The following is a 55,856-nucleotide window of genomic DNA, read 5'->3' as shown; positions in this document are numbered from 1 at the left end:
CGCCCCGAGGGCACCCCGCGGGCGGTCCTCGTGTACTTCCACGGCGGCGGCTGGGTCATCGGCGACATCGACCTGCAGTACGACCACGTGGGCCGCCGGCTCGCGAATGCCACGCAGTCGACCGTGGTGATGGTCAACTACCGCAAGGCGCCCGAGCATCCTTTCCCGACCGCGATCGAGGACAGCTGGGCGGGGCTGACCTGGGCCGCGGACCACGCGGCCGAACTCGCCCCGGACGACGCCCCCTTGATCGTCGCGGGCGACAGCGCGGGCGGCAACATCGCCGCCGTGATGACCCAGTGGGCGCGGGACCGCGGCGGCCCCACCATCGACTACCAGGCCCTCGTCTATCCCGTCACCGACTGCGACCTGGACCGGCCCTCGTACATCGCACCGCAGAACCAACTCCTGCTCGCCCGCGACACCATGGTCTGGTTCTGGCGCCACTACCTCCCCGACGAGCAGGCCCGCGCGCACCCGGACGCCTCCCCGCTGCGCGCCGACAGCCTCGCGGGTCTGCCCCCGGCGCTCGTGTACGTCGCCGAGTACGACCCGCTGCACGACGAAGGCGTCGCCTACGCGACCGCGCTGCGCGAGGCGGGCGTCCCGGTGGCGCTGAAGGAGGCCGCGGGCCAGATGCACGCCTTCTTCCAGATGGTGGGCATCCTGCCCGGCTTCGAGGACGGGCTGCGCCTGGTCGCGGAACACATCAACGCGTACGTCGCCGAAAGGACGGTGTGAGCCATGGCCGACCACGACGTGATCGTCATCGGCGCCGGTTTCGCCGGCCTGTACCAACTGCACCGGCTGCGCGCGCTCGGCTTCGACACCCTCGTCGTCGAGGCCGGCGCGGACGTCGGCGGCACCTGGTACTGGAACCGGTACCCCGGCGCCCGCTGCGACATCGAGTCCGTCGAGTACTCCTACTCCTTCGACGCCGACCTGGAACAGGAGTGGGACTGGAGCGAGCGCTACGCCGCCCAGCCGGAGATCCTCTCCTACGTCCGCCATGTGGCCGACCGCTTCGACCTGCGCAAGGACGTCGTCTTCAACACCCGTGTGGAGTCGCTTGGTTGGGACGACGCGACAGGCCGCTGGACGGTCATGGCGTCCGACGGCACGCCCCGCACCGCCCGTCACGTCATCGCGGCCACCGGGTGCCTGTCCGTGCCCTCCCGGCCCGACTTCGAGGGCCTCGGGGACTTCGCGGGCGAGGTGCTGTGGACGTCGAGCTGGCCGCACGAGGGCGCCGACCTGACCGGCAAGCGGGTGGCCGTGATCGGCACCGGTTCCTCCGGGCTGCAGACCATCACGGCTATCGCACCGGTGGTGGGCTCGCTCGCCGTCTTCCAGCGCACCCCGTCGTACGCGGTGCCCGCCCACAACGGCCCCAACGCCGCCCGCCTCGCCGAGGCGCGGGCGCGCTACCCGGAGCGCCGTGAGGTGTCCCGCGCCTCCTCGAAGGGCTTCGACTGCGACGAGGACGGGCAGGTGCTGCTGGCCGAGACCGAAGAGGCGGCAATCCGCGCGGAATTGGACCACCGCTGGGACGACGGCGGTCTCTGCTTCGGCAGCGGCTTCAGCGACCTGCTCAAGGACGCGGACGCCAACGAGGCCGTCGCCGAGTACGTCCGCGCCCGGATCCGCGAGAAGGTGAAGAGCCCCGAACTCGCCGAGCGGCTCACCCCGCGCACGTACCCGATCGCCAGCAAGCGCATGTGCGTCGACACCGGCTACTTCGAGGTGTTCAACCAGGACAACGTCACCCTGGTCGACCTCACGGAACGTCCCATCGAGCGCATCACGGAGCACGGAATCCGCACCGCGGACGGGGTGGAACACGACGTCGACGTCATCGTCATGGCGACCGGCTTCGACGCCATGACCGGCGCCCTGAACGCCATCGACATCCGGGGCGCCGACGGCCGCTCACTGCGGGAGAAGTGGGAGCACGGGCCGCGCACGTACCTCGGCCTGATGTCGGCCGGCTTCCCCAACCTCTTCACGGTCACCGGCCCCCAGAGCCCGTCCGTGCTCTCCAACATGATGACCTCGATCGAGCACCACGTGGACTGGATCACCCGCGCCCTCACGCACCTGCGTGAGCGCGGACTGCGCCGCATGGAGGCCGACCCCGACGCCGAGGACAACTGGGTCAACACCACCAACGACCTCGCCGACCTCACGCTCATGCCGCAGGCCGCGTCCTGGTACATGGGAGCCAACATCCCCGGCAAGCAACGGGTGTTCATGCCCTTCATCGGCGGCGTCGGCCTCTACCGCGACCTCACGAACGGCATCGCGGTGAGCCATTACCACGGGTTCGAGCTGAGCTGACCGGCAGCGTGACGACAGGCCCTACTTCTCGACGCGCATTTCGCTGCGGATGTGTCCCGTGAGTTCCGCCGCGTCTTCCTTGGACATCCCGAGGGTCCCGTCGTGCGTAGTGACGATCCCGACCGTCGAGTAGTCGGCCCAACCGCACCACGTCGTCTCGGTGGCCGGCTCGTCGTCGGCCCGGTTGTCCACCTCGAAGTCCACGCAGTCCATCACCGCGCCGCTGAGCGAGTCCGCCTCCGCCTCCTCTTGCGTACTGAAGAACGTGACGATGTTGCCGGGAGCCTTGTCCGTAGCCGCTCTGACCTTCTTCTCCACGAGTTCGAAGTAGTAGGTCAAGGCCAGTTGGGGGTTCTCGAACCTGCCGTAGGCGGCCGTGACCGAGAAGCTCTTGCCGTCCTGCGCACGCTGCAGCGAGTCCGCGGCCGCGCCCGGATCGGAGGTGTCGACGTTGCCGAGCATCTGGTCGGAGTAGCTGGCGGCGAGCTCCGTGGGCTTGTCCATCTCGTGCCACGCCAACACCTTGGGGTCGCCCGAGGCGAGGTCCGGGTCTGCCTCGTCGCCGTTGCGGTAGTAGTTGGAGAACGACATCGTCGACGGCGCGGTCAGCGTGTGCGGGCCGTCGTCCTTGAGGCCCTTGTAGCCGAAGAACCAGAACAGCGCGCCGCCGATCGCCACCAGAGCCACCGCCACACCGCCGGTGATCAACAGCGCCTTGCCGCCTCCGCCACGGCGCGGAGGATATCCACCCGGCTGCTGCGGGAACCCGTAACCACCTTGCTGCGGCTGCCCGTAGGGAGCGGGCGGGCCCGGCTGGGCGTACGGACCGGGCTGACCCTGCTGGGGGAACGGTCCGGGTTGACCCTGCTGCGGGAACGGACCCGGCTGTCCAGGCTGCGCACCGTACGGGCCCGGCTGACCGCCGTACGGCCCGGGTTGCCCGCCGTACGGTCCCGGCTGCTGGGGGCCGCCGGCGTACGGACCTGGATGGTTGCTGCTCACTGGTGAATTCCTCCCCCGTGCGATTGCGTCCGCACATCCTGCCCGAAGCACCGGGCCCATGCGTAACTCGGTCACCGGGGGTCACGGGGTGCGTTGGCGCGACGGCCGACGGGGTTCCTCAGGCATCTCACGCCGCCCGCAGGGGCGTTGTCAGTGGGGCCTGGCACTGTGTGCGTATGAGTCGGATCATCTCGTTCAGCACGGCGGACAAGGCGCAGGTCATCGGGTTTCTCGGCGCCGCCGCGAAGTTCACCGCGGAGCAGCGGCGCATCGCGGCGTTCATGCACGAGCGGGCGCAGGCCCGGCAGGTGGATGTGGAGCGGCAGGACCTGGGCTGGGAGTTGACGGTGCCCGAGGCGCTCGACCATCTGCTCGCCGGGCACGCCACATGCACTGCGGACGCGGCGGGCAACGCTTACGCGGCGGCGATGCAGATAGTCATCGACTGCAACGCCTCGGACCCGGTGGACCTCGCCGTCTACTCGAAGCCGGCGACGTTCTTCGACGCGCTCGACACTGAGTTGCGGCGCGTGGGAGTCCCCGCCGCCCTGCTTCCTGGCGACCACGTCATTGGCGGCCTTCCGGCCGAGTTCCCCTTTCCGCTGCCGCTGCCCGAGCACGCCATGGAGAACTTCGGCCACTGGCCGCTGGAGAGAGTCAAGCCGGCGGTCGACGCCTACCGCGCGGTCCTGGACCGGATCGATGACAGTTTCGTGTTTGATCTGCAACTGCTCATCGAGCGGCTCGAGTTCGAGCACGAGGAGTGGGAAGAGCACCACGAGCGCGACTGGTTCACTCAGGACACGATCTTCTTTTCGATCACCGGGTGACGGGCATGCCTGATCCCCCTCGGCAGCCAAGGAGCCCTTCATGAAAGCCAACGCCGCGCGCACCGTGGTCGCCCTGCCCGGGACGTTCTGCTCGCCCGTCATCTACGAGCGGATGCGGGGGCTGCTCGACGAGCGGTTCGACGTGTGCGCGCCCTCCTGGATGACGGACGCGCCGAGCTGCACCCTCGACGGCGTGGCCGCCTGGGTCGCCGAGCGGCTCGGCGCCGACGGGAGCGCGCCCGTGCTGCTGATCGGGCACTCCACCGGCGGCGCCATCGCCCTGCGCCTGGCACTGTCCCGCCCCGACCTCGTCGGCGGGCTCATGCTGATCAACACCGGGCCCCACATGCGCGGGCACGGCGACGTCACGGCCCTGATCGCCGGCATGGAGCGCGACGGCGCCTCCGGCGTGGTCGGCCCGGTGCTCGACCGTTCCTTCCACCACGCCCCGACACCGGAGGACCGGCAACGCCTGCTGGACTACGCGATCGAGGCGCCCCTCGGCTCGGCGCTGGAGGTGCTGCGCAGCCAGCACGCCGCCGACCTCACCCCGGACCTGCCCTCGCTGCGGATGCCGGTCTCCGTCGTGCACGGCCGCCTCGACCCCGTCCGGACCGTCGAGGCCGCCCAGGACATGGCCGCCGCGATACCCGGCGCCCGACTGCATCTCGTCGACTCGGGCCACAGCCCCATGTACGAGACACCCACCGCGGTCGTCGCGGCCATCGAGGAACTGGACGGGCGCATCGGCGCCTGACCGCCCGCCCGCCGGGAGTGAACCGGACCGCTGGTAACCCCCCTTGGGGATGGCGTGCCGTCAAATGGCCCGCGCAGCGAAGCGATTCAAGATCCCGAGACGGCTTCACTCGAACGTGTGGCGGAGGGTAGGGTCGAAAACGGCAGGCGGGCTTCCGCGCCCTGCCTCCTTCCCCCACCCACCCCTCCTCGCAGCCGGCCCCCACGCCCTGTTCCCCTCGAGGTCCGCATCCATGATTGAGATACCCGAGCTGGCCGCGGGCGCGCTGGCCGCCGGGACCGTTTCGGCGTTCGCGCTCGGCGGCGGCCTCGTCAAGGCCCGTCAACGCGGCGGCAGGCAGCGCGTCGAAGCCGCGTCGCTCCGCTCCCGCCTGGAAGTGTCCCGCCTGGAGCTGGAGGCGTCCCGTGAGGAGGCCGAGGCCGCCCGCGAGGAACTCGACGAGCTGACCGCGGCGTTCGCCTCCGAGATCGCCCACCTGTCCGGCACCCGCATGCCGGCCACGGCCACCCACGCCGCCCACCCGCACTACCAGGTGCCCGGCCCCCTGCAGCCCGACCTCGGCGGCAAGGAACTCACCGAGGGCCTCGACGCCGTGCTCGACGGGCTGCGCACCGCCATCGCCCAGGAGCGCAAGCGCGTCGACGCCGCCGCCCGCGCCGGAATGCGCGGCGCCACCCGCGAGATCCAGGCGGGCCTGTACCGGCTGCAGGACGTCCTGCGCGGCCTCCAGGAGCGCTACGACGACCCGGAGTTGGCGCAGACCTTGTTCGCGCTCGACCACGAGAACGAGCAGTCGCTGCGCCGCGCGCAGGTCGCCGCCGTGGTCTGCGGCGCCTGGGTCGGCCTCGCCCGCGGCGAGTCGCACCTGGTGGAGGCCGTCACCGGCGGCCAGTCCCGGCTCGCCGGATACGAGCGGGTGGAGATCCACAACCACCTCGAGAACGGCACAGGGCTGATCTCGCACGCCGTCGAGCCGGTCGCCATCATCGTCGCCGAACTCCTCGACAACGCGCTGCGGCACTCCTCGCCCGACACCTCCGTGGGCGTGCACCTCGAACGCGTCCACCACGGTGTCAGCGTGACCGTCGACGACGCCGGTGTCGGCATGAGCTCCGACGAACGGGCCCACGCCCAGCGGATGGTGGCGGGGGAGGAGCCCATCCTCCTGTCGGAGCTCGGCGACCCGCCGCGCATGGGCCTCGCCGCGATCGGCCAGCTCACCCGCCAGTTCGACCTGTCCGTCGACCTGTCGTCGCCCTCCCCGTACGGCGGCGTCCGTGCCGTCCTGCTCGTACGGGACCACCTCCTGTGCACGATCGCCCCCGAGGAGCGCAGGCCCGCCGCCGCGGCGCCCCGGTCGACGCGCGAGGCCGCCGACGACACCGGCACCACCCACGCCCTCGCGGCGGACGAGACCCCGGCGGCCCCGGCCCCTGCGGTGCAGCCCGCCCGCCCCGACACCCCGCCCACCGACGGCGACGAGCTGCCCCGGCGCCGCCGCCGGGTCCGCACCGACGCGCAGCCCGCCCCGGGCGCCGCGCAGGCGAAGCCACGCCCCGCCGCGCACCGCAGCCCCGAGGAGCAGGCCGCCGCGCTCGGCGCCCTGCAGGCGGCCACCGCCGCGGCGCGGGAGGAGCGGCCCGCACAGCAACCGCACGACACCGCCGGCGACCGCCCCGGCACCGGCGAGCACAGTGAAGGGAACACCCCCGATGAGTAGCCGCGACCTCGGCGACAGCGCTTGGGTCCTCGATCCGATCCTGGAGATCCCGCACGTCCAGGCCGCCGTCCTGCTCACCAGGGACGGACTGGTCTCCGGATACACCGAGGCGCTGACGCAGGCGTCCGCGGAGCGTGTCGCCGCCATCACCAGCACCGTGCAGGGCGCCTGTCGCACCGCGGCGGCCGCCTTCGCCGACCAGGAGTCCGCGGACGTACGCCAGGTGGTCATCGAGTCCGACCACGGCTACATCCTCGTCGCGCCCACCGCGCACGGCACGTGTGTGGCCGCCTTCGGTGACCCCGAGGTCCGGCTCGACCTGCTCGGACACCGGGTGCACTCGCAGGTCGCCAGGCTCGGCGAGAAGGCCATGGCGGCCGCGCCCCGTGCTGCCGACGGCGGCACCGGGGAATGACGGGCCGCCGGAGCGGCAGGCCGCTGGTCCCCGCCTACCTCGCCACCGGCGGGGTCGCGCGGCCGAGCCGCAACAGCCTGGAGCGGCTCTCCGTCCTGACGGGCGTCGGCGCGCCCTGGCCCGCCGCTCTGCCCGCCGCACAGCACGCCCTGCTGCGCACCCTGGACGGCGGCTCGCTCACGGTGGTCGAGTCCGCCGCCCTGCTCGAACTGCCGGTCTCCGCCGTACGGGTGCTCGCCGCCGCACTGATCGACCAGGGGCTCGTGGGCGCCCGCCCGCCGGTCCCGCCCGCCGCGCAGCCCGATCCCGACCTGCTGAAGAGAGTCGCCGATGGCCTCCGCGCCCTCAAGCGCTGAGCCCGCGTCCGCGGGCGCCCACAGCTCCGTACATCTCCCGGACACCGCGCGGGAGTTGGTGAAGATCCTGGTCACCGGTCCGTTCGGGGTGGGCAAGACCACCCTGATCGACTCCGTCTCCGAGATCCGCCCGCTGCACACCGAGGAGCAGCTCACCGAGGCCTCGGTGGCCGTCGACGACCTCGCGGGCGTGCGGGAGAAGAAGACCACGACCGTCGCCATCGACTTCGGGCGGATCAGCCTCAAGGGCGGGGCCGTGCTCTACCTGTTCGGCACCCCCGGGCAGGAGCGCTTCCGCGCGCTGTGGGACGACATCGCGTACGGCGCGCTCGGCGCCCTCGTGCTGGTCGACACCCGCAGGATCGACGAGTCCTTCGACGCCCTCGGCCTCGTCGAGGAGTCCGGGCTGCCCTACGCCGTCGCCCTCAACACCTTCCCGGACAGCCGCAGTTACACCGAGGAGCAGATCCGGGTCTCCCTCGACCTGGACCCGGACACCCCGATGGTGGTCTGCGACGCCCGTGACACGCACTCCTCCGTCGACGCGCTGCTCGCCCTCGTGCAGCACCTGATCGACCGCAGCATCCCGGAGCCCCGATGACGTATCCCGCGCAGGCCGAGGCCTTCCACCTGTCGGCGCCGGTCCGCCTGTGGGAGGACGGTTTCGCCGCCGACCCGCACAGCTACTACGCGGCCCTGCGCGCCCAGGGCCCGGTCGGCCACGCCGAACTCGCCCCCGGCGTCCCCGCGTACGTCGTCACCGACCGGCGGGCCGCTCTCGACCTGCTGCACGACACCGAGGCCTGGTCGCACGACCCGAGGGCGTGGGAGGAGAGCGTCGACGGTGACGCCCCGATCCTCGGCATGATGCGCTGGCGGCCCAACGCCCTGTTCAACGACGGCGACCTGCACGTGCGCTACCGGCGCTCCCTGTCCGACGCCTTCGACCTGGTGGAGCCGCACGACCTGCGCGAGCGGGTGCACCACGCCGTGGACGTGCTGGCCGCCCGGATGGCGCCGCGGGGCCGTGCCGACCTGGTGAGCGAGTTCGCCCGCCCGCTGATGTCGCTGGTCTTCAACAACCTCTTCGGGCTGCCGGACCACGAGAGCGACCGGCTCCAGGACGCGATCGCCCGCGTGATGGACGGCGGCGAGGACGCCGCGCGCGGCGAGGAGGAGTTCGGCCGCTACATCCTGGACCTCGTCGCCGCCAAGAGCGCCGAGCGCGGCCAGGACCTCACCAGCTGGCTGCTCGACCACCCCCTCGGCCTCACCCCCGAGGAGGTCACCTGGCAGGTCTTCCTCATGCTCGGCGCGGGCCACGAGCCCACCGCCAACCTCGTCTCCAACTCCCTGTCGCGGATCCTCGGCAACCCGGCGTACTACTCGACGCTGACCAGCGGATCCCGGCCGGTCATGGACGCGGTCGTCGAGGTCCTGCGCCACGAGACGCCGCTCGCCAACTACGGCATCCACTTCGCCCGCAAGCCGCTCACCTTCCACGGTGTGTGGGTGCGCGCCGCCGTCCCCGTCGTCATCTCCTACGGGGCCCTCGGGCACACCGCGGAGGAGGCGGCCGCACAGTCCTCGGCCCCGCGCCACCCGCAGGACGCCTCGCACCTGTCCTGGTCGGCGGGGGAGCACTCCTGCCCGGTCAAGCAGCACACCCTGCTCATCGCCACCGAGGCCATCGAGCGCCTCACCCAGTGGCTGCCCGACCTCGAGCCGGTCACCCCGCGCGATCAACTGACGTGGCGCACAGGCCCGTTCCACCGCTCCCTGACGGAACTGCCCGTCCGCTTCGTCCCCCGTACCGCATCCCAGTCAGGAGCAGCCGAGTGACCGAGACCGCGTCTTCGCCCCGTATCGCCATCGACCCGTTCGGCGCCGACCTGCCGGCCGAGGCCGCCAGACTGCGCGAGGCGGGATCCGTGGTCCCCGTCGACCTGCCCGGCGGCATCCCGGCCTGGGCGCCCACCCGCTACGACACGCTGCGCTCGCTGATCCTGAACCCGCAGGTGAGCAAGGACCCGCGCAAGCACTGGTCGCTGTGGCCCGAGGTCGGCGAACACCCCGAGTGGGGCTGGGTGCTCGGCTGGGTCGGCGTGGTCAACATGCTCTCCACCTACGGATCCGACCACACGCGGCTTCGCAAGCTCGTCGCCCCCAGCTTCACCGCCCGCCGCACCGAGGCGATGCGCCCCCGCGTCGAGGACATCACCGAGACACTCCTCAAGGCCCTCGACACGGCGGCGCCCGGCGAGGTCGTGGACCTGCGCCCCACCTACGCCAACCCGCTGCCGATGCAGCTGATCTGCGAACTCTTCGGCGTCCCTGACGAGTTGCTCGGGCCGGTGGAGCGGCTCGTCGACGCCATCATGGACACCTCCGACCCGAGCCCCGAGCACGGCGCGTTCGTGCAGGAGCAGATCGGCACCGTGCTCCCGGCGATCATCGCCCACCGCGTCGAGCACCCCGGCGACGACATGACCACCGAGCTGCTGCGGGTGCGCGCGGAGGACGGCGACCGGCTCAGCGAGGAGGAGCTGCTCTACACGCTCCTCCTGGTCATCGGCGCGGGCTTCGAGACGACCGTCAACCTGATCGGCAACGCGGTCGTCGCCCTGCTCACCCACCCCGAGCAGCTCGCCGCCGTCCGCGCGGGCGAGATCTCCTGGGACGCCGTCATCGACGAGACGCTGCGCGTGCACCCCTCCATCGCCAGCCTGCCCCTGCGCTTCGCGGTCACCGACGTGACGGTCGACGGTGTCACCATCCCGGCGGGCGACGCCATCCTCACCACGTACGCCGCCTCGGGCTACGACCCCGAGCACTACGGCCCCACGGCCGACGAGTTCGACGCGACGCACGCCGCCGACGACCACATGTCCTTCGGCATCGGCGTCCACCGCTGCATCGGCGCCCCGCTGGCCCGCCTGGAGGCCCGCACCGCGCTGCCCGCCCTCTTCGACCGCTACCCGGACCTGCGGCTCGCGGTGGCTCCCGAAGAGCTGCGCCAGGTCCCGTCGTTCATCGCCTACGGCTGGCAGGAGATCCCGGTCCACCTGCGCGGCTGACTCAGGTGTGCAGCTGGGCGCGGAAGTCCTGGGGGTCGACGGCGGGGCCGTCGACTTTCACGACGGGCACGACCTCGTCGTCGTACCAGCACACGGGCGTACCCACGACACCGTAGGACCCGAAGTCCCCCACGGCCCGGCCCGCCCAGTCGCCGTAGGTGTCGTCGATGACCTTCTGGTCGAAGCCGGGGGAGCGCAGCCCGTTGACCTTGCTCGCCAGGGACAGCAGCACCTGCGGCTGGGCGAAGTCGTCGTTGCCCGGCGGGAACGGCTGCGCGTCGAACAGCACGGCCAGGTAGTCCAGGAACTGCCGCCGCCCCACGTCGCTCGCCGCGGCGAGGGCACTCAGGCCGCGCACCGATCCGCTGCCGCCGACCGTGTCGTCGAGCGTGGCCGAGAAGTGGAACATGACCACGTACGAGCCCTCGTCGGCGCCCTGCCGCATGGTGTCGAGCAGGCTGTCCGCCATGCGGTGGCTCGCACGGTCCCGCAGCTCGAGGAACACCTGGAGCTTGTGGGGACTGCCCAGGCTTCCGTAGTACAGAACGGTGTCGTCCGAGCCTGTGGTGTTCGCCGGATTCATGTACAAAAGGGTCCCATAACGCCATGAAACGCGCCGGTGTGCCGACCCGCCCCAGGGCCGTGCACGACCACGACGGCCGGGAGAGGACGAAGCGATGGGGAGCACCGACCAGCCCCGGGCACACACCGGACACAGCCACCTGTTCCCCGGAGCACGGATCCGGGTGGAGGGTCTCGACGCCCCGGCGGCACACCTCGACACCCCGCAACCGCTGAGCTTCGTCGTGCGCTTCGCGGACGACGAGGAGGCCGCCGCCGAGGTCCTCGTGCCCGGGGACGGCCGACCGGAGTCGACCGTGCTCGCCGTCGAGGCCCACACCAGCCGCGCGGGGACGGCACTGCCCGCCCAGTCCTGGATGATCAAGGAATACCTGCTCGACGGCGGCGCGCTCGTACTGCGCCTGGGCGTGCGGCTCACGTGACGCCACCGGATGCAGACGGTCGAAACCTGGGTGAGCATGGTCGAACTGCCCTCGATCCGCTGGGGAGCCATGACCGGCCTCATCGACGGGACGACGGGCACATGACGTCGACCCAGAGGAGAAACCATGGTTTCCGACCAGGACGCGAACGAGCACGAGGGCCCCGCCGACGGCGGAGCGGCCGGAGTGCCGGGCGTGCACGACGGTGGCGCGGACGGCGGTGCCGAGGGGCCCGCTGACGGCGGTGCGGCCGGGCAGCCCGGTGTGCACGACGGCGGTGCGGACGGCGGTGCCGAAGGGCCTGCTGACGGTGGTGCGGCCGGGCAGCCGGGTGTGCACGACGGTGGTGCGGACGGCGGCGGTAACGCCTCTTGACCGCTCCTCGGACCGGGCTCCGGAATCCGGGTGGCTCAGTGGGCGCCGGGATTCTGGAGAGCCGTCTGACCGGCCTCGCCTTCGAGGAGTTCGCCCACAAGGTGTGGTCCCGCACTGCCCTGCTCACGCACGCCGCGAGCGACTTCTCCGATGTGTTCGGTGCCGACGCCGTGGACGAACTCGTCTCCAGCCGCGGACTGCGCACGCCGTTCCTCCGCGTGGCCAAGGACGGCGCCGTGCTCCCCGAGTCGTCGTACACCTCGTCCGGCGGCGTCGGCGCGACCATCGCGGACCAGTTGGACGACACCGCGCTGTGGCGGCTGTTCGCGGACGGCGCCACGCTCGTCCTCCAGGCGCTGCAGCGCACCTGGGCCCCGGTCGGTGACCTGTGCGCGGAGCTGAGCGCCGAGCTGGGGCACCCCGTGCAGGCCAACGCGTACATCACCCCACCGCTGAACCGGGGCTTCGACGACCACTACGACGTCCACGACGTGTTCGTCGTCCAGATCCAGGGCCGCAAACGCTGGATCGTCCACGAGCCCGTGCACCCCGACCCGCTGCGCGACCAGCCCTGGACCGACCGCCGCGACGCCGTCGCCGAGGCCGCGCGCGCACCCGCGTACATCGACACCGTCCTTGAACCCGGCGATGTGCTGTACCTCCCGCGCGGCTGGCTGCACGCCGCCGAGGCGCAGGGCGAGGTCTCGGTCCATCTGACCCTGGGCGTGCACGTCTGGACCCGGTACACGCTGGCCGAACGGCTCGCCGAGGCGGCTCTCGCCGCGATGCGCGACGACCCCGACACGCGCGCCTCGCTGCCGCTGGGCGCCGCGGCGGGGGCCGGCGCGATCGACGACATCAGGGAACGCCTCACCGCCGCCGTCGCCGAGGCCGACCCCACCCCGCTGTTCCACCGCGCCCGCCGGGGCGGGGCACGCCCCGCCCCGCTCGGCCCGCTGGCCCAGCTCGCCGCCGTCGACACCCTCGACGCCCGGTCGCCGGTGCGCCTGAGGGCGGCACTCGAAGCCAGATGGGAGGGCACACGCCTGACGACCCGGGTGGGCTGGCTCGACTTCCCGCAGAGCGACAGGGCCGCCGTGAACGGCCTGCTCGACGGCGAGGTCCGGGCGGCGGGCGACATCGGCCTGGCCCTCGCCGAACGACTGCTGCGCGCGGGCGTCCTGGTACCCGCCGGACGGTAGCCGCCCCGTGCCTCCCGCCGACCGCTTCTTCTGCGCCGAGGCCGCCCGCATCCGCGGCGACTCCCTCGCGGGCACGGCGCCGCGCGGCGCCGTCTGGGTGCTCGTCGAGTACCGGGGCGCCTGGCCCACCAACGGCTTCGACGGCATCGGCCTCGACCCGGAGGTCAAGGCACATGTCTGGAACGCCGCCCACGCGGTCAGGGCCCGCATCCTCCTGGTGCGACGGACCGCCCGCCCCCGCCCCGAAGGACCCGGCCGCTGGGCCGTGTTGCACCACGAACCGTCCGGCGCGTACCGGCAGCGCTGGGGGACCTGGACCCGCGACGCCGATCTGCTGGAGATCGCCGAGGCCCTGCGGACACCGGGCGGGCTCGACCACCCGCCGGTCGTCCTGGTCTGCGTCCACGGCCAGCACGACATCTGTTGCGCGGTGCGCGGACGCCCCGTCGCGAAGGCGCTGAGCGCGCTGTGGCCGAACCTCGTCTGGGAGTGCACCCACGTCGGAGGGGACCGCTTCGCCGCCAACGTCGTCGTCGTACCGGACGGGGTGTACTACGGCGACCTCGACCCGGACTCGGCCGCCGAGGTCGTCGAGGAGCATCTGGCCGGGCGCATCCACGCCCGGCACCTGCGGGGGTACACGGACCTCGCACCGCCCCAACAGGCCGCCGTCACCGCCCTGCTCGCGCACTTCGGCCCGTCCGGCCGTCACGACTACACCGTCACCGGCACGGCCCGCGACGGCGACGTGTGGCGCGTCCGCGTCGAACTCCACGCGCCGCGGCCGACCGCCTTCGACATCGACGTGCACGCCCACCGCACGGCCCCGCACCGGCTGACCTGCCGGGGCCCGCAACCGAGCGCCACCGTCGCCTACGAGGCGCGCTCGATCCGGCCCGTCTGAAGCGGTCCTTGCTCCTGGAGAACGCCGCGCCCATACGGGCGCTGCCCGTATCCGGCCACTAGCCTGCCCCGATGATTACCTGCGTAGTGGAGTACGTGATCGACCCGGCACAGACCGAGGCATTCGAACGGTTCGGGCGGCGCTGGATGGAACTGGTCGATCGGCACGGCGGTACGCACCACGGCTACTTCCTGCCGGCGGAGGGGGCCAGCGACAAGGCGCTCGCCCTGTTCAGCTTCCCGAGCCTGGCCGCGTACGAGGAGTACCGCTCGTTGTTCGGCCGGGACCCGGAGTTCGTGGAGGCCGACCGGATCAGGGACGAGAGCGGCTGCGTGCTGCGCTACGACCGCAGCTTCATGCGGCCCCTGCTGCCCCAGGATCCGGGTCGCGCACCGTCGTCGGCCGCGTGGTCCTGAGACCGCGCGGCCGGACCGTCAGGCCGCCGGTACCACCGTCACCTTCACGTGCTTCATGATCGGCTGGTCGCTCTGCGTGCTGTGATCGCCGATCGCGCAGAGGACGTTCATCTCCGGCATGTAACCGGCCGCGCAGCCGCGCGGGATGTCGTACGGGACGGCCAGATAGCCCTTGAGGGCGCGCTTGCTGCCGTCGCGGGCCGTGCTCGTGATGTCGACCGGGTCGAACTCGGCGATGCCGCGCTCGCGCATGTCGTCCTGGTTGAGGAAGACCAGCGTGCGCAGGTTCTTGATGCCCCGGTAGCGGTCGTTGTCGGAGTAGATGGTGGTGTTCCACTGGTCGTGGGAGCGCATCGTGCCCAGGGCCAGGGTGCCCGGCTCCGGGATCACGTCGGGGAGCGGGGCCGCGGAGAACTCGGCGCGGCCCGAGTCCGTGAGGAAGACCAGTTCGCGGGCGGGCTGCTTGATGCGGAAGCCGAGCGGCAGGCGCACCCGCCGGTTGCAGTCCTCGAACCCGTCGATGACCTGCGCCATGGTGTCGCGGACACGGTCGTAGTCCTCGACGTACCACTCCCAGGGTGTGCCGCTGTCGGGCAGCGTGGCGCGTGCCATCCCGGAGATGATCGCCGGCTCGGACAGCAGGTGCTCGGACGCCGGGCGCTTCATGCCGACGGACAGGTGCACCATGCTCATCGAGTCCTCGACCGACGTGGACTGCAGGCCGCTGCGCTGTTCGTCCTTCTCGGTGCGGCCCAGGCACGGCAGGATCAACGCCCGGCGCCCGTGCACGAGATGGCTCCGGTTGAGCTTGGTGCTCACCTGCACCGTCAGCTCGCAGGTCCGCAACGCCTCGTACGTGTAAGGGGTGTCGGGCGCCGCGAGCGCGAAGTTGCCGCCCATGCCGACGAACACCTTCACGTCGCCGCGCCGCATCGCCTCGATGGTGCCGACCGTGTCGAGCCCGTGGGCACGCGGCGCGTCGATGTCGCAGGCCTCCGCGAGCCGCGCGAGGAACGCGTCGGTGGGGCGGTGGTCGATGCCGCAGGTCCGGTTGCCCTGGACGTTGCTGTGGCCGCGCACGGGGGAGGGGCCCGCGCCCTCGCGGCCCAGATTGCCGCGCAGCAGAAGGACGTTGACGATCTCGCGGACCGTGTCGACGCCGTGCTCGTGCTGGGTCACGCCCAGGCACCAGCTGATGATGCTGCGGTCCGCGTCGCGGTAGACACGGGCCGCCTTGAGGATGTCCTCGCGGCTCAGCCCCGACTGGCGCTCGATCTCGTCCCAGGGCGTCGCCTCGCACAGCTCCCGGTAGGCGTCGAAGCCGTCGGTGTGCCGGTCGATGAACTCCCGGTCCAGGGCCTTGGGGTCGGACGTCGACTGTTCGAGGACCGCCTTGGCGATGCCGCGCAGGAACGCCATGTCGCCGCCGATGCGCACCTGGAGGTTCAGGGTGCTGGTGCGCGTTGCCTTGTTGAGCGCCATGTCCTTGAAGTCGTGCGGGATGATCGTGCGGGTCGCCGCCGCCTCGACGAGCGGGTTGATGTGCACCACCTGCGCGCCGCGGGCGTAGGCCTCGGCGAGCGCGGTCAGCATCCGCGGCGCGTTGGAGGCCGCGTTGACCCCCATGATGAACAGGGCGTCCGTGCTCTCCCAGTCCGCCAGGTCGCACGTCCCCTTGCCGGTGCCGAGAGAGGCCTGCAACGCCCGGCCGCTCGCCTCGTGGCACATGTTGGAGCAGTCCGGCAGGTTGTTCGTGCCGAACTCGCGCGCCCACAACTGGTAGAGGAACGTGGCCTCGTTGCCGAGCCGCCCGGACGTGTAGAACGAGGCCTGGTTCGGGTTGTCGAGGCCCCGCAGGGTGCGGCCCACCAGCTCGAAGGCGTCCTTCCAGCTGATGGGGACGTAGTGGTCGCTCTCCGGGTCGTAACTCATGGGCTCGGTCAGCCGGCCCTGGTCCTCCAGCGCGAAGTCGCTCCACTGCGACAGCTCGCTCACCGAGTGCTGGGCGAAGAACTCACGGCCGACCCGCTTGCGCGTCATCTCCCACGAGACGTGCTTGATGCCGTTCTCGCAGATGTCCAGGTGCAGGCCCTTGCGGTCGTCGGGCCAGGCGCAGCCGGGACAGTCGAAGCCGCCGTTCTCGTGGTTCATCTTGAGGATCGCCCGGGGGCCGTCGAGCAGTTCGCGCTCACGCACCAGGAACCGGGTGACGCTCTTGGCGGCTCCCCAACCCGCGGCCGGGTGGTGGTACGGGGCGAAGTCCGGCTGGCCTTCGGGCTCCGGGCCCACCTGCGACTCGGGTGCTTCCTTGCCGTCCTGGGAGGCGTTCACTGGGCTCGTTCCTTCTCGGCGGAGTTCGTGCTCGTACGGATCGTGCAGTGCAGGGTGTCGTTCTGTACGTCGGCGACGATGGTGTCGCCCGGCTCGGCCTCGCCGCCCAGCAGCAGCGACGCGATGCGGTTGTCGAGCTCGGTCTGGATGGTGCGGCGCAGCGGGCGCGCGCCGAACTCCGGCTGGTGGCCGTGCGCGATGAGCAGCTTCTTGGCCGCCTCGGTGACCTCCAGGTTCAGCCCCTGCGCGTGCACCCGGTGCTCGCTCTGGGCCAGCAGGTGGTCGACGATCTGCCCGAGGTCGTCCTCGGTGAGGCTGTGGAAGACGATGATGTCGTCGATGCGGTTGAGGAACTCCGGCAGGAAGCGGCCCCGCAGCTCCTCCATCAGCTCGTCCTTGAGCTCCGCGGCGTCGCCCTGGTGGGCGAGGATGCGGTGGGCGCCGATGTTCGACGTCATGATGACCACGCAGTGCCGGAAGTCGACGGTGCGGCCCTGGGAGTCGGTGAGCCGGCCGTCGTCGAGGATCTGCAGCAGCGTGTTGAAGATGTCCGGGTGCGCCTTCTCGACCTCGTCGAACAGGACGACGCTGTACGGCTGGCGGCGCACCTTCTCGGTGAGCTGGCCCGCCTCGTCGTAGCCGACGTAGCCGGGAGGGGCACCGACCAGACGCGCGACGGTGTGCTTCTCCTGGAACTCGCTCATGTCGAAGCGGACCATCCGGCTCTCGTCGCCGAACAGCAACTCCGCGAGTGTCTTGGCCAGTTCGGTCTTGCCGACACCGGTCGGGCCGAGGAAGAGGAAGGAGCCGACGGGCCGGTTCGGGTCGCCCATGCCCGCGCGGTTGCGGCGCACGGCCTGCGAGACAGCGGTGACCGCCTCGTCCTGCCCGACGATGCGGGCGTGCATCTCCTCCTCCAGCTTCAGCAGCCGCTCCTTCTCGCCCGCCGTCAGCTGGGCGACCGGGATGCCGGTGCGGCGCGAGACGATGTCGGCGATGTCGTCGGCCGTCACCGAGACGACGCCCTCGCGGCGCTCCTCGATCCCGGCGACCTCGCCCTCGACCTCGGCGATCTGCTTCTTCAGCTCGGAGGCCTTCTCGAAGTCCTCGGAGGCGACGGCCTGGTCCTTCTCGCGGGTCAGCTTGGCGATCCGGTCCTCGCGCTCGACGACCTCGGTGGAGCGGCTCGCGGAACGCAGCCGCACCCGGGCACCCGCCTGATCCATCAGGTCGATGGCCTTGTCGGGCAGGAACCGGTCGCTGACGTAGCGGTCGGACAGCTCGGCCGCGGCCGCCAACGCGCCGTCGGCGAAGCGGACTTGGTGGTGTGCCTCGTAGGCGTCGCGCAGCCCCTCCAGGATCTGCACGGTCTCCTCGACCGTCGGCTCCGGGATCAGTACGGGCTGGAAGCGGCGCTCCAGGGCCGCGTCCTTCTCGATGTGCTTGCGGTACTCGTCGATGGTGGTGGCGCCGACGACGTGCAACTCGCCCCGTGCAAGGGCCGGTTTGAGCATGTTGCCCGCGTCCATGGAGCCCTCGCCGGTGGCGCCCGCGCCGACGACGGTGTGCAGCTCGTCGATGAACAGGATGATGTCGCCGCCCGCGTTCTGGACGTCCTCGATGACCTTCTTCAGGCGCTCCTCGAACTGGCCGCGGTACTGCGCACCCGCCACCATCCCCGACAGGTCGAGGGCGACGACCCGCTTGTCCTTGAGCGTGCCGGGCACCTCGCCCGCGACGATGCGCTGCGCGAGTCCCTCGACGATGGCGGTCTTGCCGACACCGGGCTCACCGATCAGCACCGGGTTGTTCTTCGAGCGCCGGGAGAGGATCTCCACGGTCTGCTCGATCTCCTCGGCCCGGCCGACGACCGGGTCGAGCTTGCCGGCCCTGGCCTCCTCGGTGAGGTCGCGCCCGAACTCGTCGAGCGTCGTGGACGCCCCCGACGTACCGCTGCCGCCGCTCCCGCCGCCGGTGTCCGCCCTGGTCGCCTGATCGGTGGCGTCCGTCAGCCGGTTCAGGTCGAGTCCCGCCGCGCTCAGCAGCCGCGCGGCCCCGGTCGCCGGGTCGGAGAGGAGGGCGCCGAGGATGTGCTCGGGCCCGATGTAGGAGACACCCGCCGCCTGCGACTGGGCGTGGGCGGCGGCCAGCGAACGCTTGGCCGCCGGGGTCAGACCCGGCTCCGCCGACGGCTGTCCGGCCTCCTGCGGCAGGACCTTGGCGATCTCCTCGGCGAGCCGGTCGGGGTCGACGCCGGCCTGTTCGAGCACCCGGCGCGACGGCTGCACCTTGGTCGTCGCCCACAGCAGATGTTCGGTGTCCAGGTCGGAGGTGCCGTCCTCGTGCGCCTTCTGCGCGGCCAGGTTCAGCAGTTCCTGGGACGACTCGGTGAGCAGCCGGCCAATGGGCACGCGCTGCACCGCGGGCGGTGAACTCGCGGGGGACGTACCGAAGAACCGGTTGAACATTTCACTGAAAGGGTCCGAGGGACCGAACCCGAACGGCGACATCGACATGGTGACTCCAGGTGCGCAATGGGTTTGTCCAAGCCAACCCCCGCCCTTGACCCCTCGCAAGCTGATCTTTGCAGAACGGGTGTGCTGGTCGGGCGCCCGAAGAGGATTCTGGAATCCGCCACAAAATACTTTGTCCGGCCGCACAAACGGTTAATGATTCCGGTGCGGCGAGGCAATTCGAATAGCTTCTTTGTTTGACTTGTCCGGCGATTTCCCGGACGGTGAGAAAACGATTCCCGGGCCGTTTGGACAGTTGAGTGAGACACCTGCCGCATGTGGCCGAGCGGGTACGGCGGGCGCTCTCCCCGCGCGGCGCCCTGGCACTGCACAGCGTCGACGGAACCCTTTCCTTCGGACTGCGTGCCGCGCTCGCCATGGCCCTGGTCGCCGTTCCGATGGCGCTCGCCGGACATGCCGAAGCATCCGTCTACGCGATGCTGGGCACGTTCACCACCACGTTCGGCCGGAATTTTCCCTATGCCCGAAGGGCCAGGGTGCTCGCGCTGGTCGGGCTCGCGATGACGGCCTGCGTGGGGGCCGGTGCGGCGCTCGGCGTCCGGGCCCACCCGCAGGACGGGGGAGCGGGCGCCGCGGTGGTGGTCGCCGCCATGGCGGTCGTCGCCGGAGCCGCGAAGCTCGGCTGCGACGCGACGCGCTTGCGGGGGCTCGGCGCGGTCCTGCTGCTGTTCTCCTTCGCGGTGTCCGCCTACGGGGCCCCTGCGCCGTCCGATGTGTGGGCGCGCACCGGGCTGGCGGCGCTCGGCGCGGCGGTGGCCTGGGTGCTGGCGATGGCCGGCCGCGTCGTGCACCCGGAGCGGCCGCAGCGGCTCGCCGTGGCCGTCGCCCTGCGCGAACTCGCCGCGCTCCTCGACGCCACCGGCGCAGGCGGGGCGGACCGGCTCGCCCGCCACCAGGCGACCGCCGCCGTCCTCGAAGCACATCGGGCCCTCGGCCTGCCGCCCGCGACCGCCGCCGAAGGCGGACGTGCGGGCGGGCCCTGCGTACGCCTGGCCGCCGTCTCCTGGACCGTGCTGATCCGTTCCGCGAGCCGCCCGCCGGACCTGCCGACCGGGCTGACCGGACACCTGCGCGGGCAGGCGGTCCTCCTCTTGGCACGCCGCCGCGGGCAGCCGGAGCTGCTGCCCGGCCTGGCGGCGCTCGCGGAGACCGAGGCCGCGTCAGGGTCCGTCGTGCGCGGCACCACCCGGCCGCTCGCCCCCGCTGAGTCGGCGGCGACGCTGGAACGGCGCGCCTCCCTCCTCACCGTCGGCCGCCGCGCCGACGCCGCGGGCCGCGCCTCCCGCCGCGCCGTCCTGCTCGTCCCCGCCCTGCGCATGACGCTGGGCACCGGCCTCGCGGGCGGCGTCGCCCTGCTGTTCGGCCTCGGTCACGGCTACTGGGCGGCGATCTCCGCCGCCGCCGTGCTGCACTCCATCAACGTGCGTACCGCCGCGCAGCGCGCCGTACAGCGCACCCTCGGCACCGCGGCCGGACTGGCCCTCGCCCTCGCCGTGCTCGCGCTGCACCCCGGGCCCCTGACGCTCGTCGTCGTGATCGTGTTCCTGGAGTTCCTGCTGGAGTACGGGGTGGCCCACAACTACGGCATCGGGGTGGTGTTCCTGACGCCGCTCGCCCTGCTGATGAGCGACCTCGCGACCCCCGTACCGGCCGAAGACCTCGTGCAGGACCGCGCGTTGGGCAGCGTGGTCGGCATCGTCGTGGCCCTGCTGTGCGCCCTCGTCCTCGTCCACGGGCGTGCGGCGGAGCGGGTCCAGCGCGCCCTGACGGCGTGCGGCGCCGCCGCCGAACTCGCCGAGCGGGCCCTGGCGAACCCCGGCGCCGCCACGCTGCCGGAGCTGCGCTCGCGCCTTGCCGAGGCCGTCGTCGAACTGCGCGAGGCCGACGACGCGGCGGCCGGCGAACTGTGGCCCGCAGAGCTCGACCCCACCGAGCTCGCCGCCGCCGAACAGCGCGCCCACCGGCTCCTGCACCGCCTGGGCTGACTCCTCCGTCTCAGCCGTCGGTGCCCAGCCGGACCGCGTCCGTCGCGGTCACCAGCTCGGCCAGCGAACGCGGATCACTGAGCGAACGGCCGGTGAGCTCGCGCACGCGGTTCAGCCGGTACCGGATCGTATTGGGATGGCAGTGCAGCGCCCGGCCCGCGCTCTCGGCCGACCCCGCGTGATCGACGTACGCCTGCAGGGTCTGCAGCAGCGCGACCCGGTCCTCCGCCGGCAGCGCGAGCACCGGCCCGAGCACCTCCTTGGCCAGGCGCCGCCCCTCGTCCGGGTCGTAGGCGATCAGCGCGGCGAGCGGGCTGGAACTGAACTCCCGTACGTCGGGCCTGCCCACGGGAAGGTCGGCGAGGGCCGCCCGGGCGAGGTGGAGCATGCGCGGGGTGTCGGCGAGCGACTCGTACGAGGGGCTGACACCGGTACGGGACGCGGCGGCCGCGCGCAGCACGCCCAGGACGTCCTCGCGCTGGTCGTCGCGCAACGCGATGACACCGGCCTGGAGGGCGGGCGTCAGATGCCAGGCCGACACGATGCCGAGCCTGCCCAGCATGCGCTCCACGCCGACCAGGCTCTCCTCGGCGAGACCCGCGGTCTCCGCGGTCGCCACCATCAGCTTCGAGTCCAGCGGCAGACCGAGCAGCCTGCCGACCTCCCACGAACCGGACTCGGGCACCAACTGACCGGTGAACAGCGCCTCCATGAGCGCCGAACGCCGCCGCTGCTGGGCGACCAGCAGCTCCGCGGTCGCCGATCGGTAGGCCTCCGTGAGCGCCAGCGCGTGCTCGTCGGAGAGCCGCCACAGCGTGCTCGACGCGGACAGCAGCGCGTCCAGGACGTCCGGGCGTGCGACGCGGCGGGCGTGCTCGACGAACAGGTCCCAGAGCATGGCGCACGCGATGCGGTAACAGCGCAGCACCTCCGGCAGCGGCGCCCGCTGGCGCGCGCGGCGGCGGCCCGTCTCGGAGGGCGCCGACAGATCGGGCGCGGACGAGGGCCCGGCGAGACCGTCGAGGATGAACCGCAGGTTCGCCGCGACGGAGGCGTGCAACTCCGTGGCCGGGACGATGCTTTCGTCGCGGTAGAGGTCGATGCGCTCGCGGCTGGCCGCGCACACGTCGTCGATCAGAGCGGGCAACCGCTGCTCCGCCCACGCCACCAGCTCACCCAGCAGGGGATCGGGCAGCTGGGCGGGCGGGCCCGCGACGTGATCGGCCATGGGCGGTGCTCCCCTTGTGGGTCCGGGACGGTCGGGCAAGGGCCCAAGAAGTAGCCGCGGCGCGTCGCGGGCGTCAAGTCGGCGGCCCGTCCGTGTCGGGGCGACGAGCGGGGGCGGGGCGGCACCCGTCGGTCTAGGGTGCGAGCCATGAGTGCCTGGCTGCCGACGTCCGCGGTTCCCCGCCTGGCCGTCTCCGTGGGGGTCGGCCTCGTGGCCGCGGTGGCCGTGGGTCTCGTGGTCGGCGTCCCCCTGGGCATCCTCACCGGCATCGCCGCCGCGGAGCTGGTCTTCGTGGCCGCGGGCTGGCTTGTCCTGTGGCCGATGGACGCCGCCGCCACCCGCCTCGAGGCACGCCGTGAGGACTTCGCCCCCGTCACCGAGGAGTTCGCGGTCGTCGGCACCGCGCTGTGCGGGCTCGGAGCCATCGTGGTGCTGCTGCTCCTGCACGGCTCGGGCGCCCGCAACGCCGCGGCCGCGGTCGCCCTGGGCGGCGTGTTCATGGCGTGGGCGGCCCTGCACCTGATGTACGCCGCGCGCTACGCCTACCTGTACTACCGGGACACTGCGGGCGGCATCGACTTCAACTCCGACGACCCGCCCGCGTACCGGGACTTCTTCTACTTCAGTTACAACCTCGGCATGACGTACCAGGTGTCCGACACCAACGTCTCCAGTTCGGTGATCCGCTCGGTCGTGCTGCGGCACTGCCTCCTCTCGTACCTCTTCGGCACGAGCCTGCTGGCCACCGCCATCAACCTGGTGGCGGGCATGGTCACGGGCTGACGGGTTCTGTTGCGCGCGACAAAGGACTTTGTCGCGCGGTTGCCTCTTCCACGTGCCGAGCGCCGGCTTCCTGGACGACCAGCCCGCCGTGTCTACGGGTTCCGGGTGACCGCCCGCGAGTCGCCCTGCCGGTAGCGGTCGAGTTCGGACGGATCATGGGCGGAGAAGATCTCGACCTGGTCGCCGTGGTCCTTGGCGAGACGGCGCAGTCGGGCCTGGTTGCGGTGGCGGGCCGGGCCCTCGACCTGGACGAGGCTCTGGAAGAGGGCATGTCCGGGCGTGCCGCGCGGGGCGAGCAGGTCGATCTCGCCGGGCGAGAAGTACGCGTCCCCGGCGTGCAGCAGCCAGCGCGAGCCGCTGTGGCGCACCGCCACACCGGTGTGGCCGCGGCTGTGTCCGGGCAGCGGGATGAGCGCGATGTCGGCCGGGACTCCGCGGAGTTGGCGTACGGCCTCGAAGCCGAACCAGTCGTCTCCGCCGGCCGCGGGGTCGTAGGTCACCCAGTCGGGACCATGGGCCCACTGCCCGGCCCGGTACCGGTGGCGTTCGGCCCGCGTGGCGGCCCTCGTCGCCGCCCGGTGCTCGGTCGCGTGGAGGTGCACCTTCGCCTTGGGGAAGTCGGGCAGCCCGCCTGCGTGGTCGAGGTCGAGGTGGGTCACGACGATGTGCCGGACGTCGTCGACCGCGTACCCCAGCGCGGTCACCTGCCGCACGGCCGTCTCGGCGGGGTCGAGGCGCGGTCGAGTGAGGAACAGGAACTTGCGGCCCAGGGACCGCGCGGGGTCGGCGACGTCGCGCGCGCCGATCCCGGTGTCCACCAGCACGAGGCCCTCGTCGGTCTCGACGAGCAGGCAGTGGCAGACCATCCGGGCGCTCCGGTACGGCGGCCGGTCGCCATTGACGAGCCTGCCGCCGATCGGCCTCATCGTGCCGCAGTTCAGGTGATGGACGCGCATGGTGTTCCCCTCCGGATCGCACCGCCGTGGTGCCGAGTTGGACAGCGGGCCTCACGCTAAACAGTGGAGTAGGGTCCAAGGTCAAGCCATGATCTGCAGGAGGGGCATGCGTATCGGGGAGCTGGCCGCGCAGGCGGGCCTCACGAAGGACACCATCCGGTTCTACGAGAGGCTCGGCCTCGTCACCGGGAGGCGGCTGGCCAACGGATACCGCGACTTCCCTCCCGAGACGGTGACATGGTTGCAGCACATCCGCACCGGCCAGGCGCTCGGATTCTCCCTGGCGGAGATCGCCCGGCACGGGGAGGAACTGCGCGACGCGCCGGACATTGGGCAGGCGTTGTCGGCGCTGCTCAAGGAGAAGATCCGGGACGTCGACGCGCGCATGGCTGAACTCGCCGCTCTGCGGGCCGACCTCGAGGTCCGGGTGGACGAGCGATGCCCGTTGGAGCCGGCCGGCTCGTAGCATGCGGCGCATGGCCATCAAACTTGAGAACGTCGCCATCGCCGTCCGCGACCTCGAAGCCACGATCTCCTTCTTCACCGACCTGGGCCTCACGGTCCTCGGCCGGGACACGGTCAGCGGTGAGTGGACCGACACCGCCGTCGGTCTCGACGGCAACCACGCCAAGATCGCGATGCTGCAGACGCCGGACGGACACGGCCGCCTCGAACTCTTCGAGTACATCCACCCCGACGCGATCGAGACGGAGCCGACCCTCCCCAACGAGATCGGCATGCACCGCGTCGCCTTCTCGGTCGACAACATCGACGAGGCCCTGGAGACGGCCGCACGGCACGGCTGCCACCCGCTGCGCGGTGTCGCCACCTACGAGGACATCTACAAGCTCACGTACGTGCGCGGGCCCAGCGGCATCATCGTGATGTTCGCCGAGGAGCTGAAGAAGGGCTGACGGCCGATCGGACCAACCGTCCCGATGTCGGGATGCCGCGCCCCGGGTGGGCTGCGACGATCGGCAGGCGTCCATTCCTGCTCGAAAGGCCCACCCATGCACGCTGTACCCGTGAAGCGGAGCGCCCGACGCACCCGACGCCGCGCCGTCGGCGTCGTGTGCGCCGTCGCCGCGTCGCTGACCCTGCTCAGTGCCTGCTCGTCGGACGACGGGGACGACACCTCCTCGGGCACCAAGGGGAGCGAGAGCGCCGCCCCGAAGGACGAGTCCGGCGACCCGAGCCCGTCCGGCCGGCTGAACGAGGACCAGAGCGAGCGCAAGAAGCTGCTCTCCGCGACGAAGGTCGCCTGGGACAAGGCGGCCCGCACGGCGCAGAAGGAGGTCTCCGGCAGCAAGCTCCTGGAGATCGAGCTCGGCGACGACAAGCAGGGCAACCCGGAGTGGGACGCCGAGGTCGTCGCGTCGGACGGCACCGGCACCGACGTCCGGATCGACGCCGTCACCGGCAAGGTGAGCGGTTCGACGACGGACAAGGACCAGGACGCGGACGACAAGAAGGAGAACACCGACAAGCTCGCCGCGGCCAAGATCAGCGCGACGAAGGCCGCCGACACCGCCACGGAGCGCAAGAAGGGCAAGGTCACCTCCGTCGCCCTCGACGACTCCGACGGCGGGTCCACGGTCTGGTCGGTCGACGTGGTCACGCCTGCCACCTGGGACAAGACGTCGTTCGACATCGACGCGGCCAACGGCAAGGTCCTGAACGAGCACGTCGACCAGGACTGAACCGCGCAGGGGGCGGGCGGCTCGGCCGCGCCCGCCCCACCGGTGGTGCCTCAGGTCCGGATCGCCGGGTCGCTCACACCCGCCTGACCGTTCTCCACGTGGCCCGCGAAGCGGCGCAGGAAGCCCTTGTCGGCGTCCGAGACCACCGACACGTCGTACCAGCGCTTGCTCGCGCGCAGGTCCACGGTGTGCTGCACCGTGGCACCGGGCTTGACGGTGAAGGTCTCGTTCCCGTCGCCGTAGGCGTTGCTGACGGTGAGGTGGACGGCCGCGTCCGTCGGGTTGGTCATCGTCAGCGCGAGGTTGCCGGAGTCGGCGGCGTGCCGGGCGGTGACCTCGGGTGCCTTGGCGGCGCCGGGGCCGCGGAAGGCGCGCAGGAACCCGTTCGGCCCGTGCACCGTGAGGTCGTACGTCCCCTTGGAGTACTCCGTGTTCCAGCTGTCGGAGATGCTCTTGCCGGCCTCGGTGGTGTAGGTCCACGGGCCGTCGGTGCGCACCGGGGCGGTCACGTAGAACTGGGAGCCTGTGTCGGGGCCGCCGGTGAAGGTGAGCTGGTAGCGGCCGCTCGCCGGGTCCACGGCGCCGTCCACCGCGGGGGCGTAGCGCAGCGGGCGGGAGGGGCGGCTGCCCTTCTCCTGCACGGGCAGCGAGCCCTGGGCCGGCGGCTTGGGCACGTAGCTGTCGTGGCGCTCGCGGTCCGGCGGCTCGTAGGCGTCGGTGTCGGGGAGTTCGGCCGGGTCGGTGTCCTTGAGGGAGAAGTCGAACGCCGAGGTGAGGTCGCCGCAAATGGCGCGCCGCCAGGGGGAGATGTGCGGCTCCTGCACTCCGAAGCGGCGCTCCATAAAGCGGATGATCGAGGTGTGGTCGAAGGTCTCGGAGCACACATAGCCACCGGTGGACCAGGGGGAGACCACGATCATCGGGACGCGCTGGCCGAGGCCGTAGACGCCCGCCGCGTACTTGGCACTGCCCTCGAAGACGTCGAGCGTGGTGTCCACGGTGGAGCGGCCGTCGTCCGCGGAGCGGGGCGGGTAGGGCGGCACGACGTGGTCGAAGTAGCCGTCGTTCTCGTCGTACGTGATGAACAGGGCCGTCTTGGACCACACCTCGGGGTTCGAGGTCAGCGCGTCCAGGACCTGGGAGATGTACCAAGCGCCGTAGTTAGTGGGGAAGTTGGGGTGCTCGGAGAAGGCCTCCGGGGCGGCGACGTACGACACCTTCGGCAGCTTGTCCGCCTTGACGTCGGCTCTGAGGAGGTCGAAGTACCCGTCGCCCGCCTTGGCGTTGGTGCCGGTGCGGGCCTTGTCGTACAGCGGGTCGCCGGGCTTGGCGTTGCGGTACTGGTTGAAAAAGAGCAGCGAGTTGTCGCCGTAGTTGCCGCGGTAGGCGTCGTCGATCCAGCCCCAGCCGCCGTCCGCGTCCAGGCCGTCGCCGATGTCCTGGTACACCTTCCAGGAGACCCCGGCCTCCTCCAGGCGCTCGGCGTACGTGGTCCAGTCGTAGCCCGCCTCCTCGTTGCCCAGGACCGGGCCGCCGTCCTTGCCGTCGTTGCCGACGTGCCCGGAGAGCATGTAGTAGCGGTTGGGGTCGGTGGCCCCGATGATCGAGCAGTGGTACGCGTCGCACACCGTGAACCTGTCGGCGAGCGCGTAGTGGAACGGGATGTCCTGCCGGGTCAGATACGCCATCGTCCCCGTGGACTTGGCGGCGATCCAGTCGTCGTACTTGCCGTCGTTGAAGGCCTTGTGGCCGCCGGCCCAGTCGTGGTTGAGGCCCGCGATGAACTGCATGCCGAGGTTCTCGGCGTCCGGGTGGTACGGCAGTGTCTCCTTGCCCGTGCCGTCCGCCTGGTGCCAGACCGGCTTGCCGCTGGGCAGCGTGACGGGGCGGGGGTCGCCGAATCCGCGGACGCCCTTCATCGCGCCGAAGTAGTGGTCGAAGGACCGATTCTCCTGCATCAGGACGACGATGTGCTCGACGTCGTCCAGGGTGCCGGACCTGCGGGCCGCGGGGATCGCGGCGGCGCGGTCGATGGAGTCGGTCAGCGCGGCGATACCGGTGGCGGTTCCAGCGGTGCCGGCGGCGGCGCCGGCGATCTGGAGGAAGCGCCGTCGATTCAGTTCTGCCATGGGTGGAAGGCCTCGTGGGGGAGAAGCGAACAGAAGTCGCCAAAGTGTTTCAAGAGGTCTGGTCCACTGGGAAGAGTGCAGGGATGTCCGGACAGTAAACCGATGGCCAATTCCGGCGGCCCCGACCCACGTACTTACGCCAGGGAGCGGGTCATTCGGCCCGGGCGCCGCCCATTTCGGCCGGGAAGTCCGTCGCGTCGCAGTCGAAGCCCTGGATCAGCTCGTGGAGCTTCCATGCCTCCGACTCGTTCCGCCGGAACTCCACGATGGTCGCCGCGGTGGACCCGGCCACGGGCGTGAAGTCCGTCTCCAGGAGGTCCGTGTACTTCTCCACGACCAGGACCCCGGCGTTCTGGATGTCGGAGAAGGTGCGCGGGTCGGCGTCCTGATGGATCACCACTCCGACCACCACGCGGCTGTACGAGGGGGCCAGGCGGTCGAGTTCGAGCGCCATGACCTCGACGAAGCCGAAGCCCATCCCGGTCTCGCTGTGCCGGGTCATGTTGATGGTGCCGTCGGGGGAGCGGCTGTCGTAGTGGACGACGTACGCGGGGTCCCCGTAGGGATCGTCGGCGGAGTAGGTCGCGGCGACGATGTCGAGATGGCGTGGTGACTCGCCCACGGGACTGGGATCCCACCGCAGCCTGACCTCGATCTTCTGCAGTCCCGTCGTGACGCTGCTCACCGGACGCCGCCTCCCTGCGTCGAATCGACCAGGAGCCCTTCCGCCCCCGTGCCCTCAAGTATGGCCTGCGACCAGCGCCTTGATGCTCCCTTAGCGCAATTCGCCCCGCTCCCGAGGGTCCGGGCCGAGCCGGCGGGCCCGCCCCGCGTTGATAATGGGATCCATTTTCATGTAGCGTCCTGGTGTCGCCGCCCCCGTCCCGCACCCACTCCCACCAGTAACTCCATGGAGGACCCGATGGCCGTTCCCAAGCGGAAGATGTCCCGCAGCAACACCCGCCACCGCCGCGCCCAGTGGAAGGCGACCACACCCCAGCTCGCCCCGGTCACGGTCGACGGTGTCTCCCATCTCGTCCCGCAGCGGCTGGTGAAGGCGTACGAGCGCGGACTGCTGCGCCCCGAGGGCTGACGCGACATGACCGCCGAACGACTCCCCGTCACCGTCCTGTCCGGCTTCCTCGGGGCCGGCAAGACCACGCTGCTCAACCACGTGCTCGGCAACCGCGAGGGGCTGCGGGTCGCCGTCATCGTCAACGACATGAGCGAGATCAACATCGACGCCGCCCTGGTGCGGGGCGGCGAGGCCGCCCTGTCCCGCACCGAGGAACGCCTCGTCGAGATGACCAACGGCTGCATCTGCTGCACCCTGCGCGACGACCTCCTGGAGGAGGTCGACCGGCTGGCCCGCGAGGGTCGCTTCGACCATCTCCTCATCGAGTCGTCGGGGATCTCCGAGCCGATGCCGGTGGCCGCCACCTTCGCGTTCGCCCGCGACGACGGCGCCACGCTCGGGGACGTCGCCCGCCTGGACACCATGGTCACGGTCGTCGACGCGGCGAACTTCCGCGCCGAGCTGGACAGCGGCGACGAACTGGCCGAACGCGGCCTCGACCAGTACGAGGACGACGAGCGCACCGTCAGTGATCTGCTGATGGACCAGATCGAGTTCGCCGACGTCATCGTGGTCAACAAGCTCGACCTCGTCGACGGGCGGGCGGCCGACCGCCTCCGGGCGGTGCTGGCCCGGCTCAACCCCGTGGCCCGCATCGTCCCGGCGGTGCACGGCCGCGTCCCCGCGAGCGCCGTCCTGGGCACCAGGCTCTTCGACCTCGACCGCGCCCAGCAGGCCCCCGGCTGGGTCCGCGAACTCAACGGCGACCACGTGCCCGAGACCGAGGAGTACGGCATCTCCTCCACGGTCTTCCGCGCCCAACTGCCCTTCCATCCCGGCCGGTTGTGGCACTTCGTGACGGAGGGCATGGACAGCGGCGCCTACGGCCGGATCCTGCGCTCGAAGGGCTTCTTCACCCTGGCCGGCCGCTCCAGGGTCACTGGCCTGTGGTCCCAAGCGGGCTCCGTCGCCCGCTTCGAACCCTCGGCGGCCCACGACACGGACGGCCCCGAGCCCCAGGAACTCGTCTTCATCGGCACCGACCTCGACGTGCCCGCCCTGCACGCGGCACTCGCCGCCTGCCTTATGACCCCCGGCGAGCCTCCGCCGACCGTCGACCCGTTCCCTGCGTGGGACACGTATGGCTTCGACGAGGCATGCGATGCGCACCTCGCGGCGAGGTAGTCCGTCGGCCGCGTCGTCGACGGAGCACGGTCCGTGCGTGCTCGATTCGGGTGAATCTCGCGCTCTTTCCGTTGCGCAATTCACCAGAAACCGTCTGGTCGAGTAGCAGTATGCCCCTCATGCAACGTAAAAGAACTATTAGCCGAAAAGCCGTCAGAACCGGCGCGGTGGCCGCTCTTTGCCTCGGGGCCGTGGCCGGCGGAAGCATCGGTGTCAGTGCCGCTGCCGCGGCGCCGGTGAAGGTGCACCCCTCCGACCTCGGCCCGGAGGGGCCCTGGTACCGGCTCCAGGACGACCCCTCGAACGCGGGCAAGTCGCCCGGAACCCAAGAGGTCTCGCCGGAGCCGGACCCGGTCCATTTCAACGGAAGCCTGCACCTCGCGGTGAAGGACGGCCAGCAGGCCCAGGCCGCCCACTACTTCACGGGTGCGGCGTCGCTCTCCACGCTGCTGTCGCGCGGCATCTCCTACCGTGCCTACGTGGATTCGGACCGGTCCAGCCTTACGGGATACGGCCCCAACCTGCAACTGCCGTCGCTGTGCCTGGGGGCGTTCACCACGCTCAGTTTCGAACCGAACGCCAACGCCGACACCGGAGGCCATCAGGGCATGGCGGGCGACACGTGGCAGAAGTTCGATGTCACGAAGACCTCGCTGGTGAAGACGTCTCGGGCGATTCCCGGAGTGGCGGCGGCCGGAGCCACCGCACCGCTCGGCGAGTTCGCGCAGGCATGTCGTGCGGAGGGGGACGGTGCCATCGGCGTCATCGCCAACGTCGGCTCTCTGGGCAGTACGGACGCGAGCCTCGACACCTACGTGGACGACATCGCCGTCAACGGTGCCACCTACGACTTCGCCCGCACCGGGACCGCGCGTGCCGCGCTGTCCACCCCGGCCAAGCTGGTCAAGGGCAAGCGCGCCGGCGGCGCCACCATCGAGTACACCAACCCGGCCTCCGGCCCGCGCTATCCCGCCACCGGCAGCCGCCTGGTGTTCAAGGGGGCGAAGGCGCTGGCCCCCAAGGACCTGCGGATCACCTCCCAGGGGCAGCGCGTCCAGCCGACCCGGGGGCCCGGCGGCTCGCTGGTCGTGGAGCTGAACTCGGTGCGCCGGGCGGGCGCGGACCTGGCTCCCTCGGGCAAGGCCGGGTCCGACTTCCAGCTGGCCGCCACCCGCAGCGCGCCGGTCGGCAAGCTCTCCGTGCAGGGCGAACTCACTGTCACCGCCGCCTCGGGGGACCGCGTGGGCACCGGCGTGCGCGCCTCGGACACCACCATGATCACCGCGCCGCGTCCTTCGGGCCCGGTCGACACCGGCGTCGGCGGCACCGCCCCGGAGACGCGGTGACCGCGCCTCACCGAACCTCGGTGCCGCTCGCCGCGGTGCCGGTGCTGCTGGGTGCGCTCCTTCTTCCGGGAGCGCACCCAGCAGCGGCCTCCGCGGACGGGCCGGCCCAGGCCGCCCGGACCGCCTCGACCATCCGCGCCCACGTCCCGTCGGCACACCGCGCGGTCGACCCAGCGCCCGTACGGCTGCGCATTCCCAGCCTCCGGGTGTCCGCCCCCTTCACCGGCCTCGCGCTCGACGCGCGGGACCGGCTGCAGGTCCCCAGCAAGAAGAACCGCAATCTCGTCGGCTGGTACGAGGACGGGGTCCCGCCGGGCGGACGGGGAAACGCCATCGTGTTGGGCCACGTCGACACCAAGGCCGGACCGGCCGTGTTCTACCGGCTCGGCGAACTGCGCGCTGGAAACACCGTGAACGTTCGCCGCGCCGACAACAGCACCGCCGAGTTCCGCGTCACGGCCGTCAAGACGTACAAGAAGAGCCACTTCCCCAACCGCCTGGTCTACGGCGCCACACGCGACGCCCAACTGCGCCTCATCACCTGCGGCGGCGAATACCGCAAGAGCGAGGGCGGCTACCAGTCGAACGTCGTGGTCTACGCGAAACTCAGGAGCATCCACCGGGCCTGAGGGCTTCCGGCCCGCGGCGGACCATCGGCGTCCGGGTCCTGCCGCGCAGGAACCCGGACGCCGATGCAGCTACGAGCGCAGCAGCTCCGCGCACTTCTCGCCGATCATCATCGTCGTGATGCACGGATTGACGGTGACGAGGTTCGGCATGGCCGAGCCGTCGGCGACCCTCAGGCCCTCGGTGCCCTTGACGCGGAGGTGGGGGTCGAGTGGGGCGAGGGGGTCGTCGGGTGCGCCCATCTTTACCGTGCATGCCGGGTGGTAGACGGTGTTGTGGGTCTGGTGGATGTAGGCGAGGAGTTCGTCGTCGGTGCGGACGTCCGGGCCCGGTGCCAGTTCCGCGCCCTTCCAGCCGGTCAGCGCGGGCTGGGCCGCGATCTCGCGGGCCAGTTTGAGGCCGTGCGTCATCACGCGCGCGTCGTGTTCGTGGGTGAAGTAGCGCGGGTCGACGCGCGGCTTGTCGCGGAAGTCGCGGGTGCGCAGGCGGACCGTGCCGCGTGATTTGGCGCGGGTCACGTTCGGGGTGAGGCAGAAGGCGTTCTCCGTGGTCGGATAGCCGTGCCGGGCGGTGTTCATGTCGAACGGCACCGAGCCGTAGTGGAACATCAGGTCCGGCCGGTCGAGGCCGGGCTCGGTGTCGTAGAAGATGCCCGCCTCCCACCACTGGTTCGACGTGGTGGGCATCGGCTGCTTCGCCTCCCACATGATCACGCCCTCCGGGTGGTCCTGGAGGTTCTCGCCGACGCCGGGCGCGTCCACCAGTACGTCGATCCCGAACTCCCGCAGGTGCGCGGCCGGTCCGATGCCCGAGAGCATCAGGAGCTTCGGGGTGTCGATCGAGCCGCAGGAGACGATGACCTCGCGGCGGGCGCGTACCGCGTGGGTGTGGATCATGTCGGGGGCGAGGTACTCGGCGCCGACGCAGCGGTTCTGGTCGAACAGCAGCTTCTTGGCGCGTACGTCGGTGCGCACGGTCAGGTTGGGCCGCTTGTCGAGGATCGGGTGGAGGTAGGCGACCGAGGACGACTGGCGGATGTTGTTCTCGTCGGAGTTGATCTGGAACCAGTTCGCGCCGCGGATCACGGTGCTGCCCGTGTTGAACGGCGTCGTCGGGATGCCGGCCTGCGCGCACGCCTCCAACAGGGCGGTGCCGCACGGGTCTTCGCCCTTGACCGTGCGCAGCTTCACCGGACCGCTGCGGCCGTGGTGGTCGCCGGGCGCGTCGTTGCTCTCCAACTTGCGGTACAGCGGGAAGAGTTCGTCCGCGGTCCAGCCCGTGCAGCCGCCCGCCGCCCAGTCGTCCAGGTCCTCGGCCGGCGCCCAGAACGCGATGCACGAGTTGTGCGAGGAGCAGCCGCCGAGCACCTTCGCGCGGGCGTGCCGCATGAAGCTGTTGCCGCTGGACTGCGGCTCGACCGGGTAGTCCCAGTCGTAGCCGGACTCCAACAGGCCCATCCAGCGGTCGAGTTGGAGCACGTTCGGATCGCCGACGTCGCTCGGCCCCGCCTCCAGGACACAGACCGACACCGAGGGGTCCTCGGAGAGTCGGGCCGCGACCACATTGCCGGCGGTGCCGCCGCCGACCACCACGTAATCGAAGACGTCAGTGCTCATGTGCGGTTGACCTCCAGGGGTGTTGCGGACGGTTCGGACTGCTCGGACTGTTCGGCGGCGTGCTCCGTCAGGACGCCGGTGCGGTGGCGCTGGACGAACCAGTAGTAGGCGAAGCCACCGCCCGCGATGACACCGATGAAGAGGACGGCGCCCCAGCGCAGGTACCAGTGGTGCGGGGGCGCGGCGTTGTAGACGGCGGCGCGCGGCCAGATGAGATTGAGGGTCATCGCCGCGCCCCACAGCACGGCGAGGATGTTGACGGGCAGACCCCAGCGACCCAGCGAGAACTTTCCCTCGCCCGCCGGCCGCCACTTGCCGCGCAGCCGCGCCACCAGCATGGGCACGGTGACCAGCAGATACGCCAGGTAGATCATGATGATGCCGATGCTGGTGACCACGGTGAAGATCTGCGGCTGGCGGATGTTCACCAGCAGGATCGCCAGCGCGAGCACCCCGATGATGACGGCCGGTGCCACGGGTGTCTTGAAGCGCGGGCTCACCCGTGCGAGCAGCGACGCGGCCGGCAGATTGTTGTCCCGGGACATCGCGAACGCCAGCCGGATCGCCGCCGTGTGCACCGCGAGCGCGCACACCGTCACCGCGATGAGCACACACCACAGCATGGCCTTCCCGGCCGTCGGACCGAGCACGTCCAGAACGACGTACTGCAGCCCGTCCGTCGACAGCTCGCCGCCCCGCAGCGACGAGACACTCATCAGCGCGAGCAGCAGGATGAGCCCGCCCAGGACGAACGACGCCAGGATGGCGCGGATGATGGCACGCGGCGCGTTGCGCGACGGGTCGAGGGACTCCTCGCCCAGCGAGGCCGCCGTGTCGAAGCCGTACATGACGTACGCGGAGGCCAGCGATGCCACCAGGAACGTGCCCAGATAGCCGAACGAACCGCCGCCCCCGGCGTGCGCGGTGTGTGTCACCACCTGCGGTCCGCGCACCACGTGCACCGCGAACAGCACGATCAGGACGACCGTCGCGAGCAGCTCCAGGAACACACCAGCCGTGTTGATGGTCGCCATCAGCTTCACACCGAAGGCGTTCACGAGCGTGGTGAACAGGATCAGGACCGCGGCCAGCACGACCGCGTTCGTCGCGACGTCGTACGTCCCCGTGCCGTCCCCCACGAACTGGAACACCGACGAGATCTGCGGCAGCGTCAGCTGGTAGGCGAGGGACACCGCCGCGATCGACACCACCGAGGCGACCAGCATCATCCAGCCCGCGAGCCAGCCGACGTGCCCGTTGCCCACCTTCTTGGCCCAGTTGTAGATCGAGCCGGCCACCGGGTAGCGCGCGGCCAGTTCGGCGAAGCACAGCGCCACCGTGAACTGGCCTGCGAACACCATCGGCCAGGACCACCAGTAGGCCGGGCCGCCGTGCGCGAAGCCGAAGTAGAACAGCTGGAAGGTGCCGGTCAGGATGGAGATGTAGCTGATCCCCGCGGCGAAGGTGTGAAAGGTGCCGAGGGTGCGCTTGAGCTCGGGCCGGTAGCCGAACTCGGCGAGCCCGGCGTCGTCGCCGCCTTCGTGCGCGGGCCGCGTCATGCGAACCAGCCCTGGACGGTGGGCGCGGCGGTGCGCCAGATGTGTTTCGTCTCTCGGTACTCGGCGAGCCCGGCCGGCCCCAGCTCGCGGCCGAACCCGGACTGCTTGTAGCCGCCCCACTCGGCCTGCGGGACGTACGGGTGGAAGTCGTTGATCCACACCGTGCCGAGACGCAGACCGGCCGCGACCCGCTCCGCCTTCGCCGCGTCGCCCGTCCACACGGCGCCCGCGAGGCCGTAGATGGAGTCGTTGGCGAGGCGCACGGCCTGCTCCTCGTCACGGAACCGCTCGACGGTGAGGACCGGGCCGAACGACTCGTCCTGGACGACCGACATCCCGCTCGCACACTCGTCGAGCACGGTCGGCAGGTAGTAGAAGCCGTCCTCGTACGCGGGGCCGTCCGGGCGTGCGCCGCCGCAGCGCAGCACCGCGCCCTCCTCGATGCCGCGGGCGACGTACGCCTCGACCTTCTCGCGGTGGGCCGCCGAGATCAGCGGGCCGGTCTGGGCCCGCTCGTCGAACGGGCCGCCGAGCCGGATCTCCCGGGCCCGCCGCACCACCTCGTCGACGAACCGGTCGTGCAGCGAGTCCTCCACGAGGAGCCGGGTGCCGGCCGAGCACACCTGGCCCGAGTGCACGAACACGGCCGTGAGCGCCATGTCGACGGCGGCCTCGAAGTCCGCGTCCGCGAAGACGATGTTGGGGTTCTTGCCGCCGAGTTCGAGCGCCACCTTCTTCACCGTGCCGGCGGCCGCCGCCATCAGCCGCCGACCGGTCGCGAGGCCCCCGGTGAACGACACCAGGTCCACGTCCGGATGGTCGGCGAGCGGGGCACCGGCCTCCGGGCCCGCGCCCAGGACCAGATTGGCGACGCCGTCCGGGACACCCGCCTCGGCGAGCAGCCGGACGAGGTGCAGCGCGGTGTGCGGAGTCAGTTCGCTGGGCTTGAGGACGAAGGTGTTGCCCGCGGCGAGGGCGGGTGCCACCTTCCAACTCGTCTGCAGCAGCGGGTAGTTCCACGGTGTGATCAGGGCGCAGACGCCGACGGGCTCGTGCACGACCCGGCTGTCGGAGCCCGGCACCCCGTTGTCCACCACCCGGCCCTCGTCGACGGCCGCGAGCCGCCCGTAGTAGCGGAAACAGGCGATCACATCGTCGATGTCGTAGCCGCTCTCCACCAGCCGTTTTCCGGTGTCGAGGGACTCCGCGCGGGCCAGCTCGTCCTTGTCACGGGCGAGCAGATCGGCGACGCGCAGCAGCAGATCGCCGCGTTCGGCGCCGGTGGTGTGCGGCCACGGCCCCGCGTCGAAGGCGTGCCGGGCGGCCGCGATGGCCTCGGTGGTGTCCTTGCCGCCGGCCTCGTCGACGACCGCGACCAGCGAGCCGTCGGCGGGGCAGTGGATCTCGCGGGTGCGTTCGTCCCGCGGGGTCGTCCAGGTGCCTCCGATGAAGAGGTCAGACACTCTCGGCCTCCAATGGCTCGATCGGGCAGGGGTGGATGTGGGTGGTGGCAGTGCGGAGGGTTGCGGGGTCTTCGTCGCGAGAGGCCTTCGGGACGTTTTCGGGTACGGCGGACATGCCCCTCCTGGGACGTGGCGGGGAGAAGGGTGTGCCTGGAGGTGTGGAGCGGCTCAGGGCGCGGGGACGTTCGCGCGCTCGGCGTCGACGGTGGTGTCCGGGCCGTGGCCGGTGTGGACCACCGTGGGCCCCGGCAGGGTGAGCAGCCGGTCGCGGATCGACGCCGCGATCGTCGGTGCGTCGGAGTACGAGCGGCCGGTCGCGCCGGGGCCGCCGTGGAAGAGGGTGTCACCGGTGAACACCGCGGCGAGGGCGGGGGCGTAGAGACTGCAACTGCCCCAGGTGTGGCCGGGGGTGTGCAGGACCTGAAGCTCGATGCCGGCGACCGTGAGGCGCCGGCCGTCGGCGAGTTCGCCGTCCGGCTTGCGGCGCGGGTACACCGTCTGCCACAGCTCCAGATCGGCCGGGTGCAGCAGGACGGGCGGCGAACCCACGGCGGCGGACAGTTCGGCCGCGGCGCCGATGTGGTCGTCGTGGCCGTGCGTGCACACGATCGCTGTGACCCGGCGGCCGCCGACGGCCGAGGCGATGGCGGCCGCGTCGTGTGCGGGGTCGACGACGAGCACTTCCTCGTCGTCCCCGATCAGCCACACGTTGTTGTCGACGTCGAAGGTGTCACCGTCGAGGCTGAACGTGCCCGAGGTGACGACGCGTTGGGCCCGGGCGGACGGGGCGGCGGCGGGGGTCACAGGACCACCACCGAGCGCAGCACCTCACCGGAGCGAATCTTGGCGAAGGCCTCCTCGACCCCGTCCAGGGAGATCGTCTCGGTGACGAAGCCGTTCAGGTCGAGCAGCCCGTACAGGTGCTGGTCGATCAGGACCGGGAAGTCCCGGCTGGGCAGACAGTCCCCGTACCAGGACGACTTGAGGGCGCCGCCGCGCGAGAACAGGTCGGCGAGCGGGATGTCGACGCTCATTCCGGGCTCGGGCACACCGACCTGGACCAGCACCCCCGCGTGGTCGCGCATGTAGAACGCCTGCTTGTACGTCTCCGGGCGGCCCACCGCGTCGACGGCGATGTCCACGCCGAAGCCGTCGGTCAGCGCCCGCACGGCCTCGATCGGGTCCATGCCACGGGAGTTGACGGTGTGGGTGGCGCCGAACCGCTCGGCCTGGGTGAGCTTCTTGTCGTCGATGTCGACGGCGATGACCTTGCGCGCGCCGTTGAGACAGGCGCCCGCGATGGCCGCGTTCCCGACGCCACCGCAGCCGATGACCGCCACGGTGTCACCACGCTGGACGTTGCCGGTGTTCACGACGGCGCCGTAGCCGGCCATCACGCCGCAGCCGATCAGGCCCGCCGCCTCGGGGCGGGCGGTCGGGTCGACCTTCACCGCCTGCCCGGCGGCGACCAGCGTCTTCTCCGCGAACGCCCCGATGCCGAGGGCGGCGCTCAGCGGGGTGCCGTCGAGCAGGGTCATGGGCTGCGCGGCGTTGCGCGAGTCGAAGCAGTACCAGGGGCGGCCGCGGCGGCAGGAACGGCAGGCGCCGCAGGGGGCGCGCCAGGCAAGCACCACGTAGTCGCCGGGCGCGAGGTCGGTGACACCGTCGCCGACGGACTCCACCGTGCCCGCGGCCTCATGGCCGAGGAGGAACGGGAACTCGTCGCCGACGGCGCCCTCCCGGTAGTGCAGATCCGTGTGGCAGACGCCGCATGCCTGCACCCTGACCAGGACTTCGCCGGGTCCGGGATCGGGCACGACGATCGTCTGCACCTCGACGGGGGCACCCTTCTTCAGGGCGACGACGGCGCGGACTTCTTGTGGCACGACCCAACTCCTCTGCGGTGACTGCGCAATGACACCCGCACGACCGCGTGTTGCGTATCGCAGGATGCATTGCGCGATGAGAGACGACCGCAGTCATAGTGGGAAGGACACCAAGACGCCGTCAAGGGGCGGGAGTTAACCGACCGCAAATTGGCCGGAACGCTCGAAACCTTCCCGGAACACAAGAACGCGGAGCAGGGTTTCCCCTGCTCCGCGTCGAGTGCCCTGCCCCGTCCGGGGCGGGCCTCCTCAGAAGCCGTGCCCCATGCGCTGGGAGAGATCGACGGCCGCCGCCACGGTGGACTTGGCGAGCTCCGGCAGATGTTCCTCGGTCATCCGGAACACCGGCCCGGACACGCTGATCGCCCCGATGACCTTCCCGTCGTGCGCGCGGACGGGCGCCGACACCGCGGCGAGCCCGAGCTCCAACTCCTCGACGGCGATGGCGTATCCCTGCTCCGCCACCTTCTCGAGCTCGGTCCGCAGCACCGCCGTGCGAACGGTGGTGTGCTCGGTGAAGCGGGGCAGTGTGCGGGCGAGGAGTCCTTCGCGGACCACCGGCGACAGGTGGGCGAACAGCACCTTTCCGCTGGAGGTGGCGTGCAGCGGTGTGCGTCTGCCCAGCCAGTTCTGCGCGGTCACCGCGGCGGCGCCGCGCGCCTGCATCACATTGACCGCCATGTCCTCGTCGAGCACGGCGATGTTCACGGTCTCGCCCAGCTCGTCGGCGAGGTCGCGGCAGACCGGCGCGCCCTCCTGGGAGATGTCCAGACGCACCGCCGCCGCACCGGCGAGCCGCAGCATCCCCGCCGCCAGGAAGTACTTGCCGCGGTCCTTGGCCTGGCCGACGAGGCCCCGGTTCTCCAGGACGCCGAGCAGCCGGAACGCCGTGGACTTGTGGACGCCGAGATCGTCGGCGATCTCGGTGACGCCGGCCTCACCGTGCCGGGCCAGGATCTCCAGGACGCTCACCGCCCGGTCCACCGACTGGACCGAGCTCGCGGGGCCCTTGCCCGACTTCTCCGTACCGGCTGCGCCTGCCGCTTCCGACGTGCTCGATGTGCCCGTTCCCACCTGCGATTGCTTGCGGGTCATAGCTCAACTCTCACCACCTCGCGACCTGTTGTCGGGTCGCATCTTCGAGCAGCCCTTGACGTGAACGGGCACTCGACCGGATTCTGTTGCGTAATGCGCTCCCCCGTGCGGCATGTAGAACAACACGTTACCGAAGAGTTCCGGTTCAAGAAGGGGACCCGCGATTCCCGTCCACCGCCTTGACGGCCCCCCACCCGAGGCGGAGGGCCGTCTGGTCGGCTGCCCGCTGACGGACACTTCATTCGATCTCCGTCGCGGGGAAAGGCGGAGGGCGCTCAGGCGTCGTGGTCGTCCTTGCACCGCAGGAACGCGAGCGTCATGGCGCCCAGGTCCTCGATCAGCGTCGGCAGATCGCTGCCCTCCGCGGCCTCGGCGGCCACATCCAGGGCCAGGGCGCGGGCGAGCGCGGCGTAGACGGTGGTGAAGCAGGAGCCGACCGCGCGGACCGGGTCCGGGTGCTCGATCTCGTCGCGCCGCGAGAGGACGAGGTCGACGAAGCGGTCGCGGGCGTCCATGTAACCGGCCTTGCCCACCTTGGCGACCGCCGGGTCGACGGCACCCCGCTGGAGGAAGGCGCCCAGCGTCTTGCCCTGCTGTTCGAGCACCCCGGCGAAGTCCGCGATCAGCTGCGGCACGAGTTCGGCGAGGCCGGCACCCGCCCAGCGCTCGGGGTCGGTCATCCTGCGGTGGTCCGCGAGCAGCCGCTCCTGGAAGCGGGCCTGCGCGGCGCGCAGCAGGTCGTCCTTGCCGTCGACCCGCGTGTAGATCGAGCCCACCGACACACCGGAGCGCCGGCTGACCTCGGTGAGGGCGAAGCCCGAGTAGCCCTTCTCGGCGAGCAGGCCGAGGGTCGTGTCGAGGACCAGGTCGAAGGAGCGCTGGCTCCGCTCCTGCTTGGGGGCGCGGATGCCGCTGGTCTTCGATGTCGGCTGTGACGGTGTGGGCATTCGCCAAGTCTATGCAGTCCGGTGTCCCTCCAGGGCCGAGCGGCCCCGGAGGTCGCCGTGCCGTACGCCGCTCAGGCCGCGTACACCGTCCGCCCCGGCGCCGCGGTGCGCCCGGCGAACCCGTGGACCTGGTCACCGAGCAGGGACAGCTGCGCCGCCGCGGCCGGGTCCGCGCACGCGCCGTCCGGGGTGAAGAGCCGGCCCTGCCCCGAGTTGAGCGTGACGCCGAGCGGGGTGGGCCAGCCGCGCATGGCGTGCACGACGTTGCGCAGCGCGCCGAGCGTGGTGCCGCAGGCCTGCCAGCCGGCGGCCGTCACCACGAGCCCGACCGCGCGCCCGTCGAAGTACACCCGCTCGTCGTCGCGGAGGTCCTCGAGCAGGTCGAGGGCGTTCTTGACCAGGCCCGAGATGCCGCCGTGATAGCCGGGGGAGCCGATGACCAGGCCGTCCGCCCGGCGCACCGCGTCGACCAGGCGGCGCTGTTCGTCGGTGCGCTCGGGACGCTCGGGCGCGTAGTGGGGGAGCGAGGCGAGGAAGTCGCCGCCGAAGTGCACGGTGCGGGCGCCGCGCTCCTCGGTGGCGGACAGCGCGGCGCGCACGGCGAGTTCGCTGCTGGAGCCGGGGCGGGTGGTGCCGCCGATGCCGACGATCAGGTGGCTCATCGCTCGCTCCCCGCGGGGGTCTTCGTACGGAAGCGGGGCATGACCTCGTTCGCGAACAGGTTCATGGACTGCCGGGTCAGGGCGTAACGCTCGGGCGTGAGCGGCCCGTTGGTGAAGCCCATCAGGACGTTCCCGACGCCCAACTCCTCGTAGTGGCCCAGCTGTTCGGCGACCGTGTCCGGGCTGCCGTACAGGCACCAGGTGCGGATCCACTCCTCGCTCAGCGCGTTCGGCGCCTGCGCGGAGGTGAGGTCGACGCCGCTGATGTCCTCGGCGCGCTTGTTGTACGCGTACTCGCGGTCGATGGCCTCCTGGTACGCGGCGAGGATGACCTCCAGCTCCGCGCGCGCTTGCTCGTCCGTCTCGGCCACGTGGACGCACTGGTAGGAGTGGGTGGTCCACGACATGCAGTCGTCGATCACCTGCTGGGGGTGGCCGGAGGCGGCCATCGCCGAGCGGTAGGCGTCGAGGTACTTCTGGAACGCCGTCGAGGGTTCGCCGCTGGCGGGGATCGGCGGGACGAAGGCGGGGATGAACGCCGGCCAGCCGTACTTGGCGGCCCGCGCCGTACTGGCCTCGCGCATCGCGACACTCATCAGGCGGCGGCGCTCGCTGTAGGGCGCCGGGACGATGCGCTGGACGACGGCACCCTTGTACGGGCCGTGCTCGAACTCGATCGGGTCGTCGTCGATCTTCTTGGACCACAGCCGCTGGACCAGCTCCACCTGGGTGTCCATCAGGCCCTTGGAGTCCTGGAAGTCGACGCCGAAGCCGATGGTCTCCTCGGGCGTGGTGCCCGAGCCGATGCCGACGAGGAGTTTGCCCTTGGTCAGGTGGTCGAGCAGGTTCACGCGCTCGGCGAAGCGGACCGGGTGGTGCAGCGGCAGCGTCGTCACGGAGAAGCCGTAGTGCACGTTCTGCGTCCGCGCGGCCAGGTGGGCGGCGAAGAGGAAGGGGTCGCAGGACATCGGCGCGTAGCCCGTGAAGTGGTGGTCGGGCAGGAACACCGCGTCGAAGCCGAGCCGGTCGGCCTCCAGGGCGTGTTCGGCGAGGGTTTCGATGACGTACGCGTCGTCGGACGGGCTCATGGAGCGGCCGACGAGGAAGGCGGAGAAGCGCACGGAGGGACCTCCCGTTAGGAATCCGGTGCGGAAGCCGATGAAGAATCAGAATTGTGATTCTGAAAGTAGATGCGAGGGGGTCGCCCGTCAAGGTAGCTTGAAGCGAAATCAATCTTCTGATTCTGAGATTTCTTGAGGTGGTCATGGATCGACGCACGCAGCCACCCGCATCGCCCGCCGCGCTCACCGCGGGCGAGACCGGCTGGAGCACGGTGGCCGAACCCGCCCTGGGACTACGGCCGTTGCACCTGGTCGACGGCCCGCTCGGACTCGTCAGCCCGGCCTTCGACGAACGGGACACCGCGCTGCTGCTGCCCAGCGGCATCGCCCTCGGGGCCACTTGGGACGAGGGCACGGTGCGCACGGTGGCGACAGCGCAGGCGTCCGAGGCCCGCCGACGCGGATACGACGCCGTCTACGCCCCGAACCTGAACCTCGCCAGGACCGGCCTGTCCGGGCGGACCTTCGAGATGCTGTCCGAGGACCCGCACCTCGCCGGTGTGCTCGGCGCGGCCTGCGTCGAGGGGCTCCAGGGGCAGGGTGTGGCGGCCGTGCCCAAGCACCTGGTGTGCAACGACACCGAGACCGCACGCCAGACGATGAGCGCCGACATCGGCGAGGTGGCGCTGCGCGAGGTGTATCTGCGCCCCTTCGAACTGGCCGTCAGAGCCGGGGCATGGGGCCTGATGGCCGCCTACAACCGGCTCAACGGCGTTCCCTGCACGGCCCACGCCGAGCTGCTCGCGATCGTGAAGGGGGAGTGGGGCTTCGACGGGCTCGTCGTCTCCGACTACTTCGCCCTCCAGGACACGCTCGGCCCCGCGCTCGCCGGACTCGACCTGGAGATGCCGGGGCCCGCGATCCACTTCGGCGACCGCCTCGGCGAAGCCGTCGCGCGCGGAGACGTCCCGCGAGAGCGGCTCGACGACGCGGTGGAGCGACTCCTGCGCCTGGCGCGCCGCGTCGGCGCCGTCGAGGGATCGGAACGCCAAGTGGCCGACCCCAGCGTCCATTTGGAACCGGATGCGGCCGAGGAAGCCCTGGTCGACGCGGCGGCCGCGGCCTTCGTCCTGGCCCGCAACGAGGGCGAGCTGCTGCCCCTCGACACGGGCACGGTCCGCCGCCTCGCCGTCATCGGACCCAATGCCGACCGCCCCTGCTACCAGGGAGCCACCTTCGGCCGGATCCGTCCGGCGCGCGAGCCGGCCACCCCGCTCCAGGCGCTCCGGGAGCGCTTCGGCCCGCACTGCGAGATCGTCCATGAACGCGGGATCGACACGGCACCGCCCGCATCCCTCGGAGCTTTCCGCGTCACGACCCCAGACGGGAGCCCCGGCGTACAGCTCGAGCATGTACGGGGCGGGCGCACCGTCTTGACGGAGGTCAGGGCCGACAGCGCGTTCATCTGGTTCGGCGAGGTGCCCGGCGCGGGGCCGACCGCCGAGCCCGGCGTGCTGCGTCTGACGGCTGTCCTCACGCCGGACAGCGACGGGGAGTGGACGCTCGGCGCCGGGGGCTCCGGGGGGACCGTGCTCTCCGTCGACGGGACCGCCGTCGCCGAGCGGAAGGCGCCCGCGCCGCAGGATGTGATGGGTCAGGTGGCGCGTGCCGAGACGGCCACCGCCCGGGTCGAGCTGCGTGCCGGGGAACCGGTGACCGTCATGGGCGAGATGACATCGCAGGAGGGTGCCCGCGTGCAGGCCCTGACGGTCACCTGCACACCACCGGTCCGGCACGGGGCCCTGGAGCGCGCGCGGCGGGTCGCCGCAGGGGCCGACGCGGTCGTGCTCGTGGTCGGCGACGAACTGGAGACCTCGCGCGAGAGCAAGGACCTGGAGGCCTCCGAACTCCCCGCGAGACAGGACGCGTTGATCGAAGCAGTGTCCGCCGCGAACCCGCGTACGGCCGTCGTCGTCAACGCCGGGCGACCGGTCCACGCGCCGTGGGCGGACGACGTGGCAGCGGTCGTCCAGGGCTGGTTCGCGGGACAGGGCTTCGGAACGGCGCTCGCGCGTGTGCTCGCGGGCGATGCCGAGCCGGGTGGCCGCATGCCCGTCACCGTGCCGCACGGTGACGCCGACCGGTCCACGCACGGCGAGGGGCTCGACGCCGACCTGCGCCGCGACTACGACGCCGCCGAGCCGACGGGCTACCGCCACCTCGCCCGTACGGGAACCAAGGCCCGCTTCCCGTTCGGCTCCGGACGCGGCTACACGACCTGGCGGTTCGGCGAGGCGGCGCTGCACCGCAGCGGAGCCCGCTGGGCCGTGCGCCTCGATGTCACCAACACCGGCCGCCGCCATGGTCGCGAGGTCGTCCAGGTCTACGTCCGCGCGCCAGGCGAGGCGGACCTGCGGCTCGCGGGCTTTACGGGCGTGCGGCTCGACGCGGGCGCGAGTACCCAGGTCGAGGTGCTCCTCGACGACCGCTCCTGGGAGCGCTGGGACAGGCAGACCCAAGGGTGGACCGTGCCCACCGGCCGCCACGAGGTGTTCGTCGGACGGTCCGTGGAGGAGATCGTGCAGGTGCTCGTCCACGAGGCGTAGGGGCAGGGCGAAGGGGAGGCCCCGGGCGGGCGCCTCCCCTTCGCGTGTCTGCGAAGTCCTCAGAGTAAGCGCACGATGTCCTGGATGGCCCGTAGACCGGACCGGGTGTCGGTCGTCGGCAGGTACTCGAGCCCGACCGGCCCCGTGTACCCGAGCCGCTTCAGCGCGCCCAACTGCGCGCCCCAGTCGACGGACCCGGTCCCCGGCTCGCAGCGGTGCGGCAGATCGGCGATCTGGACGTGCGACACGAGGTCCATCGTGCCGGCCCCGGACAGGACGTCCTCCGGCAGCTCGCCCATCTGCAGCGAGTGGTACGCGTCGTAGAGCAGCGCGAGGCCGGGGGAGTCGACCTCGCGGACGGCGGCCAGGCACTCGGCCGTCGTGTCGAAGAGGGTGCCGGGGTGGTCGACGCGGGTGTTGAGGTTCTCCAGGAGGATCGACACCCCGTGCTCGGCGGCGATCTCGGCACCTGCCTTCAGCGCGTCGACGACGATGCCGTGTTGCACGGCGCGCTTCATGTACGGCAGGCCGACGCCGGAACCGGTCACGATCCGCGTGCAGTTGAGGCGGGCGGCCGTCTCGGATGCCGCGCGGACGTGGTCGAGGAACGCGGTGTGCGTGGAGGCGTCCGCGAGGGTGAGGCGGCCCTCGATCAGCAGGGTGTGCAGCGACGAGCCGGTGGCGTCGAGGGCCTTCTGGAGGGCGGCCGGGTCCTTGTCGCTGTGCGACCAGATCTCGATGGTGTCGATGCCGTGGTCGGCCGCGGCGCGGATGCGGTCGCCGAGGTCGTCGCCCGCCTCGCGGAAGAGGAGTTCGACGTTGACGGACAGCGGCAGGGTGGGCGATGGCATGGTCACTCCTGTGTGGCGGGGGAGGGGGAGGGAAACAGGCGTTGCGCGTACCAGCCGTTGAGCATGGCGCTGCGTGCCGGGTTCGGGGTCTGCTCGCTCTCGAAGACGGCCCAACCCGACCAGGCGCGTTCCCGCAGCCGCCGCGCGAGGGCCGGGAAGTCGACGAGTCCGCCGGGGGTGCCGCACTCGTGGAACCAGCGGTCGATGCCGCGCGCGCCGCCCTCGGACAGCATGCTGAACTCCGCGTGCGGGGCGAGGCGTTCGCCGGATTCGTCGACGTACCGGGTGTCCTTGAGGTGGAGGTGGTCGACACGTGTGTGGTGGGTGTCGAAGAGCCGCACCGGGTCGATTCCGGCGACGGTGAGTTCGGCGGTGTCGAGGGTGAGACCCACCAGCGCGGGGTCGGTCGCGTCGAGCAGCGCCCCGAGGGTCTTCTCGTCGGCCGCGGCGCTGAGGCAGTCCACGTGGAGGGAGAGGCGTACGCCGGTGTCGGAGAGTGCCGCGCCGACCGTGTTCCAGCCCTCGGCGGCCGACTCGATGTCCTCGGCGGACAGCGGCCGGTCGAGCGATCCGGCCGACGGCAGTGCCCGCACCACAAGCCGGCTGCCCCCGGCCTCGGCCAGGAAGCGGGCGAACGGCAGCAGCGACGTGGCGATGGCGGTGTGTTGCGCCCGGTCCAGGACACTGCGGCCCCGGCTGAGCTCCTCGTCGACGGGCTCGCCCGGGTCCACGTACCAGCTGCTCACACCCTCAAGGCCGGTGCCGCGTACCATGGCGAGGAACGCGCCGGTGGAACCGTACGTGGCCGCGATGGACGCCGGACGGCCGAGCGGGTCCCAGCGGCCGGTGCCGCCGCGCAGTTCGACGCCGCTGAAGCCGCAGGCGGCGAGCACCTTGAAGGCGCGCTCGTGCTGTTCGGGGCGGGTGAAGTCGTCGAAGTTCGGCTTCCACTGGTTGACGGCGTAGGCGCGGCGGACCGAGGCGCTCATGCGTAGATCTCCGAAAGGACGTTGCGGGCGTACCACATGGACAGGGCGGTGGCCTCGGCGTAGTCGCCGCCGATGTTGACCTTGTCGTGCTCGACCGTGATCCACCCCTCGTAGCCGACGTCCTTGATGGCCCGCATCAGGCGCGGGAAGTCGACGAGGCCGCCGTCCGTGCCCATCTCGTGGAACCACTGGGCGGTCTGAGGAGCCATCAGCTCGGCGTCCGGGCTGTGCCGGTACGCGCCTGTGGTGTCTCGCTGGCGCGTGTCCTTGAAGTGGAAGCCGGAGCAGCGCTCGTGCAGGTCGATGAAGAGGGCGACCGGGTCGATACCGGCGATGCAGTGCTGCGCGGTGTCGCAGAAGAACGACACGTAGCGCGGGTCGGTGAACTCGTAGAACCTGCGGATGTCGTCCTCGGTGCGGATCGCGCAGAAGAACTCGTGGTGGCAGGTCGTGCGGACACCGAACTCGGTGAGTGTCATCTCGCCGACCCGGTTCCAGCACTCGGCCGCGGCCTTGATCTTGTCGTCGGTGACCGGGGCGGTGTCCTTGTAGAGGCTCGCGGGCATCACGATGAGGCTCTCGATGTCGAGGCTCTCCCACATGCCGAGCATCCGGCGGGTGCTGGTGACGATCTCGTCGTGGGTCTCGCGCACGTGCGCGTCGGCGACCCGCGGGTCGTACATGATGCCGCGGAAGAGATTGACGATCTTCTCGATGCCGTGGTCGCGCAGGTAGCGCTGGTACTTCTCGACGGAGCCGAACATGCCGGACAGTGCGTGGACCTGGAAGTCGAACATGTCCAGGCCCTCGAAGCCCACGGCGCTGATCTGCTTGACGAAGTCGTCCATGTGCCGGCGGGCGGCGTACTGGGTGACGGGACCGCGCGGGCTGTCCGTTCGCCAGTGGTCCATATAGCTCCAGCGGAGCGCGTTCATGGGATCAACTCCAGGGGGAGGGGCGCGGGTTCGTGGGTACGGGGGACGTGCCGCGGTTCATCGCCCGATTGAAACAGAATCACGATTTCGTTTCTAGGGGTGCGGGGGGTGTGGTGTGCCGGGAGTGGAGCGCCCGGCGCGGCAGCCGCAGTGCGCAGCCGAACCCGCAGGCGAAACAGGCGGCGACCGCGGCGAACACGGGCGTGAACGCCGCCCCGTAGTCGCCTGAGCCCGCGCCGCGCGCCACCAGCGAGCCGAGCGCGGCGGACCCCGTGACCACGCCGATCTCGCGCAGGAAGGCCATCGCCGCGGTGGCCTTCCCGGTCGACTCGGCGCCGCCCGCGTCCTGTGCCACCACGACCACGATCTGCAGGAACAGGCCCGCGCCCAGGGCGAGCAGGCCCAGCAGCGCGGCGGTCACCGGCAGCGGAGGCCGTGTGTCGCTCAGGGCGGCGAGTGCGGTGGCGGCCGCGGCGGACACCGCGCTCCCGACGAGCGGGAAAGGGAGGTGCCACACTCCCCAGCGTCGGACGGCGAGCCCCGAGCCGTTCATGCCGAGTGCGATCCCGAGGGTGACCGGGAGCAGCATGAGCCCCGCCGTGGTCGCCGAAGTTCCGTACGCGCCCTGGATCCAGGTGGGCACGTAGGCCAGGACGCCGAACAGGCCGATCCCGCCGAGCAGGGCCAACAGCGCACTGGAAAGCACCGGTTGACGCCCCATCAGCGCCACCGGAAGCACGGGATTCGCCGCACGGCGCTCCCGCCGCCAGGTGGCCAGGGCAAGAATCCCGGTGCCCGCCGCGACCGCGCCGGACGCGGGTGTCCACCCCTGCGCGACGGTCACCACGAGACCGGCGGTCGTGGCCGCGAGCAGCACCGCCCCCGCCGTGTCGAAGTCCGGGCGGCCCGGCGCGCGCCGTGGCACCACCGCGCGTACGAGAACGGCCGCCGCGACGCCGAGCGGGACGTTCAGCCAGAAGATCCACCGCCACGACGTGTGGTCGGTGAGCCACCCGCCCAGCAGTGGACTCACCACGGTGGCCAGCGCGAAGACCGCGCCCAGCGGGCCGAGGTAGGCGGCCCGCTCGCGCGGTGGCACCGCGTCCGCGACCACCGCCTGGGGGAGTGTCAGGAGTCCTGCGCCGCCGACACCCTGGACCAGCCGGGCGGCGGCGAGCGTGGTGACATCGCCCGCGAACCCGCAGGCCACGGATGCCAGGACGAACACGGCGATCGAGACGAGGAGCATCCGGCGCCGGCCGAACCGGTCGCCGAGGGCGCCGAACGCCGGCATGGCCGCGGCCAGGGCCAGGGTGTACGCGGTCACGACCCAGGGAGCGCGCGACGGCGTACCGAGGTCGGCGACGACGGTCGGCAGGGCAGTGGCGACGATGGTCTGGTCGAGCGCGCCGAGCGCCGTGACCAGGACCAGGCAGACGAAGAGGGCGCGACGGGGCATGAGGTGTTCCCGAGTGCGGCTGCGGACGGCGGCATCGGGCGCGGGAGAGGGGTCGGCTTCCCGGCGGGCGGCTCGCGGGCGCACCCCGCCGTCGCGGGTGAGTATGCACGTCCGGCGCGGGGCGCCGCACGGGAGTGGCGGGCGGCCACGTCGCGCCGTGGCGCGTGCCGGACGCGGAAGCCGCAGGTCACAGTGGCGTCCCCGGACGGGTATCCATTGGACGAATAAACGAAATCCGAATTTTGAATTTACTTTGTCTTGTGCGGGCCGCGACGGTCGTGTGCTCTGTCTCTCCAAGGTGCCGCGACGTGGTGGCACAGTGCGCGCGAAGGGGCGGAGCACGTTGGACATCACCAGTAAGGCGATCGAGCAACAGGCGGCCCAGCGACCGGAGTTCCGGATCGGCTGGCGGGAGAAGCTCGGCTACGGAGCCGGCGACCTCGCCTCCAATCTGTCCTGGAACCTCGTCGGCGGATTCCTGCTCTACTACTACACCGACGTCGCCCGGGTGCCGGTCGCGGCGCTCGGCACCCTCTTCCTCGTGGCCCGGCTGCTCGACGCCGTGGTCGACCCGGCCATCGGCGTTCTCGTGGACCGCACCAAGTCCCGCTGGGGCAAGGCCCGCCCGTATCTGGTCTTCGCGTCGGTGCCCTTCGGTGTCATCGGCGTCCTGACGTTCATGGTCCCGGACGTCGGCGACGGGGGAAAGCTCGTCTACGCCTTCGTCACCTACCTGACCCTCGGACTGCTCTTCTCCCTGGTCAACGTCCCCTACAGCTCGCTGCTCCCGATGATGACGCGGGACTCGCACGAGCGGATGCAGATGGGCGGACTGCGGGCGGTCGGCAGCTCCGTCGGCTCCATCATCGTGACGGCGAGCACGACACCCTTCGTCGCCTGGCTCGGCTCGGGCGACGAACGGCGGGGCTGGACGCTCGCCACCATCGTCTACAGCGTGCTGAGCGTCGCCTTCTTCGTGGTCACCTTCCTGGCCTGCAAAGAGCGCTACGCCCTGCCCGCGGAGTCCGAGAGGATCTCGCCGGGCACGGCCCTGCGGACGCTGTGGCGCAACCGTCCCTGGGTGGTCACCTTCGTCTACGGGATCCTCAACTTCGTACGGCTCTCGCTGGTCCTCGGTGTGACGGTGTACTTCGCGCTCGCCGTCCTGCACGCACCCTGGGCGATCTCGGTGCTGCTGCCCCTGGTGTCCGGCACGATGATTGTCGGCGGGCTCGTGGCGCCGCCCTACTACCGGCGCTTCGGCAAGCGCCGGGGCAACCTCCAGGCACTCGCCGTGGGCGGGACCGCCTGGGCGGCGATGTACCCGGCCGAGGGGTACTTCCCCCTGTTCCTCGGGTTCTACGTCGTCGCCACCTTCGCCATCGGCCTGTCCATGGTGTCGATGTTCACGATGGTCGCGGACACCGTCGAGTTCCAGCAGTGGCGGTTCGGCACGCGCAACGAAGGGCTCCTGTCCTCCGGCGTCAGCTTCGCCACCAAGGTCGGCTCCGCCATCGGCTCGGCGGCCGTCGCGTACGGACTCGCCCTGGCCGACTACCAGCCGGGGCAGGCGAGCGGCGCCGCGCTCACCGCGATCCGCGTGATGTTCTACGGACTCCCGCTCCTGTTGGTGGCCGCACAGGCCCTGACGATGTCCTTCTGGGACCTCGATGGGCGGCACGAGGAGATGCGCGCCGAGATCGACGGCCGTGCGGCCGGGCCGCACGGGCGGTAGCGCCCAAGAGGCGGGCGTGCGGCGCCTGTTGAGAACGGCGCCGCACGCTCAAAAAACAGAATCAGAATCTTGAATTTATTCTTCGTGGGACCCAGACTGGCCACACGGGACCACGGACCCCACGGGGTCGACGAAGGAGACGACAGCCGAGCATGACGCCCCTGACACCCACCCCAGCCGCGCCGCAACCGCACGGCATCCGCCGCGCCGTCAGCCTCTACTCGTTCCAGGAGGAGTACTTCCTGCGCACCATGACCGTCGAGGACTGCGTGTCCGCTGCGGCCGACATGGGCGCCCTCGGTATCGAGATCATCCCCGAGCAGTCCATCCCCGGCCACCCGCTGCTCAGCGACGACTTCGTCGAGGACTGGCACGGCTGGATGCGCACCTACGGCACGACACCCGTCGCCACGAACGCCTTCCTCGACACCAAGCTCCACCCCGGCCGCCTGCTCACCCCCGACGAACAGGCCGCCTCCGTGCGCCGCGACATCGACATCGCGGTCCGCCTGGGCGCCCCCATCGTGAAGGCCACCATCAACTTCCCGCCCGAGGTGATGGAGGCCGCCGCCCCCTACGCCGAGGAGCACGGCGTCCGGATCCTGCTCGAAGTGCACGCGCCCTTCCACTACGAACACCCGTGGATCCTCGAGCACTTGGAGGTCATGCACCGCGTCGGCCCCCAGGCCCTCGGCCTCATGCCCGACATGGGCATCCACGTGAAGACCTTCCCGCGGGTGGTGAGCGAGCGCGCCCTGCGCGACGGGGCGCGCCCCGAACTCGTCGACTACATCGTGCGCACCTACGACGACCACGGTGACACCCACGCGCTCATGGACATCGTCAACTACCGCGGCGGCGGCCCCGTCGAGTTCTCCCTCGCCCGCCAGGCCACCCATTACATCTGGACCGAACCGAAGGACTCGCTCGCGCACATGCCCCTCATCGGGCACGTCCAGGCGAAGTTCTACGAGATGACCGACGAGGGCCACGAGTTCAGCATCCCGTACGAGGACATCCTCCCCGTCTACGTCGAGGGCGGCTTCAGCGGCCACTTCTCCAGCGAGTACGAGGGCAACCGGCACATCCAGGACGCCTTCGAGGTCGACAGCGTGGAGCAGGTCGGCCGGCAGCAGCGGATGCTCGCCCGCCTCCTGGGTGAAACCGGCGCCTGACCACCCCATCGTCACACCGACCACGACCGCAGGGAGCAACACCGTGTTCGACCAGTACATCGTCTGCGAGGACGGCTTCCGGGCCCGCGACGACGGGCGCCCGGGTGGGCGGGTAGAGGTCAGGATGCCGTACTACCGGGGCCTGTTCCTCTCCATGGTGGAGGCCGTCGACCTCGCCGTCGACGGGGCACCGATACCCCCGGAGCGCACCACCTTCACCGTCCACGGAGCCACGTACACCTTCGCCCAGCTGCCCGAAGTCACCGACGACCGATGGGAGATGGGGGAGCGGGCCGTGCTCGCCTTCGAGACCGACGAACCGCTCGCGCCCGGAGCGCACGAGATCGCCGTGTCCGTACGGCTGCGGATCTCCTACATGCCCGTGCCCGGCGGCGGCAGCGACCGCAAGCGCCTCACCCTCGGCTCATGACCGCGCGCTTTCCGGCGTACGTGGACGTGGCCGTGGTCGGCAGCGGGCCGTGCGGAGCCGCGTACATCCGCATCCTGTCCGAACGGCGCCCGGACCTTCGGCTCGCCACCTTCGAGGTGGGACCGCTGCTCGCCGACCCGCCCGGACTGCATGTGAAGAACATCGCCGACCCGGCCGAACGTCAACGCGCCCAACGCCGCTCCCAGGGCCCCGGTCCCGCCCCGGCCGACGGCCGCCTCGCCCGCCCCGGCACCTTCCTCCTGGAAGCCACAGAGGACGAACCCGGCGAGGACGGCCTGCCGAACGCGGCGATGTCCAGCAACGTCGGCGGCATGGGCGCCCACTGGACCGCGGCCTGCCCCCGCCCCGGCGACAGCGAACGCATCGGCTTCGTGCCCGGACTCTCCGAACTCCTCGACGAGGCCGAGCGGTTGCTCGGCGTCGACGCCCACGCCTTCGACGACGCACCCTTCGCCGCCGAGGTCCGCAAACGCCTCGCCGATACCCTCGACGACGGCCGGCCGGAAGAGCGGCGCGTGCGGCCCATGCCCCTCGCCGTGCACCGGGCCACCGACGGCACGGTCACCTGGTCCGGCTCCGATGTCATCTACGGAGAGGCGACCCGCGGCAACCCCCGGCACACCCTCTTCGCTGAGGCGCTCGTGACGGGCATCGTCATCGAGGACGGGCGGGCGGTCGGCGTCCGCGTACGGGACCTCACCGACGGCAGCCACCACCACGTGCGGGCCGCGCGCGTCGTGGTCGCGGCCGACGCGCTGCGCACCCCGCAACTCCTGTGGGCCTCCGGCGTGCGCCCGGCGGCCCTCGGCCGCTACCTCAACGACCAGCCGCAGCTCGTGTACGCGGTGCGGCTGCGGGACGTGCGGGCGGCAGCCTACGACGGCGCCCGGGAGGAGGGCCTCGCCCGGCACAGCGGCGTCAGCTGGGTGCCGTACACCGACGACGAGCCCTTCCACGGCCAGGTGATGCAACTCGACGCCTCACCGGTGCCGTTGGCGGACGACGACGTGCCGGCGCCCGGTTCGATCGTCGGCCTCGGCTGGTTCTGCGCCAAGGACGTCCGGGCCGAGGACCGGATCGAGTTCGACGCCGACCGCCGCGACGGCTACGGCATGCCCGCGATGCGCGTCCACTACCGGCTCACCGACCGCGACCGCACCACGCTCGAAGCGGCCCGCACCGCCGTCCGGCGCGCCGCCGCGGCCCTCGGCGACCCGCTCGACGACGAGCCGCGCACCCTCGGACTCGGCGCGTCCCTCCATTACCAGGGCACGGTCCGGATGGGCCCCGTCGACGACGGCACGTCGGTGTGCGACCCGTCCGGCGAGGTGTGGGGCGTGCGAGCCCTGTACGTCGCGGGCAACGGCGTCATCCCCACGGCCACCGCCTGCAACCCGACCCTGACATCGGTGGCGCTGGCCGTGGCGGGTGCGCGGCACATCGCCGACAGCCTTGAGCTAGAAGGGGAGTAACGCCATGCCGGACGGTTGACGAGATGGGCTCAGTGCCTGTTTGCATCGAGGTGCTCGAGGGTCTCGCGCTCGGTGCCCGGGACCCGGCCGAGGGGCTGTTCCGCACCGGGCCTGCCCTCGCGGTCGTCGGTGAAAGTGATGTTCACGCTGCATCCCATCGCGGAGGCGATGCGCTCCAGCAGAGGTAGTGTCGGCACGTCGGTGCCCTTTTCAATGCGCGAGATCGATGCCTGCTGTGTACGAGCGGCAGCCGCGAGCTCCGCTTGTGTGAGACCACGCTGAATCCGCCAGTGACGGACCTGCTCGCCCGCCGTCACAGCTCGCCCTCAGCGTCGTAGCGCGGAAGATGTGCGGTGTCGATCTTCCAGTCGCCCATGCTGATCAGGTCGCCGTAGCGGTAGTGCACCTCGTTTTCGTACGCAGGTTTTCCGCCCTTGGAGCTGATCCCCCAGTAGCGCACGGCGCTTCCCTCTCCGCGAGGGTCGACGATCAAATATTGAGGTACGCCCATGCGTGGGTAGTCGGCGAGCTTGTCGTGGTAGTCGTTCGAGGAGTTCCAGCGCGAGACGATCTCGATGATCAGGTGGACGTTGTGCGGATCGAGCGATTCGCGTTGGGCGAGATCGGTTGTCTCTTCGACGACGACCAGGTCCGGCGTCCGCAGGATGCCCAGTGATGCGACCTCGACATCGGTCTCGATCATGAGAAGCAGGTCCTCGGGAAGCTGCGGTTCGAGCTGTTTCCGCAGGCGGTGACCAACAAACTGATGCCGGGCGCGCGGGCTCATCATCACGATGAGGCGGCCGTCGGAGATCTCCGGCCAGCGCGCGCCGTGTTCCTCGGCGTGGGCGCCCAGGACGTCGCGGTATTCGCGCAGGTGCCGGTAGATGTCCGGCTCGGTCATAGCTCCACCGTACATGCGGATTTAGACATACGCGTGGGTTGGCTGTCCGTGCGCGGGGCACCGAAACGCTGCGTTCACGACGTGCTGCCGCCCGCGGGCTCGCCGTCCCGAGCCGGCCGCCAGCGGGCGAACAGTGCGCTGCCGCCTCCGTCGCAGGCGAAGCCCAGGAGTATGCCGACGGCCAGGGACGTCAGCAGGAGGAGCAGGTCGTTGTCCTCGATGGCGAAGAGGGAGTAGCAGCCGACGAAGGTGCCGGGGACGAACGAGGTCCAGCGGAAGCGGCCGAGCAGCACGATGCACGTGACGAGGACGCCGACTGTCAGCGCGTACGCCGAGTCGGTGCTGCCCAGGGCGTCGGCGCCGCGGATCATCAGCCACGCGCAGAGCACCCCCGCGCAGCTGCTGGTGAGAGTGAGGGCCGCGCCCGGCAGCAGGCGTTTCTCGCAGGCGAAGTAGGCGGTGCAGCCCGCGAATCCGGCCCAGGCCGACAGGCCGAGCGCCCCGGCGAAGCCTCCCCAGAGGCCGCACAGAAGGCCGGTGAACAGTGCGGTGCAAAGGAAATAGCGGTTCACATTGCTCCTCGGTGTTCGTGGGGAGGCACGCCGGTCGGCGTCAGGAGAACTTCGCGGCGAGGGCCACGACCGCCTTCTCGAAGACCTCGGCGGGCGGGTGGGTGATACCGGCGCCGATCATGCCGATGCCCGGTTCCTTGTGCG

At 71.1% G+C, this 55,856-nt stretch carries 53 protein-coding genes and 1 pseudogene (2 of these 54 running past the window's edge); 29 read left to right on the top strand and 25 right to left on the bottom strand.

Annotated elements, in window-relative coordinates:
* Together ACZ7L4_RS28620 and ACZ7L4_RS28615 are read left to right on the top strand one after the other, a co-directional pair.
* Positions 1-741 carry the 3' portion of an alpha/beta hydrolase gene (locus tag ACZ7L4_RS28620; RefSeq protein ID WP_472107029.1) on the top strand. Its footprint begins 204 nt before the window's first position, so only the last 741 of its 945 coding nucleotides appear in the window; its start codon lies off the left edge, out of view; it ends in the stop codon at positions 739-741.
* A gap of 3 nt (positions 742-744) precedes the next feature.
* Positions 745-2,337, top strand: coding sequence for a flavin-containing monooxygenase (locus tag ACZ7L4_RS28615; RefSeq protein ID WP_472107027.1), 1,593 nt, complete (start codon positions 745-747; stop codon positions 2,335-2,337).
* A 21-nt stretch (positions 2,338-2,358) separates the two neighbouring features.
* Here ACZ7L4_RS28615 and ACZ7L4_RS28610 read toward each other — a convergent pair whose 3' ends face one another.
* Positions 2,359-3,045, bottom strand: coding sequence for a hypothetical protein (locus ACZ7L4_RS28610; protein ID WP_472107025.1), 687 nt, complete (start codon positions 3,043-3,045; stop codon positions 2,359-2,361).
* Between the two features lie 470 nt (positions 3,046-3,515).
* On the opposite strand from ACZ7L4_RS28610, the gene ACZ7L4_RS28605 reads away from it, so the two are divergent.
* The 8 genes from ACZ7L4_RS28605 to ACZ7L4_RS28570 all read left to right on the top strand — a co-directional run bounded on the left by ACZ7L4_RS28605 (position 3,516) and on the right by ACZ7L4_RS28570 (position 10,494).
* Entirely contained in the window at positions 3,516-4,169 is a 654-nt protein-coding gene (locus ACZ7L4_RS28605; RefSeq protein ID WP_472107023.1) for a DUF7691 family protein, read from the top strand.
* 40 nt (positions 4,170-4,209) lie between these two features.
* Complete coding sequence (locus ACZ7L4_RS28600) at positions 4,210-4,926, top strand: alpha/beta fold hydrolase (protein WP_472107022.1); 717 nt, start codon at positions 4,210-4,212, stop codon at positions 4,924-4,926.
* A gap of 232 nt (positions 4,927-5,158) precedes the next feature.
* The gene (locus ACZ7L4_RS28595) at positions 5,159-6,646 is read left to right on the top strand and encodes an ATP-binding protein (RefSeq protein ID WP_472107021.1); all 1,488 of its coding nucleotides are present in this window, start codon (positions 5,159-5,161) and stop codon (positions 6,644-6,646) included.
* Positions 6,639-7,061, top strand: a complete 423-nt coding sequence (locus tag ACZ7L4_RS28590; RefSeq protein WP_472107019.1) for a roadblock/LC7 domain-containing protein — start codon at positions 6,639-6,641, stop codon at positions 7,059-7,061. The genes ACZ7L4_RS28595 and ACZ7L4_RS28590 overlap by 8 nt, the downstream gene beginning before the upstream one ends.
* Positions 7,058-7,417, top strand: a complete 360-nt coding sequence (locus ACZ7L4_RS28585; RefSeq protein ID WP_472107018.1) for a DUF742 domain-containing protein — start codon at positions 7,058-7,060, stop codon at positions 7,415-7,417. Before ACZ7L4_RS28590 ends, ACZ7L4_RS28585 begins: the two co-directional genes overlap by 4 nt.
* Positions 7,392-8,018 carry a GTP-binding protein gene (locus ACZ7L4_RS28580; protein WP_472107016.1) on the top strand — a complete coding sequence of 209 codons (627 nt, stop codon included), beginning with the start codon at positions 7,392-7,394 and terminating at the stop codon, positions 8,016-8,018. Before ACZ7L4_RS28585 ends, ACZ7L4_RS28580 begins: the two co-directional genes overlap by 26 nt.
* Positions 8,015-9,259 (top strand): cytochrome P450 family protein, encoded by a 1,245-nt coding sequence (locus tag ACZ7L4_RS28575; RefSeq protein ID WP_472107014.1) that lies wholly within the window; start codon positions 8,015-8,017, stop codon positions 9,257-9,259. The genes ACZ7L4_RS28580 and ACZ7L4_RS28575 overlap by 4 nt, the downstream gene beginning before the upstream one ends.
* Positions 9,256-10,494, top strand: coding sequence for a cytochrome P450 family protein (locus ACZ7L4_RS28570; protein WP_472107012.1), 1,239 nt, complete (start codon positions 9,256-9,258; stop codon positions 10,492-10,494). The genes ACZ7L4_RS28575 and ACZ7L4_RS28570 overlap by 4 nt, the downstream gene beginning before the upstream one ends.
* 1 nt (position 10,495) lies before the next feature.
* Here ACZ7L4_RS28570 and ACZ7L4_RS28565 read toward each other — a convergent pair whose 3' ends face one another.
* Positions 10,496-11,077, bottom strand: a complete 582-nt coding sequence (locus ACZ7L4_RS28565; RefSeq protein WP_472107010.1) for a DsbA family protein — start codon at positions 11,075-11,077, stop codon at positions 10,496-10,498.
* A 94-nt stretch (positions 11,078-11,171) separates the two neighbouring features.
* Here ACZ7L4_RS28565 and ACZ7L4_RS28560 point away from each other — a divergent pair, with 94 nt between their 5' ends.
* The 5 genes from ACZ7L4_RS28560 to ACZ7L4_RS28540 all read left to right on the top strand — a co-directional run bounded on the left by ACZ7L4_RS28560 (position 11,172) and on the right by ACZ7L4_RS28540 (position 14,395).
* Positions 11,172-11,498: a hypothetical protein gene (locus tag ACZ7L4_RS28560; RefSeq protein WP_472107008.1), complete on the top strand. Its 327-nt coding sequence runs from the start codon at positions 11,172-11,174 to the stop codon at positions 11,496-11,498.
* A gap of 126 nt (positions 11,499-11,624) precedes the next feature.
* Complete coding sequence (locus tag ACZ7L4_RS28555; protein ID WP_472107007.1) at positions 11,625-11,873, top strand: BatC protein; 249 nt, start codon at positions 11,625-11,627, stop codon at positions 11,871-11,873.
* Positions 11,870-13,075 (top strand): cupin domain-containing protein, encoded by a 1,206-nt coding sequence (locus tag ACZ7L4_RS28550; RefSeq protein ID WP_472107005.1) that lies wholly within the window; start codon positions 11,870-11,872, stop codon positions 13,073-13,075. Before ACZ7L4_RS28555 ends, ACZ7L4_RS28550 begins: the two co-directional genes overlap by 4 nt.
* Positions 13,076-13,082: 7 nt before the next feature.
* Entirely contained in the window at positions 13,083-13,979 is an 897-nt protein-coding gene (locus ACZ7L4_RS28545) for a sucrase ferredoxin (protein ID WP_472107003.1), read from the top strand.
* Between the two features lie 71 nt (positions 13,980-14,050).
* Entirely contained in the window at positions 14,051-14,395 is a 345-nt protein-coding gene (locus ACZ7L4_RS28540; protein ID WP_472107001.1) for an NIPSNAP family protein, read from the top strand.
* 18 nt (positions 14,396-14,413) lie between these two features.
* Here the strand turns inward: ACZ7L4_RS28540 and ACZ7L4_RS28535 are convergent, their stop codons facing one another.
* Complete coding sequence (locus tag ACZ7L4_RS28535; protein WP_472106999.1) at positions 14,414-16,726, bottom strand: FdhF/YdeP family oxidoreductase; 2,313 nt, start codon at positions 16,724-16,726, stop codon at positions 14,414-14,416.
* Entirely contained in the window at positions 16,723-19,242 is a 2,520-nt protein-coding gene (locus tag ACZ7L4_RS28530) for an ATP-dependent Clp protease ATP-binding subunit (protein WP_472106997.1), read from the bottom strand. Before ACZ7L4_RS28530 ends, ACZ7L4_RS28535 begins: the two co-directional genes overlap by 4 nt.
* Before the next feature lie 374 nt (positions 19,243-19,616).
* Here ACZ7L4_RS28530 and ACZ7L4_RS28525 point away from each other — a divergent pair, with 374 nt between their 5' ends.
* A complete protein-coding gene (locus ACZ7L4_RS28525) occupies positions 19,617-21,245 on the top strand; it encodes an FUSC family protein (protein WP_472107381.1) in 1,629 nt (542 codons plus the stop codon).
* A 10-nt stretch (positions 21,246-21,255) separates the two neighbouring features.
* On the opposite strand, the gene ACZ7L4_RS28520 is transcribed toward ACZ7L4_RS28525, so the two are convergent.
* On the bottom strand, positions 21,256-22,473 hold the full coding sequence (locus ACZ7L4_RS28520; protein WP_472106995.1) for a PucR family transcriptional regulator: 1,218 nt from the start codon (positions 22,471-22,473) through the stop codon (positions 21,256-21,258).
* A gap of 147 nt (positions 22,474-22,620) precedes the next feature.
* On the opposite strand from ACZ7L4_RS28520, the gene ACZ7L4_RS28515 reads away from it, so the two are divergent.
* Entirely contained in the window at positions 22,621-23,256 is a 636-nt protein-coding gene (locus tag ACZ7L4_RS28515; RefSeq protein ID WP_472106994.1) for a DUF1345 domain-containing protein, read from the top strand.
* 92 nt (positions 23,257-23,348) lie between these two features.
* Here the strand turns inward: ACZ7L4_RS28515 and ACZ7L4_RS28510 are convergent, their stop codons facing one another.
* Positions 23,349-24,212 carry an MBL fold metallo-hydrolase gene (locus ACZ7L4_RS28510; protein ID WP_472106992.1) on the bottom strand — a complete coding sequence of 288 codons (864 nt, stop codon included), beginning with the start codon at positions 24,210-24,212 and terminating at the stop codon, positions 23,349-23,351.
* Between the two features lie 106 nt (positions 24,213-24,318).
* Here ACZ7L4_RS28510 and ACZ7L4_RS28505 point away from each other — a divergent pair, with 106 nt between their 5' ends.
* The 3 genes from ACZ7L4_RS28505 to ACZ7L4_RS28495 all read left to right on the top strand — a co-directional run bounded on the left by ACZ7L4_RS28505 (position 24,319) and on the right by ACZ7L4_RS28495 (position 25,912).
* Positions 24,319-24,678, top strand: a complete 360-nt coding sequence (locus ACZ7L4_RS28505) for a MerR family transcriptional regulator (protein ID WP_472106991.1) — start codon at positions 24,319-24,321, stop codon at positions 24,676-24,678.
* A 10-nt stretch (positions 24,679-24,688) separates the two neighbouring features.
* On the top strand, positions 24,689-25,126 hold the full coding sequence (locus tag ACZ7L4_RS28500) for a VOC family protein (protein WP_472106989.1): 438 nt from the start codon (positions 24,689-24,691) through the stop codon (positions 25,124-25,126).
* 111 nt (positions 25,127-25,237) lie between these two features.
* Positions 25,238-25,912, top strand: a complete 675-nt coding sequence (locus ACZ7L4_RS28495; protein ID WP_472106987.1) for a PepSY domain-containing protein — start codon at positions 25,238-25,240, stop codon at positions 25,910-25,912.
* 50 nt (positions 25,913-25,962) lie between these two features.
* Here ACZ7L4_RS28495 and ACZ7L4_RS28490 read toward each other — a convergent pair whose 3' ends face one another.
* Complete coding sequence (locus ACZ7L4_RS28490) at positions 25,963-28,041, bottom strand: phosphocholine-specific phospholipase C (RefSeq protein WP_472106986.1); 2,079 nt, start codon at positions 28,039-28,041, stop codon at positions 25,963-25,965.
* Positions 28,042-28,192: 151 nt separating this feature from the next.
* Positions 28,193-28,732 (bottom strand): annotated as a pseudogene (locus tag ACZ7L4_RS28485) (TerD family protein); the annotation flags it as partial.
* Between the two features lie 231 nt (positions 28,733-28,963).
* Here ACZ7L4_RS28485 and rpmF point away from each other — a divergent pair.
* The 4 genes from rpmF to ACZ7L4_RS28465 all read left to right on the top strand — a co-directional run bounded on the left by rpmF (position 28,964) and on the right by ACZ7L4_RS28465 (position 32,276).
* Complete coding sequence (gene rpmF, locus ACZ7L4_RS28480) at positions 28,964-29,134, top strand: 50S ribosomal protein L32 (protein WP_472106984.1); 171 nt, start codon at positions 28,964-28,966, stop codon at positions 29,132-29,134.
* Between the two features lie 6 nt (positions 29,135-29,140).
* On the top strand, positions 29,141-30,301 hold the full coding sequence (locus tag ACZ7L4_RS28475; RefSeq protein ID WP_472106983.1) for a GTP-binding protein: 1,161 nt from the start codon (positions 29,141-29,143) through the stop codon (positions 30,299-30,301).
* Positions 30,302-30,492: 191 nt separating this feature from the next.
* Positions 30,493-31,647: a hypothetical protein gene (locus ACZ7L4_RS28470; protein ID WP_472106981.1), complete on the top strand. Its 1,155-nt coding sequence runs from the start codon at positions 30,493-30,495 to the stop codon at positions 31,645-31,647.
* Positions 31,644-32,276 carry a class F sortase gene (locus ACZ7L4_RS28465; protein ID WP_472106979.1) on the top strand — a complete coding sequence of 211 codons (633 nt, stop codon included), beginning with the start codon at positions 31,644-31,646 and terminating at the stop codon, positions 32,274-32,276. The genes ACZ7L4_RS28470 and ACZ7L4_RS28465 overlap by 4 nt, the downstream gene beginning before the upstream one ends.
* 69 nt (positions 32,277-32,345) lie before the next feature.
* Here the strand turns inward: ACZ7L4_RS28465 and ACZ7L4_RS28460 are convergent, their stop codons facing one another.
* The 9 genes from ACZ7L4_RS28460 to ACZ7L4_RS28420 all read right to left on the bottom strand — a co-directional run bounded on the left by ACZ7L4_RS28460 (position 32,346) and on the right by ACZ7L4_RS28420 (position 42,623).
* A complete protein-coding gene (locus ACZ7L4_RS28460; protein WP_472106978.1) occupies positions 32,346-33,890 on the bottom strand; it encodes a GMC family oxidoreductase in 1,545 nt (514 codons plus the stop codon).
* Positions 33,887-35,449 (bottom strand): APC family permease, encoded by a 1,563-nt coding sequence (locus tag ACZ7L4_RS28455; protein WP_472106976.1) that lies wholly within the window; start codon positions 35,447-35,449, stop codon positions 33,887-33,889. Before ACZ7L4_RS28455 ends, ACZ7L4_RS28460 begins: the two co-directional genes overlap by 4 nt.
* Positions 35,446-36,912 carry an aldehyde dehydrogenase family protein gene (locus ACZ7L4_RS28450; protein WP_472106975.1) on the bottom strand — a complete coding sequence of 489 codons (1,467 nt, stop codon included), beginning with the start codon at positions 36,910-36,912 and terminating at the stop codon, positions 35,446-35,448. Before ACZ7L4_RS28450 ends, ACZ7L4_RS28455 begins: the two co-directional genes overlap by 4 nt.
* 168 nt (positions 36,913-37,080) lie before the next feature.
* A complete protein-coding gene (locus ACZ7L4_RS28445) occupies positions 37,081-37,716 on the bottom strand; it encodes an MBL fold metallo-hydrolase (protein WP_472106973.1) in 636 nt (211 codons plus the stop codon).
* Positions 37,713-38,798: an S-(hydroxymethyl)mycothiol dehydrogenase gene (locus ACZ7L4_RS28440; RefSeq protein WP_472106971.1), complete on the bottom strand. Its 1,086-nt coding sequence runs from the start codon at positions 38,796-38,798 to the stop codon at positions 37,713-37,715. Before ACZ7L4_RS28440 ends, ACZ7L4_RS28445 begins: the two co-directional genes overlap by 4 nt.
* 249 nt (positions 38,799-39,047) lie before the next feature.
* A complete protein-coding gene (locus ACZ7L4_RS28435; RefSeq protein WP_472106969.1) occupies positions 39,048-39,893 on the bottom strand; it encodes an IclR family transcriptional regulator in 846 nt (281 codons plus the stop codon).
* A gap of 275 nt (positions 39,894-40,168) precedes the next feature.
* Positions 40,169-40,840, bottom strand: a complete 672-nt coding sequence (locus ACZ7L4_RS28430) for a TetR/AcrR family transcriptional regulator (protein ID WP_472106967.1) — start codon at positions 40,838-40,840, stop codon at positions 40,169-40,171.
* Between the two features lie 71 nt (positions 40,841-40,911).
* Positions 40,912-41,502 carry an NADPH-dependent FMN reductase gene (locus ACZ7L4_RS28425; protein ID WP_472106965.1) on the bottom strand — a complete coding sequence of 197 codons (591 nt, stop codon included), beginning with the start codon at positions 41,500-41,502 and terminating at the stop codon, positions 40,912-40,914.
* A complete protein-coding gene (locus tag ACZ7L4_RS28420) occupies positions 41,499-42,623 on the bottom strand; it encodes an LLM class flavin-dependent oxidoreductase (protein ID WP_472106963.1) in 1,125 nt (374 codons plus the stop codon). Before ACZ7L4_RS28420 ends, ACZ7L4_RS28425 begins: the two co-directional genes overlap by 4 nt.
* A gap of 143 nt (positions 42,624-42,766) precedes the next feature.
* Between ACZ7L4_RS28420 and ACZ7L4_RS28415 the strand changes: the two genes are divergently transcribed.
* Positions 42,767-45,169, top strand: a complete 2,403-nt coding sequence (locus ACZ7L4_RS28415; RefSeq protein ID WP_472106961.1) for a beta-glucosidase — start codon at positions 42,767-42,769, stop codon at positions 45,167-45,169.
* Positions 45,170-45,228: 59 nt separating this feature from the next.
* On the opposite strand, the gene ACZ7L4_RS28410 is transcribed toward ACZ7L4_RS28415, so the two are convergent.
* From ACZ7L4_RS28410 to ACZ7L4_RS28395, 4 genes are all read right to left on the bottom strand, one after another.
* The gene (locus tag ACZ7L4_RS28410) at positions 45,229-46,020 is read right to left on the bottom strand and encodes a TIM barrel protein (protein WP_472106959.1); all 792 of its coding nucleotides are present in this window, start codon (positions 46,018-46,020) and stop codon (positions 45,229-45,231) included.
* Between the two features lie 2 nt (positions 46,021-46,022).
* Positions 46,023-47,009 (bottom strand): sugar phosphate isomerase/epimerase family protein, encoded by a 987-nt coding sequence (locus tag ACZ7L4_RS28405; protein ID WP_472106957.1) that lies wholly within the window; start codon positions 47,007-47,009, stop codon positions 46,023-46,025.
* Positions 47,006-47,944: a sugar phosphate isomerase/epimerase family protein gene (locus ACZ7L4_RS28400; RefSeq protein WP_472106955.1), complete on the bottom strand. Its 939-nt coding sequence runs from the start codon at positions 47,942-47,944 to the stop codon at positions 47,006-47,008. The genes ACZ7L4_RS28405 and ACZ7L4_RS28400 overlap by 4 nt, the downstream gene beginning before the upstream one ends.
* Positions 47,945-48,023: 79 nt before the next feature.
* A complete protein-coding gene (locus tag ACZ7L4_RS28395; protein ID WP_472106953.1) occupies positions 48,024-49,403 on the bottom strand; it encodes an MFS transporter in 1,380 nt (459 codons plus the stop codon).
* A gap of 343 nt (positions 49,404-49,746) precedes the next feature.
* On the opposite strand from ACZ7L4_RS28395, the gene ACZ7L4_RS28390 reads away from it, so the two are divergent.
* The 4 genes from ACZ7L4_RS28390 (at position 49,747) to ACZ7L4_RS28375 (ending at position 54,236) form a co-directional block, all read left to right on the top strand.
* Positions 49,747-51,138, top strand: a complete 1,392-nt coding sequence (locus tag ACZ7L4_RS28390) for an MFS transporter (RefSeq protein ID WP_472106951.1) — start codon at positions 49,747-49,749, stop codon at positions 51,136-51,138.
* Positions 51,139-51,290: 152 nt separating this feature from the next.
* Positions 51,291-52,313 (top strand): sugar phosphate isomerase/epimerase family protein, encoded by a 1,023-nt coding sequence (locus ACZ7L4_RS28385; RefSeq protein WP_472106949.1) that lies wholly within the window; start codon positions 51,291-51,293, stop codon positions 52,311-52,313.
* Between the two features lie 43 nt (positions 52,314-52,356).
* Complete coding sequence (locus ACZ7L4_RS28380; RefSeq protein WP_472106947.1) at positions 52,357-52,743, top strand: C-glycoside deglycosidase beta subunit domain-containing protein; 387 nt, start codon at positions 52,357-52,359, stop codon at positions 52,741-52,743.
* The gene (locus ACZ7L4_RS28375; RefSeq protein WP_472106946.1) at positions 52,740-54,236 is read left to right on the top strand and encodes a GMC oxidoreductase; all 1,497 of its coding nucleotides are present in this window, start codon (positions 52,740-52,742) and stop codon (positions 54,234-54,236) included. The genes ACZ7L4_RS28380 and ACZ7L4_RS28375 overlap by 4 nt, the downstream gene beginning before the upstream one ends.
* A 29-nt stretch (positions 54,237-54,265) precedes the next feature.
* On the opposite strand, the gene ACZ7L4_RS28370 is transcribed toward ACZ7L4_RS28375, so the two are convergent.
* The 4 genes from ACZ7L4_RS28370 to ACZ7L4_RS28355 all read right to left on the bottom strand — a co-directional run.
* The gene (locus ACZ7L4_RS28370) at positions 54,266-54,553 is read right to left on the bottom strand and encodes a helix-turn-helix domain-containing protein (RefSeq protein ID WP_472106944.1); all 288 of its coding nucleotides are present in this window, start codon (positions 54,551-54,553) and stop codon (positions 54,266-54,268) included.
* The gene (locus tag ACZ7L4_RS28365; protein WP_472106943.1) at positions 54,550-55,140 is read right to left on the bottom strand and encodes a Uma2 family endonuclease; all 591 of its coding nucleotides are present in this window, start codon (positions 55,138-55,140) and stop codon (positions 54,550-54,552) included. Before ACZ7L4_RS28365 ends, ACZ7L4_RS28370 begins: the two co-directional genes overlap by 4 nt.
* A 74-nt stretch (positions 55,141-55,214) precedes the next feature.
* Entirely contained in the window at positions 55,215-55,712 is a 498-nt protein-coding gene (locus tag ACZ7L4_RS28360) for a DUF1097 domain-containing protein (RefSeq protein WP_472106941.1), read from the bottom strand.
* A 40-nt stretch (positions 55,713-55,752) separates the two neighbouring features.
* Positions 55,753-55,856, bottom strand: partial view of a YlbE family protein gene (locus tag ACZ7L4_RS28355; protein WP_472106940.1) — the end only. The gene runs 1,348 nt beyond the window's last position; only the last 104 of its 1,452 coding nucleotides appear in the window; the start codon falls outside the window, past its right edge; its stop codon occupies positions 55,753-55,755.

The organism is Streptomyces sp. NPDC107575, from assembly GCF_055657265.1.
The sequence above is the reverse complement of the archived record's forward strand: the minus strand, read 5'-3'. Positions and strand labels throughout refer to the sequence as shown.

Excerpts from the sequence above, each read along its gene's own strand:
- ACZ7L4_RS28615 (WP_472107027.1), top strand. The coding sequence starts at position 745 with ATGGCCGACCACGACGTGATCGTCATCGGCGCCGGTTTCGCCGGCCTG.
- ACZ7L4_RS28605 (WP_472107023.1), top strand. The coding sequence starts at position 3,516 with ATGAGTCGGATCATCTCGTTCAGCACGGCGGACAAGGCGCAGGTCATC.
- ACZ7L4_RS28600 (WP_472107022.1), top strand. The coding sequence starts at position 4,210 with ATGAAAGCCAACGCCGCGCGCACCGTGGTCGCCCTGCCCGGGACGTTC.
- ACZ7L4_RS28595 (WP_472107021.1), top strand. The coding sequence starts at position 5,159 with ATGATTGAGATACCCGAGCTGGCCGCGGGCGCGCTGGCCGCCGGGACC.
- ACZ7L4_RS28590 (WP_472107019.1), top strand. The coding sequence starts at position 6,639 with ATGAGTAGCCGCGACCTCGGCGACAGCGCTTGGGTCCTCGATCCGATC.
- ACZ7L4_RS28585 (WP_472107018.1), top strand. The coding sequence starts at position 7,058 with ATGACGGGCCGCCGGAGCGGCAGGCCGCTGGTCCCCGCCTACCTCGCC.
- ACZ7L4_RS28580 (WP_472107016.1), top strand. The coding sequence starts at position 7,392 with ATGGCCTCCGCGCCCTCAAGCGCTGAGCCCGCGTCCGCGGGCGCCCAC.
- ACZ7L4_RS28575 (WP_472107014.1), top strand. The coding sequence starts at position 8,015 with ATGACGTATCCCGCGCAGGCCGAGGCCTTCCACCTGTCGGCGCCGGTC.
- ACZ7L4_RS28565 (WP_472107010.1), bottom strand. The coding sequence starts at position 11,077 with ATGAATCCGGCGAACACCACAGGCTCGGACGACACCGTTCTGTACTAC.
- ACZ7L4_RS28560 (WP_472107008.1), top strand. The coding sequence starts at position 11,172 with ATGGGGAGCACCGACCAGCCCCGGGCACACACCGGACACAGCCACCTG.
- ACZ7L4_RS28555 (WP_472107007.1), top strand. The coding sequence starts at position 11,625 with ATGGTTTCCGACCAGGACGCGAACGAGCACGAGGGCCCCGCCGACGGC.
- ACZ7L4_RS28540 (WP_472107001.1), top strand. The coding sequence starts at position 14,051 with ATGATTACCTGCGTAGTGGAGTACGTGATCGACCCGGCACAGACCGAG.
- ACZ7L4_RS28530 (WP_472106997.1), bottom strand. The coding sequence starts at position 19,242 with ATGTCGATGTCGCCGTTCGGGTTCGGTCCCTCGGACCCTTTCAGTGAA.
- ACZ7L4_RS28525 (WP_472107381.1), top strand. The coding sequence starts at position 19,617 with ATGGCCCTGGTCGCCGTTCCGATGGCGCTCGCCGGACATGCCGAAGCA.
- ACZ7L4_RS28520 (WP_472106995.1), bottom strand. The coding sequence starts at position 22,473 with ATGGCCGATCACGTCGCGGGCCCGCCCGCCCAGCTGCCCGATCCCCTG.
- ACZ7L4_RS28515 (WP_472106994.1), top strand. The coding sequence starts at position 22,621 with ATGAGTGCCTGGCTGCCGACGTCCGCGGTTCCCCGCCTGGCCGTCTCC.
- ACZ7L4_RS28510 (WP_472106992.1), bottom strand. The coding sequence starts at position 24,212 with ATGCGCGTCCATCACCTGAACTGCGGCACGATGAGGCCGATCGGCGGC.
- ACZ7L4_RS28505 (WP_472106991.1), top strand. The coding sequence starts at position 24,319 with ATGCGTATCGGGGAGCTGGCCGCGCAGGCGGGCCTCACGAAGGACACC.
- ACZ7L4_RS28500 (WP_472106989.1), top strand. The coding sequence starts at position 24,689 with ATGGCCATCAAACTTGAGAACGTCGCCATCGCCGTCCGCGACCTCGAA.
- ACZ7L4_RS28490 (WP_472106986.1), bottom strand. The coding sequence starts at position 28,041 with ATGGCAGAACTGAATCGACGGCGCTTCCTCCAGATCGCCGGCGCCGCC.
- rpmF (WP_472106984.1), top strand. The coding sequence starts at position 28,964 with ATGGCCGTTCCCAAGCGGAAGATGTCCCGCAGCAACACCCGCCACCGC.
- ACZ7L4_RS28475 (WP_472106983.1), top strand. The coding sequence starts at position 29,141 with ATGACCGCCGAACGACTCCCCGTCACCGTCCTGTCCGGCTTCCTCGGG.
- ACZ7L4_RS28460 (WP_472106978.1), bottom strand. The coding sequence starts at position 33,890 with ATGAGCACTGACGTCTTCGATTACGTGGTGGTCGGCGGCGGCACCGCC.
- ACZ7L4_RS28455 (WP_472106976.1), bottom strand. The coding sequence starts at position 35,449 with ATGACGCGGCCCGCGCACGAAGGCGGCGACGACGCCGGGCTCGCCGAG.
- ACZ7L4_RS28435 (WP_472106969.1), bottom strand. The coding sequence starts at position 39,893 with ATGACCCGCAAGCAATCGCAGGTGGGAACGGGCACATCGAGCACGTCG.
- ACZ7L4_RS28430 (WP_472106967.1), bottom strand. The coding sequence starts at position 40,840 with ATGCCCACACCGTCACAGCCGACATCGAAGACCAGCGGCATCCGCGCC.
- ACZ7L4_RS28425 (WP_472106965.1), bottom strand. The coding sequence starts at position 41,502 with ATGAGCCACCTGATCGTCGGCATCGGCGGCACCACCCGCCCCGGCTCC.
- ACZ7L4_RS28415 (WP_472106961.1), top strand. The coding sequence starts at position 42,767 with ATGGATCGACGCACGCAGCCACCCGCATCGCCCGCCGCGCTCACCGCG.
- ACZ7L4_RS28410 (WP_472106959.1), bottom strand. The coding sequence starts at position 46,020 with ATGCCATCGCCCACCCTGCCGCTGTCCGTCAACGTCGAACTCCTCTTC.
- ACZ7L4_RS28405 (WP_472106957.1), bottom strand. The coding sequence starts at position 47,009 with ATGAGCGCCTCGGTCCGCCGCGCCTACGCCGTCAACCAGTGGAAGCCG.
- ACZ7L4_RS28400 (WP_472106955.1), bottom strand. The coding sequence starts at position 47,944 with ATGAACGCGCTCCGCTGGAGCTATATGGACCACTGGCGAACGGACAGC.
- ACZ7L4_RS28395 (WP_472106953.1), bottom strand. The coding sequence starts at position 49,403 with ATGCCCCGTCGCGCCCTCTTCGTCTGCCTGGTCCTGGTCACGGCGCTC.
- ACZ7L4_RS28385 (WP_472106949.1), top strand. The coding sequence starts at position 51,291 with ATGACGCCCCTGACACCCACCCCAGCCGCGCCGCAACCGCACGGCATC.
- ACZ7L4_RS28375 (WP_472106946.1), top strand. The coding sequence starts at position 52,740 with ATGACCGCGCGCTTTCCGGCGTACGTGGACGTGGCCGTGGTCGGCAGC.
- ACZ7L4_RS28365 (WP_472106943.1), bottom strand. The coding sequence starts at position 55,140 with ATGACCGAGCCGGACATCTACCGGCACCTGCGCGAATACCGCGACGTC.